Annotated in this window: 51 protein-coding genes and 2 pseudogenes (2 of these 53 cut by a window edge); 27 read left to right on the top strand and 26 right to left on the bottom strand. The window is 69.8% G+C overall.

The features are described from left to right. Positions 1 to 56: the final stretch of a LysE family translocator gene (locus HPY32_RS15670; protein ID WP_067580347.1), read on the top strand. It extends 559 nt beyond the left edge of the window; only the last 56 of its 615 coding nucleotides appear in the window; its start codon lies off the left edge, out of view; its stop codon occupies positions 54 to 56. A gap of 42 nt (positions 57 to 98) precedes the next feature. On the opposite strand, the gene HPY32_RS15665 is transcribed toward HPY32_RS15670, so the two are convergent. Beyond that, positions 99 to 743 (bottom strand): hypothetical protein, encoded by a 645-nt coding sequence (locus tag HPY32_RS15665; protein ID WP_067580349.1) that lies wholly within the window; start codon positions 741 to 743, stop codon positions 99 to 101. Continuing rightward, positions 740 to 958, bottom strand: a complete 219-nt coding sequence (locus HPY32_RS15660; RefSeq protein ID WP_067580351.1) for a hypothetical protein — start codon at positions 956 to 958, stop codon at positions 740 to 742. Before HPY32_RS15660 ends, HPY32_RS15665 begins: the two co-directional genes overlap by 4 nt. Positions 959 to 1155: 197 nt before the next feature. Here HPY32_RS15660 and HPY32_RS15655 point away from each other — a divergent pair, with 197 nt between their 5' ends. The 4 genes from HPY32_RS15655 to HPY32_RS15640 all read left to right on the top strand — a co-directional run bounded on the left by HPY32_RS15655 (position 1156) and on the right by HPY32_RS15640 (position 7103). Next, a complete protein-coding gene (locus tag HPY32_RS15655; protein ID WP_067585009.1) occupies positions 1156 to 1821 on the top strand; it encodes a helix-turn-helix transcriptional regulator in 666 nt (221 codons plus the stop codon). A gap of 29 nt (positions 1822 to 1850) precedes the next feature. Then, positions 1851 to 2936: a PLP-dependent cysteine synthase family protein gene (locus HPY32_RS15650; RefSeq protein WP_231951543.1), complete on the top strand. Its 1086-nt coding sequence runs from the start codon at positions 1851 to 1853 to the stop codon at positions 2934 to 2936. Between the two features lie 184 nt (positions 2937 to 3120). After that, positions 3121 to 4923 (top strand): 2-isopropylmalate synthase, encoded by a 1803-nt coding sequence (gene leuA, locus HPY32_RS15645; RefSeq protein WP_067580355.1) that lies wholly within the window; start codon positions 3121 to 3123, stop codon positions 4921 to 4923. Positions 4924 to 5537: 614 nt separating this feature from the next. Beyond that, positions 5538 to 7103 (top strand): MinD/ParA family ATP-binding protein, encoded by a 1566-nt coding sequence (locus HPY32_RS15640; protein ID WP_253949780.1) that lies wholly within the window; start codon positions 5538 to 5540, stop codon positions 7101 to 7103. A gap of 594 nt (positions 7104 to 7697) precedes the next feature. Here HPY32_RS15640 and HPY32_RS15635 read toward each other — a convergent pair. Continuing rightward, complete coding sequence (locus HPY32_RS15635) at positions 7698 to 8591, bottom strand: LysR family transcriptional regulator (protein WP_067585011.1); 894 nt, start codon at positions 8589 to 8591, stop codon at positions 7698 to 7700. A gap of 129 nt (positions 8592 to 8720) precedes the next feature. On the opposite strand from HPY32_RS15635, the gene HPY32_RS15630 reads away from it, so the two are divergent. The 7 genes from HPY32_RS15630 (at position 8721) to HPY32_RS15600 (ending at position 17291) form a co-directional block, all read left to right on the top strand. Continuing rightward, positions 8721 to 9695, top strand: a complete 975-nt coding sequence (locus HPY32_RS15630; protein ID WP_067580357.1) for an EamA family transporter — start codon at positions 8721 to 8723, stop codon at positions 9693 to 9695. Positions 9696 to 9847: 152 nt separating this feature from the next. Further along, positions 9848 to 11545 (top strand): hydroxysqualene dehydroxylase, encoded by a 1698-nt coding sequence (locus tag HPY32_RS15625; RefSeq protein WP_231951388.1) that lies wholly within the window; start codon positions 9848 to 9850, stop codon positions 11543 to 11545. Between the two features lie 42 nt (positions 11546 to 11587). Then, positions 11588 to 12202, top strand: coding sequence for a pyridoxamine 5'-phosphate oxidase family protein (locus tag HPY32_RS15620; protein WP_067580361.1), 615 nt, complete (start codon positions 11588 to 11590; stop codon positions 12200 to 12202). A gap of 310 nt (positions 12203 to 12512) precedes the next feature. After that, a complete protein-coding gene (locus HPY32_RS15615; RefSeq protein WP_067580363.1) occupies positions 12513 to 13748 on the top strand; it encodes a Mur ligase family protein in 1236 nt (411 codons plus the stop codon). Continuing rightward, entirely contained in the window at positions 13745 to 14452 is a 708-nt protein-coding gene (locus HPY32_RS15610; protein WP_067580365.1) for a type 1 glutamine amidotransferase, read from the top strand. The genes HPY32_RS15615 and HPY32_RS15610 overlap by 4 nt, the downstream gene beginning before the upstream one ends. A 347-nt stretch (positions 14453 to 14799) precedes the next feature. Further along, positions 14800 to 16419: a GMC oxidoreductase gene (locus tag HPY32_RS15605; RefSeq protein WP_067580367.1), complete on the top strand. Its 1620-nt coding sequence runs from the start codon at positions 14800 to 14802 to the stop codon at positions 16417 to 16419. A gap of 44 nt (positions 16420 to 16463) precedes the next feature. Next, positions 16464 to 17291: an ion transporter gene (locus HPY32_RS15600; RefSeq protein WP_231951389.1), complete on the top strand. Its 828-nt coding sequence runs from the start codon at positions 16464 to 16466 to the stop codon at positions 17289 to 17291. A gap of 93 nt (positions 17292 to 17384) precedes the next feature. On the opposite strand, the gene HPY32_RS15595 is transcribed toward HPY32_RS15600, so the two are convergent. From HPY32_RS15595 to HPY32_RS15580, 4 genes are all read right to left on the bottom strand, one after another. Further along, positions 17385 to 18596, bottom strand: coding sequence for a low temperature requirement protein A (locus tag HPY32_RS15595; protein WP_067580371.1), 1212 nt, complete (start codon positions 18594 to 18596; stop codon positions 17385 to 17387). A gap of 49 nt (positions 18597 to 18645) precedes the next feature. Beyond that, positions 18646 to 19092, bottom strand: coding sequence for an SRPBCC family protein (locus HPY32_RS15590; protein WP_067585013.1), 447 nt, complete (start codon positions 19090 to 19092; stop codon positions 18646 to 18648). Positions 19093 to 19327: 235 nt separating this feature from the next. Then, positions 19328 to 19510: a DUF1918 domain-containing protein gene (locus HPY32_RS15585; protein ID WP_082870770.1), complete on the bottom strand. Its 183-nt coding sequence runs from the start codon at positions 19508 to 19510 to the stop codon at positions 19328 to 19330. Between the two features lie 30 nt (positions 19511 to 19540). Further along, positions 19541 to 20119: a TetR/AcrR family transcriptional regulator gene (locus HPY32_RS15580; RefSeq protein WP_067580374.1), complete on the bottom strand. Its 579-nt coding sequence runs from the start codon at positions 20117 to 20119 to the stop codon at positions 19541 to 19543. 74 nt (positions 20120 to 20193) lie between these two features. On the opposite strand from HPY32_RS15580, the gene HPY32_RS15575 reads away from it, so the two are divergent. Beyond that, on the top strand, positions 20194 to 20769 hold the full coding sequence (locus tag HPY32_RS15575; RefSeq protein ID WP_067585014.1) for a dihydrofolate reductase family protein: 576 nt from the start codon (positions 20194 to 20196) through the stop codon (positions 20767 to 20769). 117 nt (positions 20770 to 20886) lie between these two features. On the opposite strand, the gene HPY32_RS15570 is transcribed toward HPY32_RS15575, so the two are convergent. Further along, entirely contained in the window at positions 20887 to 21300 is a 414-nt protein-coding gene (locus tag HPY32_RS15570) for a YjbQ family protein (protein WP_067585016.1), read from the bottom strand. 25 nt (positions 21301 to 21325) lie between these two features. Further along, complete coding sequence (locus tag HPY32_RS15565) at positions 21326 to 21796, bottom strand: MarR family winged helix-turn-helix transcriptional regulator (protein WP_067580376.1); 471 nt, start codon at positions 21794 to 21796, stop codon at positions 21326 to 21328. 167 nt (positions 21797 to 21963) lie between these two features. Between HPY32_RS15565 and HPY32_RS15560 the strand changes: the two genes are divergently transcribed. The 3 genes from HPY32_RS15560 (at position 21964) to HPY32_RS15550 (ending at position 24817) form a co-directional block, all read left to right on the top strand. Then, positions 21964 to 22440 (top strand): SgcJ/EcaC family oxidoreductase, encoded by a 477-nt coding sequence (locus HPY32_RS15560; RefSeq protein ID WP_067585020.1) that lies wholly within the window; start codon positions 21964 to 21966, stop codon positions 22438 to 22440. Between the two features lie 71 nt (positions 22441 to 22511). Beyond that, positions 22512 to 23777: an aspartate kinase gene (locus HPY32_RS15555; RefSeq protein WP_067580378.1), complete on the top strand. Its 1266-nt coding sequence runs from the start codon at positions 22512 to 22514 to the stop codon at positions 23775 to 23777. 5 nt (positions 23778 to 23782) lie between these two features. Then, on the top strand, positions 23783 to 24817 hold the full coding sequence (locus HPY32_RS15550) for an aspartate-semialdehyde dehydrogenase (protein WP_067580380.1): 1035 nt from the start codon (positions 23783 to 23785) through the stop codon (positions 24815 to 24817). Positions 24818 to 24867: 50 nt separating this feature from the next. Here HPY32_RS15550 and HPY32_RS15545 read toward each other — a convergent pair whose 3' ends face one another. After that, on the bottom strand, positions 24868 to 25449 hold the full coding sequence (locus HPY32_RS15545) for a TetR/AcrR family transcriptional regulator (protein ID WP_231951390.1): 582 nt from the start codon (positions 25447 to 25449) through the stop codon (positions 24868 to 24870). Between the two features lie 91 nt (positions 25450 to 25540). On the opposite strand from HPY32_RS15545, the gene HPY32_RS15540 reads away from it, so the two are divergent. Continuing rightward, positions 25541 to 25951, top strand: a complete 411-nt coding sequence (locus HPY32_RS15540) for a nuclear transport factor 2 family protein (protein WP_067580382.1) — start codon at positions 25541 to 25543, stop codon at positions 25949 to 25951. A gap of 7 nt (positions 25952 to 25958) precedes the next feature. On the opposite strand, the gene HPY32_RS15535 is transcribed toward HPY32_RS15540, so the two are convergent. Continuing rightward, positions 25959 to 27308, bottom strand: coding sequence for a serine hydrolase domain-containing protein (locus HPY32_RS15535; RefSeq protein WP_231951391.1), 1350 nt, complete (start codon positions 27306 to 27308; stop codon positions 25959 to 25961). A 1059-nt stretch (positions 27309 to 28367) separates the two neighbouring features. Here HPY32_RS15535 and HPY32_RS15530 point away from each other — a divergent pair. From HPY32_RS15530 to HPY32_RS15515, 4 genes and pseudogenes are all read left to right on the top strand, one after another. Next, a pseudogene (locus HPY32_RS15530) lies at positions 28368 to 29348 on the top strand (ATP-binding protein); the annotation flags it as partial. Positions 29349 to 29356: 8 nt separating this feature from the next. Further along, the gene (locus tag HPY32_RS15525) at positions 29357 to 30697 is read left to right on the top strand and encodes a tetratricopeptide repeat protein (protein ID WP_171982875.1); all 1341 of its coding nucleotides are present in this window, start codon (positions 29357 to 29359) and stop codon (positions 30695 to 30697) included. A gap of 71 nt (positions 30698 to 30768) precedes the next feature. Then, complete coding sequence (locus tag HPY32_RS15520) at positions 30769 to 31212, top strand: Fur family transcriptional regulator (RefSeq protein WP_067580395.1); 444 nt, start codon at positions 30769 to 30771, stop codon at positions 31210 to 31212. A gap of 60 nt (positions 31213 to 31272) precedes the next feature. Then, on the top strand, positions 31273 to 32739 hold the full coding sequence (locus HPY32_RS15515; protein WP_067580397.1) for a catalase: 1467 nt from the start codon (positions 31273 to 31275) through the stop codon (positions 32737 to 32739). A 546-nt stretch (positions 32740 to 33285) separates the two neighbouring features. On the opposite strand, the gene HPY32_RS15510 is transcribed toward HPY32_RS15515, so the two are convergent. The 3 genes from HPY32_RS15510 to HPY32_RS15500 form a co-directional block, all read right to left on the bottom strand. After that, a complete protein-coding gene (locus tag HPY32_RS15510; RefSeq protein WP_067580398.1) occupies positions 33286 to 33903 on the bottom strand; it encodes a LutC/YkgG family protein in 618 nt (205 codons plus the stop codon). A 75-nt stretch (positions 33904 to 33978) separates the two neighbouring features. Then, the gene (locus HPY32_RS15505; protein ID WP_067580400.1) at positions 33979 to 35136 is read right to left on the bottom strand and encodes a transcription termination factor Rho, short form; all 1158 of its coding nucleotides are present in this window, start codon (positions 35134 to 35136) and stop codon (positions 33979 to 33981) included. Between the two features lie 271 nt (positions 35137 to 35407). Continuing rightward, positions 35408 to 37030, bottom strand: coding sequence for a GMC family oxidoreductase (locus HPY32_RS15500; protein WP_067580402.1), 1623 nt, complete (start codon positions 37028 to 37030; stop codon positions 35408 to 35410). 202 nt (positions 37031 to 37232) lie between these two features. On the opposite strand from HPY32_RS15500, the gene HPY32_RS15495 reads away from it, so the two are divergent. Beyond that, positions 37233 to 37718: a glutathione peroxidase gene (locus HPY32_RS15495; RefSeq protein WP_067580403.1), complete on the top strand. Its 486-nt coding sequence runs from the start codon at positions 37233 to 37235 to the stop codon at positions 37716 to 37718. Here the strand turns inward: HPY32_RS15495 and HPY32_RS15490 are convergent. The 6 genes and pseudogenes from HPY32_RS15490 to HPY32_RS15465 form a co-directional block, all read right to left on the bottom strand. Then, a complete protein-coding gene (locus HPY32_RS15490) occupies positions 37699 to 38286 on the bottom strand; it encodes a TetR/AcrR family transcriptional regulator (protein ID WP_067580404.1) in 588 nt (195 codons plus the stop codon). The genes HPY32_RS15495 and HPY32_RS15490 overlap by 20 nt on opposite strands. A gap of 80 nt (positions 38287 to 38366) precedes the next feature. Continuing rightward, on the bottom strand, positions 38367 to 39218 hold the full coding sequence (locus HPY32_RS15485) for an LLM class F420-dependent oxidoreductase (RefSeq protein ID WP_067580406.1): 852 nt from the start codon (positions 39216 to 39218) through the stop codon (positions 38367 to 38369). A gap of 25 nt (positions 39219 to 39243) precedes the next feature. Next, on the bottom strand, positions 39244 to 40716 hold the full coding sequence (locus HPY32_RS15480) for an FAD-dependent oxidoreductase (RefSeq protein WP_067585027.1): 1473 nt from the start codon (positions 40714 to 40716) through the stop codon (positions 39244 to 39246). A 15-nt stretch (positions 40717 to 40731) separates the two neighbouring features. Next, positions 40732 to 41121 (bottom strand): carboxymuconolactone decarboxylase family protein, encoded by a 390-nt coding sequence (locus HPY32_RS15475; protein WP_067580408.1) that lies wholly within the window; start codon positions 41119 to 41121, stop codon positions 40732 to 40734. Then, a pseudogene (locus HPY32_RS15470) lies at positions 41118 to 41986 on the bottom strand (NAD(P)-dependent oxidoreductase). The gene HPY32_RS15475 and the pseudogene HPY32_RS15470 overlap by 4 nt, the downstream one beginning before the upstream one ends. Positions 41987 to 42010: 24 nt before the next feature. Further along, positions 42011 to 43480, bottom strand: a complete 1470-nt coding sequence (locus HPY32_RS15465) for an aldehyde dehydrogenase (protein WP_067580411.1) — start codon at positions 43478 to 43480, stop codon at positions 42011 to 42013. 352 nt (positions 43481 to 43832) lie between these two features. Between HPY32_RS15465 and HPY32_RS15460 the strand changes: the two genes are divergently transcribed. The 3 genes from HPY32_RS15460 to HPY32_RS15450 all read left to right on the top strand — a co-directional run bounded on the left by HPY32_RS15460 (position 43833) and on the right by HPY32_RS15450 (position 46623). After that, positions 43833 to 45038, top strand: coding sequence for a cytochrome P450 (locus tag HPY32_RS15460; RefSeq protein WP_067580413.1), 1206 nt, complete (start codon positions 43833 to 43835; stop codon positions 45036 to 45038). A 164-nt stretch (positions 45039 to 45202) separates the two neighbouring features. Next, positions 45203 to 45859 carry an acetoacetate decarboxylase family protein gene (locus HPY32_RS15455; RefSeq protein ID WP_253949778.1) on the top strand — a complete coding sequence of 219 codons (657 nt, stop codon included), beginning with the start codon at positions 45203 to 45205 and terminating at the stop codon, positions 45857 to 45859. After that, positions 45856 to 46623, top strand: a complete 768-nt coding sequence (locus HPY32_RS15450; RefSeq protein WP_067580416.1) for an SDR family NAD(P)-dependent oxidoreductase — start codon at positions 45856 to 45858, stop codon at positions 46621 to 46623. Before HPY32_RS15455 ends, HPY32_RS15450 begins: the two co-directional genes overlap by 4 nt. 53 nt (positions 46624 to 46676) lie before the next feature. Here HPY32_RS15450 and HPY32_RS15445 read toward each other — a convergent pair whose 3' ends face one another. Then, positions 46677 to 47495, bottom strand: a complete 819-nt coding sequence (locus HPY32_RS15445) for a crotonase/enoyl-CoA hydratase family protein (protein WP_067580418.1) — start codon at positions 47493 to 47495, stop codon at positions 46677 to 46679. Between the two features lie 135 nt (positions 47496 to 47630). On the opposite strand from HPY32_RS15445, the gene HPY32_RS15440 reads away from it, so the two are divergent. Both HPY32_RS15440 and HPY32_RS15435 read left to right on the top strand, forming a co-directional pair. Then, positions 47631 to 49229: a succinic semialdehyde dehydrogenase gene (locus HPY32_RS15440; protein WP_067580421.1), complete on the top strand. Its 1599-nt coding sequence runs from the start codon at positions 47631 to 47633 to the stop codon at positions 49227 to 49229. A gap of 153 nt (positions 49230 to 49382) precedes the next feature. Next, positions 49383 to 50036 (top strand): arsenate reductase ArsC, encoded by a 654-nt coding sequence (locus HPY32_RS15435; RefSeq protein WP_373686647.1) that lies wholly within the window; start codon positions 49383 to 49385, stop codon positions 50034 to 50036. Between the two features lie 229 nt (positions 50037 to 50265). Here HPY32_RS15435 and HPY32_RS15430 read toward each other — a convergent pair whose 3' ends face one another. The 5 genes in view from HPY32_RS15430 to HPY32_RS15410 are tightly spaced (at most 24 nt apart) and all read right to left on the bottom strand, a layout consistent with a single transcriptional unit that may run on beyond the window. Then, on the bottom strand, positions 50266 to 50748 hold the full coding sequence (locus HPY32_RS15430) for a hypothetical protein (RefSeq protein ID WP_156674075.1): 483 nt from the start codon (positions 50746 to 50748) through the stop codon (positions 50266 to 50268). A gap of 14 nt (positions 50749 to 50762) precedes the next feature. Beyond that, positions 50763 to 51545 carry a BPL-N domain-containing protein gene (locus tag HPY32_RS15425; RefSeq protein ID WP_082870773.1) on the bottom strand — a complete coding sequence of 261 codons (783 nt, stop codon included), beginning with the start codon at positions 51543 to 51545 and terminating at the stop codon, positions 50763 to 50765. After that, the gene (locus tag HPY32_RS15420; RefSeq protein ID WP_067580429.1) at positions 51542 to 52798 is read right to left on the bottom strand and encodes a heparan-alpha-glucosaminide N-acetyltransferase domain-containing protein; all 1257 of its coding nucleotides are present in this window, start codon (positions 52796 to 52798) and stop codon (positions 51542 to 51544) included. The genes HPY32_RS15425 and HPY32_RS15420 overlap by 4 nt, the downstream gene beginning before the upstream one ends. Further along, positions 52795 to 53508, bottom strand: a complete 714-nt coding sequence (locus HPY32_RS15415) for a BPL-N domain-containing protein (protein WP_067580431.1) — start codon at positions 53506 to 53508, stop codon at positions 52795 to 52797. The genes HPY32_RS15420 and HPY32_RS15415 overlap by 4 nt, the downstream gene beginning before the upstream one ends. Positions 53509 to 53532: 24 nt before the next feature. Next, positions 53533 to 57345, bottom strand: the 3' portion of a protein-coding gene (locus tag HPY32_RS15410; RefSeq protein WP_231951393.1) for a Pls/PosA family non-ribosomal peptide synthetase. Its footprint extends 225 nt past the window's final position; the window shows 3813 of its 4038 coding nt (coding positions 226-4038); the start codon falls outside the window, past its right edge; the stop codon is at positions 53533 to 53535.

Genomic DNA, 57345 nt, shown 5'->3' with positions numbered 1-57345 from the left:
TATTCGGCGCGTCGTTTCTGGCCCTGGCGGGCAGGCTGGCTTTTACCGATCAGTAAGGGGTTCCCGGCCAAAAGCGTGCCGGGAACTGGAATGTGGCCTTAGAACTGGACCCGTTCCCAGTCGAGTGCGTCAAGGCGGGAGTGGTCGCCGGTGGTCCAGTTCCAGACGAGGTCGGCGACCTGCCCGGCGTCGGGGAGGCGGGTGCCGAAGTGCTTGTCGGCGGACCCGTCTCGGTATTCGAGCGTGTAGTGGCCGGAGCCGTCGCGGAAGGTCTGGATGTAGACCTGGGGTTCGCGTTCGACGATCAGGTAGGGATTCGGGTCGGTGAGCTCGGGCACCCACAGGTCGACCAGGGCGCGGGTCAGGTACGGGAATTCGCCTGCGCCACCGTGGGTTACGGTCACCGGGACGGCGCCCGCCGGGTCGATGACCCAGGCCAGCTGCGGGTCGTAGAGCGCGTACTCGCGCGGGGTGGCGAGCTCGAACAGCAGCGCGCGCAGATGCCCGATGGCGTCGTAGTCGCTCGAAACATAGAGTGCGGCACCGGTTTGCGCGCCGCCGACCGGGCCGTCGGCCAGGAAGGCGTCGGCCTCGGGCAGTTCCGCGTTGCGCCGGTTCAGCTCGGCCGCGATGGCCGCCACCGCCTCGGTTTCGGGCCGGCCCTGCTGGCCGATCAGATACGCGTCGACCGCGGCGGGTGTCGCGGCGACGCCGGAGGGCAGCAGGACCTGGTCGTAACTCACCCGGCCAGGCTACGCGGCCCGGTGCAGGTTTCCGTGACCGCGCAGCCGCAGCCCCCGGCCACGTCGAAGCAGTCGACCACGAAGGTGTGCCGGGCGCGGTCGCTGTCCGCGCAGTCCGGCTCCGTGCATTCCACCGACCGATCGGTGTGCACGAGGAGTGTGCCGTGACAGTGATCGAGCGCCGAATCGCAGATGGAGCAGGCTCGCACGCGCATGAGACCTCCTGTGAGAGCGTCGCATTGGGTCTATCACGAGCGGCCGACATCCTCGCGAATCCGAGCCGCGTGTCGTGGCCGCGTGTTACGTGCTGTGTGGCCTGTTTGTTTCTGAAGGTCATCCGCGAATAATTGGTTACTATCAACGCGGTGTGTAATACTTCAAACGTCAGTTGAAATTCGGCCCGGAGGGTGTCATGCCGCACGAGGATGCAGGCGACGAGGTCGCGGCGACCCTTGCGGTGCTCGAGCAGGTGGTGGGGCCGCTGTCGCGGGCGCTGCGGGCCGAGGTCGTGCTGCACGATCTGACGCACCTGCCGGATTCGGTGCATGCCATCGCGGGCGGGCTCACCGGCCGCGAGGTCGGGGCACCGGCAACCGATCTGCTACTGCGCCATATTCATTCGGGCGCGAGCGAGCATCTGCTGGACTACCCGACCGAGCTGCCGCACGGGCGGCGCGGCCGGTCCAGCACCATCATCGTCCGGTCGCCCGGCGGGGGCGTCCCCGTCGCGGCCCTGTGCCTGAACATGGATGTGACCGATCTGGTCGAGGCGCACCGCCTGCTCGGCGCGCTGGTCTCCGCAAACAACGCGGGTGCGCAGGCCGCCGATCGGCGCGAGAGCTTCCCGCGCAGCGTCGGCGATCTGATCGAACGACTCATCGCCGAGGCGGTGGCCGATACCGGCGTGCCCGCGGCGCTGATGAAGAAACGACACAAGATTCGGGTGGTGAGCCGCCTGCGCGAGCAGGGCGTGTTCGCGGTCAAGGATGCGATCGAGACCGTGGCCGAGGCACTCGGCGTCACCCGGTTCACCATCTACAACTACCTCAATCAGCTCGAGGGCGAGGAGAGCGCATGACGGCCGCGTCCACCGGCATTCCGCCGGTCATGACCGATATCAACCGGTACGACCCGGACCACCGGCGCTGGCTGGCGGAGGCGATCGCCAAGGTGCGCGCGGACGCCCGCCGCTCGTCGGACACGCACCTGCTGCGGGTGCCGATCGCGGCGCTGCCCGGCATCGACCTCTACCTCAAGGACGAGTCGACGCATCCGACCGGATCGCTCAAGCACCGGCTGGCGCGCTCGCTGTTCCTGCACGCGCTGTGCAGCGGCTGGATCCGCCCGGACCGTCCGGTCATCGAGGCGTCCAGCGGCTCGACCGCGGTGTCGGAGGCGTACTTCGCCCGGCTGATCGGCGTGCCGTTCATCGCCGTGATGGCGCGCAGCACCAGCCGGGAAAAGGTGCGGCTCATCGAATTCCAGGGCGGCCGATGTCATTTCGTGGACAACGCGAACGAGGTGTACGACGTCGCGGCCCGGCTGGCGGCCGAGACCGGCGGCCACTACATGGACCAGTTCACCTTCGCCGAGCGCGCCACCGACTGGCGGGGCAACAACAATATCGCCGAGTCGATCTTCGACCAGCTCGCCGAGGAGCGGTTTCCGGAACCGACCTGGATCGTCGCGACCGCGGGCACCGGCGGCACCTCGGCGACCATCGCCCGCTACATCCGCTACACCGGCCGCTCGACCGGCATCTGCGTCGCCGACCCGGACAATTCGGCGTTCTTCCCCGGCTGGCGCGACGCCGACCCCACCGTCACCACCGACGTCTGCTCCCGCATCGAGGGCATCGGCAGGCAGCGGGTCGAGCCCAGCTTCGTGTCCTCGGCCATCGATCGGATGATCCACGTGCCCGACGCCGCGGCCATCGCCGCCGTGCACGTGCTGGAGGAACTGATCGGCCGGAAGGCGGGCGCCTCCACCGGCACCGGCCTGTGGGCCGCGTTCCACGTCATGTCGGAGATGTCGCGCCAGGGCCGGGACGGCAGCGTCGTGGGCCTGCTGTGCGACCCGGGCGACCGCTACATCGACAAGTACTATTCGGCGGATTGGCTTGCGGCCCAAGGCATCGACATCGAGCCCTACCGCAGCTGCCTGCGCGGGTTCCTGGAGTCGGGCCACCTGTGACGGCCGGTTGTCCACCACCCTTCCGCGATCCGATCTCGGGCCTGTAAACTCGCCACATCATGCAGCGGGCACTCCTCCTCGGCCGCCGCGACGGGGTCTGATTCGGACCGGCTCCCGTCGCGGGGTTCAGCTGTGCCGGTCGACCCAGTACTTGGGAAACAACCCCACACCCTCGGAGAATTGCATGTCACCCGCTGACGCCTTCATTTCCGGATCGCGCGCGATCACCGTGCCGGCCAAGCCCGCGCCCGCCGACCAGCCGGGCTGGAACAAGCAGAAGAACTCGTCCATGCCGACCTTCCGGTACCGGCCGTTCGCCGAGGAGGTCGAGCCCGTCGCGGTACCCGACCGCACCTGGCCGGGCCGGATCGCCGACCGGTCGCCGGGGTGGTGCGCGGTCGACCTGCGCGACGGCAATCAGGCCCTGATCGATCCGATGAGCCCGGCCCGCAAGCGCCGCATGTTCGACCTGCTGGTGCGGATGGGCTACAAGGAGATCGAGGTCGGCTTCCCGTCGGCCAGCCAGACCGACTACGACTTCGTCCGCGAGATCATCGAGGACAACGCCATCCCGGACGATGTCAGCATCCAGGTGCTGACCCAGTGCCGCCCGGAGTTGATCGAGCGCACCTTCGAGGCGTGCCGCGGCGCGGCGAATGTGATCGTGCACTTCTACAACTCGACCTCGGTGCTGCAGCGGCGGGTGGTGTTCCGCGCCGACCGCGAGGCCGTGAAGAAGATCGCCACCGACGCGGCCACGCTGTGCCTGCAGATCGAGCGGAACTACCCGGACACCAACTGGCGCTACGAGTACAGCCCGGAGTCCTACACCGGCACCGAGCTGGAGTACGCCCGCGAGGTCTGCGACGCGGTCACCGAGATCATCGCGCCGACCCCGGACAAGCCGATGATCATCAACCTGCCCGCGACGGTGGAGATGGCCACGCCCAACGTGTACGCGGACTCGATCGAGTGGATGCACCGCAACCTGGCCCGCCGCGACTCCATCGTGCTGTCGCTGCACCCGCACAACGACCGCGGCACCGCGGTGGCCGCCGCCGAGCTGGGCTACCTGGCCGGCGCCGACCGCATCGAGGGCTGCCTGTTCGGCAACGGCGAGCGCACCGGCAACGTCTGCCTGGTGACGCTGGGGATGAACCTGTTCTCCCGCGGCGTGGATCCGCAGATCGACTTCTCCAATATCGACGAGATCCGCCGCACCGTGGAGTACTGCAACCAGCTGCCCGTGCACGAGCGCCACCCCTACGGCGGCGACCTGGTGTACACCGCGTTCTCCGGCAGCCACCAGGACGCCATCAACAAGGGCCTGGACGCCATGAAAGCGGCCGCGGACGCGTCGGATTCGGATGTCGACGACATCACCTGGGAGGTCCCGTACCTGCCCATCGACCCGAAGGACGTGGGCCGCACCTACGAGGCCGTCATCCGGGTGAACTCGCAGTCCGGCAAGGGCGGCGTCGCCTACATCATGAAGACCGACCACGGCCTGGCGCTGCCGCGCCGGTTGCAGATCGAGTTCTCGCAGGCGATCCAGCGGATCACCGACGGCGAGGGCGGCGAGGTCACCCCGAAGGAGATCTGGGACGTCTTCGCCGACGAGTACCTGAATCCGATCCTGCCGCTGGAGCGGATCCGGCAGCGGGTCTCCGCGTCGGAGACCGACGGCGGCACCGACCGGATCGCGGCCGTGGTGAAGGTCGACGGCGTCGAGCAGGAGATCTCCGGCACCGGCAACGGCCCGCTGGCCGCCTTCGTCGACGCGCTGGCGACCATCGGCTACGACGTGCGGGTGCTGGACTACTCCGAGCACGCCATGTCCTCCGGAGACGACGCCCAGGCGGCCGCCTACGTGGAGTGCGCCGTCGCCGATCGGGTGGTCTGGGGCGTCGGCATCGCCACCTCCATCACCACCGCCTCGCTGCGCGCGGTCGTATCGGCCGTCAACCGGTCTCGGCGCGACTGCTGACCGCGTCCGCCCGCCCCCGCGAATGCCGGGGCGGGCGGCCCGCGGACCCGGTTCGTTACCGGCTCGAGCCTGTTTATCCACCTGTGGATAACTTCCCGTCACGGCCGTCGGCGAGCCGCTCGGCGGCGGCACGGGCGTAAGGCCAGCGTGCTAGCTTTGATCTGCATTAGCGCCGAGCTCTCTGCTCGTCACTCCGAGCAGATGGGGGAAACGTGACCACTAACGACAACTCGACCTCACCGCCCTGGCTGCAAGCCCACGGGCTGGACACGGCCGCCGACAAGGACGACTCTCCCACGAAGCACGCGCCCGACGATCAAGTGGACGAATCCGTCGCCGCTGCCAAGGCCGAGCCCGCCGGTCCCGAGGCCGCCGAGCGCGATCCCGCGCCCGAGGCCGACCAGCAGGTGTCGGGGATCTTCCCACCGGTGCCCGAATCGATGGAACAGCCCGGCTTCGCGCCGGGCCCGCCGTACGGCCAGGAGCAGTTCCCGCCGCAGGACCAGTTCGGTCAATTCGCGCCGCCCGGACCGGGTTTCGCGCCGCCCGGATTCGTTCCGCCCGGCGCGCCGTACCCGCCCAACCAGGGTTTCGCCCCGCCCGGTGCCTTCCCCATGCCGGGCGAGCCGGGCCAGTTCCCCGGTGGTCCGGGTGAGTTCGTGCCCGGAAATCCTTACGAGCCAGGGCATTTCGCGCCTCCGGGCGAGCACGGTCAGTTCCCGCCGCACGGCGACCCGAACCAGTTCCCCCCGCACGGCGACCCGAACCAGTTCCCCCCGCAGGGTGATCCGAACCAGTTCCCCCCGCAGGGTGAGCACGGCCAGTTCGTGCCCCCGCCGCCCTACGGCGAGATGCGTCAGGAGACCCCGTACGGCGAGGTGCGTCAGGAGATCGGCGCCGACGGCATGGTGCGCCGGGTCTTCGCCGAGGACTCGGCGCCGCCGCCCCCGCCGCCCGGTCCGGAGCAGGCCGGTGGCGGTCAGGAGCAGTACAGCTGGGCGCCGCCGCCGTTGCCGCCGCAGCAGCCGATGTATCGGCCGCCGCAGCCTCCTCCGCATTCGCAGGGGCCCGGGGTGCAGCAGGGGCCGGGCGTGCCGCAGGGGCCGGGCGGCTGGCAGGGCGGCCCGAATCAGCCGCCGCAGCAACCGATGCCGGGCTTCCAGCCGCAGCACATGCAGCAGCCCGGGCCCGCCCACTCGGTCAACGACCTGAACCTGCTCAAGCGGGCCCGGCGCTCGCCGCGCAGCGGGTGGCGGCGCGCGGTGCACAAGATGTCCGGCGGTGCGATCAATCCGGGCGAGTCCTCGGCCGACGTCGTCTACCGCGAACTCGTCGACCGGGTGAACCAGCCGGTCCGCGGCGACTACCGGATCGCGATCCTGTCGCTGAAGGGCGGCGTCGGCAAGACCACCACCACGGTCGGCCTGGGCTCGACGTTCTCCTCGCTGCGCGGCGACCGGGTCATCGCCATCGACGCCAACCCGGACCTCGGCACGCTGGCCCACCGGGTGCCGCGGCAGACCCGCTCCACCGTGCGAAACCTGTTGGAAGACCAGCACATCAGCCGCTACTCGGACGTGCGGGCGCACACCTCGCAGGCCCCCAGCCGACTGGAAGTGCTTGCCAGCGAACAGGATCCGGCGGTATCGGAGGCGTTCAGCGAGGCCGACTATCGGCGCGCGATCAGCACCCTGCAGCAGTTCTACAACATCATCCTGACCGACTGCGGCACCGGCCTGATGCACTCGGCGATGGCCGGTGTGCTCGATTTGGCCAGCTCGCTGGTGCTGGTCACCTCCCCGGCCATCGACGGCGCGCGCAGCGCCTCGGCCACGCTGGACTGGCTCGAGCACCACGGTTACGGCAAGCTCGTGGAGCGAACGGTGGTGGTGGTCAACGCCTCCCGCCGCGGCGCGTCCACGGTCGACCTGGATCAGCTGCGCAAGCTGTTCCTGGACCGCACCCGCGCGGTGCAGGTGGTGCCGTTCGACGACCACCTCGCCGAGGGCGCGGAGATCGACCTGGAACTGGTGAGCAAGCCGACCAAGCGGGCACTACTGGAACTGGCAGCCATGGTGGCCGACGACTTCGGCTACCACGTGCCGCAACCCCCGTTCCCCGGCCCGCAAACCCAATACCCGGGCCCGCAGGGCGGCTATCCGGGTCAGTACCCGGGCTAGGTGCGCGACCGCCCGCGCGCTGGCCTCGCTTGCGGTAGCCCGATTCGCGGGCGGGATAATCCGGGTAGCACCTCGGCTAGGTGTGCGACCGTTGGCGCGCTGGTCTCGCAGGCGCTGCCCCGATTCGCGGGCGGATATGCGGGGCGGTAGCCAGGCTAGGTATGCGACCGTCCGTGCGCTGGTCTCGCTTGCGGTAGCCGGATTCGCGGGCGGGTATTCGGGTCAGTATCCGGGCTAGGTGTGCGACCGTTGGCGCGCTGGTCTCGCAGGCGGTAGCCGCGGGTATCCGGGCTAGGTGCGCGACCGTTCGTGCGCTGGTCTCGCTTGTGGTAGCCGGATTCGCGAGCGGGTATCCGGGCTAGGTGCGTGACTGTCCGTGCGCTGGTCTTGCTTGTGGTAGCCGGATTCGTGGGCGGGGTATCCGGGTAGCACCGCGGCTAGGTGTGCGACCGTTGGCGCGCTGGTCTCGCAGGCGGTAGCCCGATTCGCGTGCGGATATCCGGGTAGCACCGCGGCAAGGTGTGCGACTGTCGGCGCGCTGGTCTTGCAGGTGGTGCCCCGATTTGCAGGGCGGATGTCCGGGCAGCCCGGGTGCTAGCGGGCGACCGCTCGTGCGGCGGTGTCGAAGGCGGTCAGTACGGTTGCGATGGCCGGGCGGTCCTCGGCGTGTGGGCGGGTGGCGATGTCGTAGAGGCGGGCCGCGCGTACTCCGGCCAGCCGCAGCACCACCAGGCCGGGATGTCGGACCGCGTAGCGCGGCATGAGGGCGACGCCGTACCCGGAGACGACCAGTTCCTCGATGACGCTGAAGTCGTTGAGGCGCTGGGCGATTCGCGGTTGCACGCCGGTCACGGTGGCGATCGAGCGCAGCACGTCGTCGACCGGGAAGCCGCCGCGCACGCTCAGCCAGGTCTCCTCGGCGAGCTCGCCGGGCACCACCGCGCCCTGGTCCGCCAGCCGGTGATCGGGACCGACCACCACGTCGATCGGCTCCCGCATCAGCACCCGCGCCGCCACCCGGGGGCCGGACAGCGTCGGCGCGCGCTCGTCGCGATGGGTCAGCACCACGTCGTAGTCGGCGAGCAGCCGGGGCACCTCGGTGGGCGGCACGTCCTCGTCGCGGGCGATCAGGTCGGCACCGGTGTCGGCCAGCGCGGCCAGCAGGTGCGGCAGCAGCAGCGCGGCCCCGGACGGGAACAGCGCGACCCGCACCTGCCCGCGCGGTGAGCCGCGGTAGAGCGCCATCTCGCGGGCCGCGCGGTCCACGGCGGCGAGCACCTCGTCGGCGCGGACCACCAGCGCGTGCCCGGCGTCGGTGAGCCGGACCCGGCGGCCGTCGGGTTCCAGCAGCGCCACCCCGGCCTCGCGGGCGAGCACCTTCAGCTGCTGGGAGACCGCGGACGGGGTCATCGACAATGCCTGCGCGACCGCGCCCACCGTGCCGCGATCGGCGAATTCGCGCAGCACCCGGAGCCGGACGACCGCCATGAACCCGCCGTCGGGCGCTTCGCCGGGGGCGGCGGCTTCGGAGTGTCGGGGCATAGTTCAATTCTACTACACTGTTCGTCCACAAAATCTCGATTGTGCTTAATTAGACTGGTTAATCATCATTTCCGGGTGAGTTACCGTGATCGCCTGCTCGGCCTGGCCGTCGTCCTGCTCTGGGGGCTGAACTTCCTCGCCCTGCACACGGGCGTGGAGCACTTCCCGCCGTTCTTCTTCGCCGGGTTGCGGTTCGTGGTGCTGGCGATTCCGGTGGTGCTGCTGGTGCCGCGGCCGAACGTGCCGCTGCGTTGGCTGCTGCTCTACGGCCTCGGGTTCGGCGTGGCGCAGTTCGCCTTCCTGTTCACCGCCATGCGCGCGGGCATGCCGACCGGGCTGTCGTCGCTGGTGCTGCAGTCCTCGGCGCCGTTCACGGTGGTGCTCGGCGCGCTGTTCCTGCGCGAAAAGCTGCGCCCCGCACAGCTTCTCGGCCTGGCGACGGCCGTGCTGGGCATGGTGGTGATCGGCTGGGACCGCGCCCAGCACGCCACCGTGCTGCCGGTGCTGCTGACGCTGGCGGCCGGTCTGGGCTGGGCGTTCGGCAATATCGGCTCGCGGCTGGCCGCGTCCGGTGGGTCCGGCGAGCGGGTGGATCCGCTGCATCTGGCGCTGTGGATGACCGTGGTGCCGCCGGTGCCGATGTTCGCGCTGTCGGCGCTGACCGAGGGCGTGGGGACGGGCTGGCGGTCCGTGCTCGACTCGTTCACGCCGAGCGGTTGGCCCGCCCTGGCCGCGCTCGCCTATACGGCGGTGCTGGCGACGGTGCTCGGGACCGGCCTGTGGACCTATCTGATGGGTCGCTATCCGGCCGGAACCGTTGCGCCGCTGACGCTTCTGGTGCCGGTGGTGGGGATCGCCGCCTCGTGGGCGTTCCTGGGGGAGCGGCCGACGGTGTGGTCGCTCGTCGGCGCGGGGATCGTGATCGGCGGCGCCTTCGCGGCCACCTCGGCGCGCAAGCGGAAGACCGGTCTCCCCGCCGCCCTCGCGGCGACCCCTGCCGTCGGAGCAGGGGAAACCGGCCTCATGCTCAGCAAGTCGCCAGCGAATTGAACTCGGCGGCACCGTTTTCCGGACCCGAACATCTCGAGGTCGGCTTTCAGCGCTTACAGTAAGCCGCGGCGTGGAGGTTCCGACAGATGGCAGAACAGCAAGGGGCCGTTGTCTCCCGGAGAACGGTGCTTCGCGGGGCGATGGTGGCAGGCATGGTGACCGCGGGTGCGTCGTCCCTGCGTCCGGTGCGTGCGACGGCCGATCCGGGCCGCCGGGTCGTGGTACTCGGCGGCGGGGTGGCCGGATTGACCGCGGCGCACGAATTGGCCGAGCGCGGTTTCGATGTCACGCTCTACGAGCGGCGGGCGCTGGGCGGTAAGGCGCGCAGCATTCCGGTTCCGGGCAGCGGCCGGGACGGGCGCCCGGACCTGCCCGGCGAACACGGATTCCGGTTCTTTCCCGGCTTCTACAAACACATTCCGGACACCATGCGCCGAATTCCGTTCCCCGGCAACGCGAATGGCGTCTGGGACAATCTGGTCGCCGCGCCCGAGGCCCGTTTCTCGCGCCGCGGCACCGACGACACGGTGCTGCCGATGGGCCGCGCGGGCAAGCTGTGGACCAGCCCGGACGACTTCCGGCAGACGGTCGGCTCGGTCGTCGCGACCTCGATGCGGATGCCGATGGACGACGCGGGGTACTTCGCGAACCGGCTGCTGGTCTACTGCACCAGCTGCGACGACCGCCGCTTCGGCGAATGGGAGAAGGTGGCCTGGCGGGACTTCGTCGGCGCCCGCGGCCGCTCGACGGAGTTCCGAATCCTGTTGTCGCGCACGCTGACCACGCTGCTGGTGGCGGCCAAGGACGATCAGGCCAGCACCCGCACCATCGGCAATATGGGCGAACAGTTCCTCGGCAATCCGCTGGAGATCGCCGACGACGGGCCGCTGGACCGGGTGCTCGACGGGCCCACCAGCGAGGCGTGGATCGACCCGTGGGTGCGGCACCTGCGCGGCCTCGGCGTCCGATTCCAGACGGGCGAGGTGCGCGGGCTCACCGTGCGCGACAAGCGGATCGCGACCGCGCGCATCGCCGACGGATCGGGCGCCGAGAGCGAGGTGGACGCCGACTACTTCGTGCTGGCCGTGCCCACCGAGGTGGCGCGCACGCTGTGGACGCCCGAGATCCTGGCGCTGCGACCGGAATTGGCGGGGATGGCGAACCTGGTGGTGGACTGGATGACCGGCATCCAGTTCTATCTGCGCCGCCCGGCCATGATCGCGCGCGGGCATACCGCCTACGTCGACTCGCCGTGGTCGCTCACCTCGATCGCGCAGAACCAGTTCTGGGCGCGCACCACGCTGCCCGGCTACGGCGACGGCACCGTGCAGGACTGCCTGTCGGTGGATGTCTCGGACTGGAACACCCCGGGCCCGCTGTTCGGTAAACCGGCCAAGGAGTGCACCCACGACGAGATCGCCCGCGAGGTCTGGGCGCAGTTGCGGGCGCATCTCAAGGGCCGCGCGGAACTGCGGGACGAGGATCTGCACTCGTGGTTCCTCGATTCCGGAATCGCCTGGGACGCCGCGCGACACCGCAACACCAACGCCGACCCGCTGCTGATCAACACGGCGGGCTCGTGGGCGTCGCGGCCGTCGGTGCACGGTGCGCTGGAAAACCTGTTCCTGGCCGGTGATTACGTGCGCACCGGGGTGGATCTGGCCACCATGGAGGGCGCCTGCGAGGCGGCCCGCACCGCGGTGAACGCGCTGCTGGAGGTGTCCGGCTCGAATGCCGAGCGGTGCAAGCTGTTCTCGCTGTACCGGGCGGTGGAGCTGGAACCGATGCGGCAGCTGGACATCTCGCGCTACGCCTCGGGGCAGCCGAACATCTTCGATGTCCCCGTGTAAATGCCTGGCCCCGCACCGGTATCGCGCAGTTCAATCGAGGGCATGACCGAGATCACCACCAAGGCCGAGCTGCGCGAGCTGCTCGGGGAGCCGTTGCCGCGGGTCGTCGCCAAGGAGCGCGTCGCCCTGCATCCGCGCGATCGGCAGTGGATCGCCGCCTCGCCGTTCGTGGTGCTGGCCACCTGCGATGCCGAGGGCAACTGCGACGCCTCGCCCAAGGGCGACCCGGCCGGATTCGTGCGCGTGCTGGACGACACCACGCTCGCCATTCCGGAGCGGCCGGGCAACAGGCGCGCCGACGGCTACCTCAATATCCTGTCCAATCCCCATGTCGGCGTGATCTTCCTGATTCCGGGCCGCAACGAGACGTTGCGCGTCAACGGCCGCGCCCGGCTGGTGCGCGAGGCGCCCTACTTCGACGATATGAGGGTCAAGGGGCATCGACCGATCCTGGCCGTCGAGGTGGCGATCGAGCAGATCTTCTTCCACTGCGCCAAGGCATTCCTGCGCAGCGATCTGTGGCAGCCCGAGCGCTGGCCCCAGGACACGCTGCCCAGCCAGGCCCGGCTGGTCAAGGAACTCATGCCCACCGTCACCGAGACCGTCGAACAACTCGAGCAGTACTACGGCGAGGAATACCGGCAGCGTTTGTACTGATGGGTTCCCGGCCAAAAGCATGCCGGGAACATGAGGGTTGGCGTGCCGGGATGGCGTGGCATGCCGGGATGACGAGGGTGGCGTGTCGCGATGGCGAGGGTGGCGTGTGCCGGGATGACGAGGGTGGCGTGCCGCGATGGCGAGGGTGGCGTGTGCCGGGATGACGAGGGTGGCATGCCGGGATGACGAGGGTGGCGTGCGCCGCGATGACGAGGGTGGCGTGTGCCGGGACGGCGACGGTGGCGTGCCGGGATGGCGAGGTTGGTATGCCGGAATGACGGCGGGGTCCGGCTGTCCATAAACTCGCGTCGTGGCAGATATCTCGGTGCGTGGACGGGTTGCGCTGCGGGCGGCGGCGGCCGCCTCGTGGGCCTCGCAGAAGGCGGGGCGTGGCAAGGGCTCGATGATCGGCGGCCTGATCGCGGTGCTGATCGATCCGACGATCATGACCCAGCTCGGGCGCGGACGGCGCACCGTGCTGGTGACCGGCACCAATGGCAAATCCACCACCACCCGGATGACCGCGGCCGCGCTCGGCGCGCTGGGCCGGGTCGCGACCCAGGCCGACGGCGCGAACATGGACGCCGGGATCGTCGCGGCGCTCAGCGCCGACCGCACCGCCCCGCTGGCCGCGATCGAGGTCGACGAGCTGCATCTGCCGCACGTGAGCGACGCCCTGAACCCGGCCGCCGTGGTGCTTCTGAACCTGAGCCGCGACCAGCTGGATCGGGTGGGCGAGATCAATATGATCGAGCGCAAGTTGCGCGCGGGCATGGCCCGGCATCCGGAGACCGTCCTCATCGCCAACTGCGACGACGTGCTGATCACCTCGATCGCCTACGACCATCCGAACGTGGTGTGGGTATCGGCGGGCAGCGGCTGGGCGGTGGACGCCACCAGCTGCCCGCGCAGCGGCGAGCCCATCGTCTGGGAGGGCGCGCACTGGCGCAGCACCGGCGCGGACTTCCGGCGCCCCGAGCCGGACTGGTGGGTCGACGAGGAACATCTGCACGGCCCCGACGGCGTGAAAATCCCGCTGCACCTTGCCCTTCCGGGCCGGGCCAACCGCGGCAACGCGGCCCAGGCGGTGGCGGCGGCGGTGGCGCTGGGCGCGCGGCCGGAGGCGGCGGCCGACGCGGCGGCCACCGTGCGCGAGATCGCCGGGCGCTACCGCAGCGTGCAGGTCGGCGACCGCACCGCGCGGCTGCTGCTGGCGAAGAACCCGGCCGGATGGCAGGAGGCGCTGTCGATGATCGACCCCGAGGCGACCGGCCTGGTGATCGCGGTGAACGGCCAGGTGCCCGACGGCGAGGACCTGTCCTGGCTGTGGGACGTGCGGTTCGAGCACTTCGAGAACACCCGGGTGGTGGCCGCCGGGGAGCGCGCCACCGACCTGGCCGTGCGCCTGACCTACGCCGGAGTCGAGCACACCACCGAGCCGAATCCGTTGCGCGCCATCGCCTCCTGCCCGCCGGGCCGGGTCGAGGTGCTGGCCAACTACACCGCGTTCCGCGACCTGAACCGCGACCTGGAGGCCACCCGATGACCGAGACCGTGCGGATCGGGCTGGTGCTGCCCGACGTGATGGGCACCTACGGCGACGGCGGCAATGCGGTGGTGCTGCGGCAGCGGCTGCGCATGCGCGGCTTCGACGCCGAGATCATCGAGATCACGCTGAACGATCCGGTGCCCGAGTCGCTGGACATCTACACCCTCGGCGGCGCCGAGGATTCCGCGCAGCGGCTGGCCACCCGGCACCTGCAGCGCTATCCGGGCCTGCAGCGCGCGGCCGCGGGCGGCGCTCCGGTGCTGGCGATCTGCGCCGCCATCCAGGTGCTCGGCCACTGGTACGAGACCTCGACGGGCGAGCGGGTGGACGGCGTCGGCCTGTTCGACGTCACCACCGCACCGCAGCACACCCGCGCCATCGGCGAGGTATCCACCACGCCGCTGCTGCCCGGCCTCACCCAGCCCCTCACCGGCTTCGAGAACCACCGCGGCGGAACGAAACTCGGCGGCGACGCCACCCCCCTGGCCCGGGTGACCCGAGGCATAGGCAACGGGGTCGGCGACGGCCTCGAGGGCGTGGTCCAGGGCTCCGCCCTCGGCACCTACATGCACGGCCCCGCCCTGGCCCGCAACCCCGAACTCGCCGACCACCTCATCAAGACCGCCCTCGGCGTCGAGAACCTCGCCCCCCTCGACCTCCCGGAGGTCGACCAACTCCGCCGGGAACGCCTGCGCGCCTGAGAGATTCGGCACCTGCGCCCCACCTGATCCCCGTGTAGTGCCCACCTGGTCCCGGCGTAGTCCCATCTGGTCCCGGCGTAGTCCCCACCTGGTCCCGGCGTAGTGGCCATCTGGTCCCGGCGTAGTCCCCACCCGATCCCGGCGTGCTTTTGGCCGGGATCTCACGTGAGATCCCGGCCAAAAGCACGCCGGGATCAAGAGAGAAGCGCGCCGGAATGACGGCGCGGCAGTGGCTTCCATAGCCGAGCGCTATTCATCACATGATTTGTTGTGTCGATTCCATTGAGGCGGTTGGTGTTCGGGCGGTAGTGTCGCGCGCGGCCATTGGTGATGAGGGAGGTGGCCGCGTGCGTAGACGCGCGTTCGTGAAGGCTGCCGGGATGGCGGCGGTGCTCGGTGTCGCCGGGGTCGGGTACGGTGGCGAGTCGGCCGCGGCCGAGCCGGTGTGGAACGAGTTGTTCCGGCAGTGGGTGCCGGAGATTTTCGCGCCGCTGGCGGATCCTCCGGAGCATTCCGAGGTGATCGTGGTCGGGTCCGGGTTCGGTGCGGCGGTGACCGCGCTGCGGCTGGCCGAGGCCGGGGTGTCGACCACCGTCCTGGAGCGCGGGTCGCGCTGGCCCAACGATCCGTGGCGGGAGATCTTCACCGGCGACGATCTGCCCGACGGCCGCGGATTCTGGCATCGCACCAGCTTCACCGGTGTCACCAAGGTGCCCATGCATTTCGCGGATTTCGGCGGCGTGCTCGACGTCACCGAATTCTCCGGCATCGATGTGTGGCACGGCGCGGCGGTCGGCGGCGGCTCGGTGGTGTTCACCGGCGCGATGATCGCGCCGGAGCGCCGAATGTTCGACGAAATATTCCGCGGCACAGTCGATTACGACGAACTCGACCGGATCTACTATCCGCGGGTGCGCTCGATGCTGCGATTGAGCCCGATGCCCGCCGATATCTACGGCTCGGCCCCGTTCACCCATTCGCGGGCGTGGGACGATCAGGTGCGCAAGGCTGGTTATCAATCGCGGCCCAACGACTCGATTTTCAACTGGGACATTCTGCGCGGCGAGCTGGCCGGTACCACCCGGGCCTCGGCCACCGTCGCCCGCAGTAATCTCGGAAATTCCAACGGCGCGAAATTCGACCTGAATCAGAATTACCTGAAATACGCGCAGGCGACCGGGAAATCGACGGTGTTCCCCGGTCACCGGGTCGATGCGATCGCCCAGGATCCGGGCGGGCGCTACGTCGTCACCGCCACCAAGCTGGACCCCACCGGCGCGGTGCTGGCCACCCGCACGCTGACCTGCGACCGGCTGTTCCTCGGCGCCGGGTCGGTCGGCACCTCCGAACTGCTGGTCCGCGCCCAGGCCACCGGCGCGCTGCCGCATCTCAACGAGCACGTCGGCGACGGCTGGGGCACCAACGGCGACGTCGTGCTGGCCCGCGGCGAGAGCACGCTGGCGGGGCTGGGCCAGGGCGTGCCCAGCGCCAGCCGCATCGCCGACGAGTCCGGCATGCCGCTGACCCTGGAAAGCTGGTACATCCCCGGCATTCCGGTGGAGACCGGCGCGCTGGCCTCGCTCGGCATGGTGCTCGATCCCACCCGCGCCCGCATCGGCTACGACGCCGCCCGCAATGCGGCCGCGCTGACCTGGCCGAAGCAGGCGCAGGACGACGCGGTCGCGGCCTGCCGGGCGGTGGACCACCGCATCGCGGAGCGGGCCGGGGCCAAACTCGACTACACCCCGCTGGGCTACGACGCCAACGCCCTGTTCACCGCGCATCCGCTGGGCGGCGCGGTGCTGGGCCGGGTGACCGACAACTACGGCCGGGTCGACGGTCACCCGGGCCTGTATGTCGTGGACGGCGCCGCGATACCCGGCAGCACGGGCACGGTGAACCCGTCGCTGACCATCACGGCCCTGGCCGAGCGCAATATCGAGGCGATCATCCGCGCCGGTCGCTAGAGCGATTACCCTCGGCGGGACCGTTCGAGGGGAAAGGGATCGTCGTGTCGCAGTACCGCAGCGTGGCGGCGCCGGAGGCCGAGGAATATCCGCGGAAACCTCCCGTGCTGTGGACCGATTTCGTGATGCTCGGCCTGGCCGTGGTGTCGGTGGCGCTGGTCGCCTGGATCACCTTCTTCCCGGTGGCGGCCTCGACCAATCGGGTGATCGTGGCCGTCGACTATTCGATCTGCGCCGTGTTCGCGGTCGAATTCCTGTGGCGCTGGCGGCGATCGGACTGGTCGTGGACGTTCCCGTTCGTCTACTGGTACGAGGTGCTGGGCATGATCCCGGTCACCAGCCCGTTCTTCCGCGGCTTCCGGCTGCTGCGCATCGTGGTCATCGTGGTCCGGCTGGCCCGCGTCGCCGACCGCGCGGTGGGCGATCGGGTGACCGCCGCGGTGGTGAACCGATCGGTCGGCACCATCGTCGACGCGGTCAAGCGCCCGGTGACGATCGCGGTGCTCGAGGAGGTGGCCGAGGTGCTGCGCTGCGGCCAGTACACCCGCAATATCGCCGCGGCGCTGGAGGAGAACCGCGCGGAGCTCGACGCCATGATCCTCGAGCTGATCAAGAACGATCCACAGATCGGCCGGGTGCGCTACCTGCCGTTCCACGAGGACGTCATTCGCGGCATCGCCAACGCCAGCTTCCGCATCCTCTTCCAGGTACTGGCCGATCCCCGCATCGACGAACTGGTCGGAGACATGTTGCGGGAGAACGTGCATCAGATGCGCCGAGCGGTGCACGAGGGGGTGCGCGTGCCGGAGACGATGGACAATAAGGTGTATTCGGCGGGGGAGATCCCGGCCAAAAGCACGCCGGGGTCATGAGGTGAGCGTGGCGGGGTTATGAGGTGAGCGCGGCGGGGTTATGAGGTGAGCGCGGCGGGATCCTGAGGTGAGCGCGGCGGGAGGGGCCGCGCGTCAGTGCTCCACGCCGTGTCGGTAATGCTCGCGGCCCTCGCTGTAGCGCACCATCTCCCACACGATCAGGGCCGTCAGGGCCGCGCACAGCAGGCCCAGCGCGGCCATGGCGGGCAGGATCGAGGCCAGCGGCACCAGGGCCACCAGCACGAGGGCGGTGAGCAGGCGCGGCCACAGGATCACCCCGGTGGCGTAGTGCCGGAAGCCCACCAGCGCAACCAGATACAGCACCACGCCGCCGTACAGCGCGAACAGCGGGATGCCGTGCAGCTCGTCGTGCAGCGAGTGCCCCTCGGCCCCGCCGAGGTAGTTGAGCACCTTCTTCAGCCCCAGCGAGAGCGCGATGATGCCGACAACCATGGGAAAGTGCCAGTAGGTGTAGCAGTTTCGCGCGATCTGGATGCGCCGCTCGCCGCGCGCGCTCTTCAGCGCATGCTCGACCACCATCGCCGCCACGTCGAAGTACGCCCACCACAGCAGCGCCGAAACCGCCAGTCCCAGCAGCGATCCCACCGTGATCGGCCACGAGATCGGCAGCCCCGCCACGCCCACGCCGATCGACACGACCGACTCGCCGAGGGCCACGATGATGATCAGCCCGTGCCGCTCGGCGAAGTGCCCGGCCGAGTTCAGCCGCCACCCGTTGCCCGCGAACAACGTCCACAGCATGTCCCCGGCGACGGCCGCGATCCACAACCAGATCTGCGCCGCACCGGTATTCACCGCGGCGATGATCAGCAGCACCGTGCCGATCGTGATCGACCCGGCCGCCCAGCGCACCACCTGGCTGCGCAGCTGCCGGTCCTCGGCGCTGGCGACCCAGAACGCGACCAGGTGCACCAGCCGGATGACCAGATAGCCGATGGCGAACACCAGCGGCCCCGACCAGCCGCCGGGCATGTCGTGGAACGCCTCCGGAATCACCAGCGCCATGATCAGCGCCGCGCCCATGGCCGCGAACATCGCGATCCGGGCCAGCCCCTCGTCGGCCTCGACCACATTGCCCAGCCAGGCGTAGGCGATCCACACCCACCACATGACCGCGAGCACCAGCAGGGCCCGCAGCATGTTCACGGCCGTGGTCTCGTGCGCGGCCAGATCGGTCACCTGGGTGAAGGCGAATACCAGCACGAGATCGAAGAACAACTCCAGCTGTGTCACCGAGGCGTTCTCGGACACCGCTCGCATGCGTACGCGATCGACACCGGTCATAGGGACATGGTGTCAGTACCGAGCGGTCTGCGGTGGTAGCACCGCACGCCTAGTTCTCGCGGAACGGAAATTTCTCGATGAACTCGACGAGATTGTGCACGGCCTCCTCGTTGGAGCGGGAGAGGCTGCGCTTCATCAGGATTCCGGGCACGGGGATGGGTAGGTACACCTCGGCGTGGTACCAGACCTCGATGCCGTCGGTGGTCTCCTCGATCTCGAACCAGCCCTTGCCCCCGCCGCCGGCCCCGCTCTCGATCACGGTCCAGGCGATCCGGCCCTCGGTGCAGTCGTACTCGAGCACCTGGCGATCGGAGTTGCCCAGCGGCGTGACGGTCGCGTACACCTTCTTCGGCCTGCCGTATTCGTCCCGGGTGGCTACGCGCACGTCCTTGTGCGACGGTGACCACTCCGGGATCTGCTCGACGGCCAGCAGTGCGTCCATAACCTGTTCAGGGTCGACGTCGATGACGAATCTATGGTCGGTCTTCGTGCGCATGGTGCCCTCCACCCCCCGGTTCGGCTTCCGGCCGATTGTCTCCGGGGTCACACGAGCACGTCAACCGTGTGGTCTGTTTCACGAGTGAACGGTGACCGTCCAGTTTGTGCGAATTTCGTCCCGGGGCAGGGTATTTCACCAGGGGTCCGAGGGTGGGCAAAACCGATTGCTGAATGATAGCTCTGCGCACGGCTTTTCGCATCCGCCCCCCATTCGGGCGGATGCGACGAGCGGTTCAGTTCGGTCGGACCTCGCGATCGGGGCCGGGAAACACCAGGCTCTCATGGCCGTTCGCGAAACGGACGACGTACGGTGGCTCGCCCTGCTCGCCACGCACCTCGACGATTTCTCCGGTCTGCTCCGGTATTCCTACCGCGCGGCCGTGGATGAGGATTTGATCTCCGACATTCGCACGCATGATCGCATTATCGACCGTAGGTGATGTGCGTCACAAGGGGGTGGGGATGGCTCGTTCCACGGCCGCGCGAACCAGTTCCCGGCTCTGTTCGGCGGTGAAAATTCCGGGCAGGGTGAGCCTTTCGGCGATGAGCCAGTTGAGCGCCAGAAACAGCAGCAGCACCGAGGTCTCGTCGCCGGGCAGCCCGGACGTGAGGTGGTTGCGCACGTTGAAGTCGATGTCGGCGCGCACCCGCTCGGTGAGCATGGCCGCCAGCTCGGGGCGGCGGGTCGCCTCCAGGCGCAGTTCCAGCTGGGCCAGGAAGCCGGTGCGGAAATTGGTGATCCGCTCGACCACCTCGGTGAGCAGTTCGACGACCGTCTCGCGGGTGCGGGGGCCGTCGGTGAGGCGGGCCAGGGCCGCCTCGGGCGGCTGCAATCGCTCGTAGTAGCGGCTGCCGACCTGGATGAGCAGGTCGTCGCGATTGGCGAAGTAGTTCGAGGCCGTTCCCGCCGGTACGCCCGCCTGTTTGTCGACCGATCGGAATGTCAGCCCGCGGGCGCCCTCGCGCGCGAGAACCTCGATGGCCGCGTCCAGCAGGGCCTGCCGCCGCTCGGGATTGGTCCGCATATTGACACCACTCCATCTGTAGTACTACGTTCAAACCACTTCAGTTAGAGTACAACAGGCAAGGTGGTATGCGGATGCGAAAGCTGGTCTACTACGTGGGCGTCTCCCTGGACGGCTACATCGCCGGGCCTGCGGGGGAGTACGACTTCTATCCGCTCTCCGACGAGATGGCGGCCTGGATCACCGAGCGCTACCCGGAGACGGTCCCCACCCACATTCGTCCGCAGGTCGGCATGCCGGTCGACGCGCCCGGCAGGCAGTGGGACACGGTCGTCATGGGCCGCGGCACCTACGAGCCCGAGCTGTCGGTCGGCGTGACCAGCCCGTACGCCCACCTGAGGCAGTACGTGGTGTCCAGCACGCTGGGCCGGATCGACGATCCCGCGGTGGAGTTGGTGACCGGCGATCCGGTCGAACTGATCCGGCGGCTGAAACGTGAAGAGGGCAAGGATATTTGGCTCTGCGGCGGCGGTCGGCTGGCCGGGACGCTCATCGACGAGATCGACGAGCTGGTGCTCAAGAGCTATCCGGTGATCGCGGGCGGAGGGGTGTCCGCGATCACCGGAACCTTCCGCCCCACCCTGTTCCGCCCCACCCACCGCCGAGAGTTCGACAACGGCGCCCAGGTCACCTGGTTCTCCCGGGTCTGACGCCTCACCCGGCCGCCAGTCCCACTGGGGCATCGGATTCCTGTCCCTGAGGCGCATCGAATTCCTGTCCCTGGGGCACAACGGATTCCTGTCCCCTGAGCGTTCTTCTCAGGGGCCTCACCCCGCGAGGAACGACAGTCGGACCTGGCGGGTCGGGTTGTCGACGTTCAGGTCGACCATGGCCACGGATTGCCAGGTGCCCAGGGCCATTTCGCCGCCGAGTACCGGGACGGTGGCGTAGGGGGCGATCAGCGCGGGCATGACGTGGGTGCGGCCGTGCCCGCGCGAACCGTGCGCGTGCCGCCAGCGGTCGTCGGCGGGGAGTAGGTCGCCCAGCGCGGTCAGCAGGTCGTCGTCGCTGCCCGCGCCCAGTTCGATCAGCGCCACGCCCGCGGTCGCGTGCGGGACGAAGATGTGCAGCAGGCCGTCGCCGTCGCCCGCGGCCTCGCGGAGGAATCGGGCGCAGGCCACGGTCAGGTCGTGCACCACCTCGGTCCGCCCGGTCTTCACCTCGATCACGGTGCTTTTCATGGTCACCATGGTCCCTCGCGCGATGTCACTCGGCAGATTCGGCGTCGCGCAGCAGCGCGGTGACCCGCAGCGAGGTCTCGTGCAGCCGATCGAACAGGCCGAGAATCAATTCCAGCTGTTCGTCGGTGTAATCGGCCATCACCCGCCCGAATTCGCGCGCCAGCGGTTCGTAGTGGCGCGCGATCTCGTCCGCCCGGTCCTCGGTGGCGGTAATGATCACTCGCCGCCGGTCCCGCTCGTCGTGTGCGCGGGTGACCAGGCCGCCGCGCAGCAGCCGGTCGATCATGCGGGTGACCGCGCCCGTGGTCAGGCCCGTGCGATTCGCGAGCTCCCCGGGCGTGGCCGGGCCGCCCAGCCGCAACAGATTCAGGCAGCGCAGATCCGTGACATGCAGGCCCAGCTTGTCCGCGACGGCTTGATGCATCATCACCGCATCCGTCGCATTGCGCTGCGCGGCCAGCGTGAGCCGCTCACTCAGATCGCCCCGATCCGTCATGCAATCTCCGGTCTGTCCTTGTTCCCGGCGTACCCCGGGCCCGTCCTTGTTCCCGGCGTGCTTTTGGCCGGGACCGCCCTTGACACGATCCTCTCACACATTCACTATCTTATTAATTCAACTATTTACCGATGCAGTTGATGCACGAATCAACAGAGGAGATCGTCATGACTCCAGACCGCCACGCCGACGAGATCGCCGTCCGGGCCCTGCTCGACCGAGCCGCCACAGCCTGGGCGGCCGGGGACGCGCGGGCCTACGCCGCCGCCTTCGCCCCCGACGCCGATTACATAACCTTTATGGGCACCCATCACAAGGGCAGGTCAGCCATCGAAGCGGTGCATGTGCCGCTGTTCGAGAAATATCAAAAAGGATCGCGCACCGACGGCGAGATCACCCAGGTCCGCTTCCTCGCGCCGGACGTCGCGCTGGTGCACGGTAGGGGCGCCCTGGTGAAGGGCCGACAGCGCCGCACCGCGCGCAATACCAAGGTCCAGACCTGGGTTGTCGTGCGGCGCAACGGCGAATGGGAGATCGCCGCCTTCCACAACACCAAATACTCCTGGATCCTCGCGCCGCTGACCGCGAGGCTGGACGCCCGGATGGCTTCCTCCGCATTACCCCCGGTGGCGATAGCCGGTTGAGCGTCGACCCCCGGTCTGTACGCTGGGGTGCTGGTAACAGCTTGTAGTCGATCTTGGAGGGATTCCCCGACGTGGCTCTCGTCGTCCAGAAATACGGAGGGTCCTCGCTCGAAAGTGCCGAGCGCATCCGTCGTGTCGCTGAACGGATCGTAGAGACGAAGAAGCAGGGCCACGATGTCGTGGTCGTGTGCTCTGCGATGGGTGACACCACGGACGAACTGCTGGATCTCGCCCAGCAGGTGGCACCCGCGCCTCCGGCGCGCGAGCTGGACATGCTCCTCACCGCCGGTGAGCGGATCTCGAACTCACTGGTGGCCATGGCCATTCATTCGCTGGGCGCGGAGGCGCGGTCGTTCACCGGTTCCCAGGCCGGCGTGATCACCACCGGCGCGCACGGCAACGCCCGCATCATCGACGTCACCCCGTCCCGGGTCCGGCAGGCGCTGGACGACGGCATGGTCGTGCTGGTCGCGGGTTTCCAGGGCGTGTCGCAGGACAGCAAGGACGTGACCACCCTGGGCCGCGGCGGTTCCGACACCACCGCGGTGGCGCTGGCCGCGGCGCTGGGCGCCGACGTCTGCGAGATCTACACCGACGTCGAGGGCGTCTTCACCGCCGACCCGCGGATCGCCCCGGACGCGCAGAAGCTGGATCAGATCTCCTTCGAGGAGATGCTGGAGATGGCGGCCTGCGGCTCGAAGGTGCTCATGCTGCGCTGCGTGGAGTACGCACGCCGCTACAACGTGCCCGTGCATGTGCGCTCCTCGTACACCGACCGGAAGGGCACCTACGTTTACGGATCGATGGAGGACATCCCCTTGGAAAAAGCAATCCTCACCGGCGTCGCGCACGACCGCAGCGAGGCCAAGGTGACCGTGGTGGGCCTGTCGGACGAGCCGGGCTACGCGGCCAAGGTGTTCCGCAGCGTCGCCGACGCCGAGATCAACATCGACATGGTGCTGCAGAACATCTCCAAGGTGGAGACCGGTAAGACCGACATCACGTTCACGCTGCCCCGGGCCGACGGCCCCCGCGCGGTGGAGTTCCTCACCAAGCGCCAGAGCGAGATCGGCTTCTCCCAGGTGCTCTACGACGACCACATCGGCAAGGTGTCGCTGGTCGGCGCGGGCATGAAGAGCCACCCGGGCGTGACCGCCACCTTCTGTGAGGCGCTGGCCAAGGCCGGGATCAACATCGACCTGATCTCCACCTCGGAGATCCGGATCTCGGTGCTGGTCAAGGACACCGAGCTGGACGAGGCCGTGACCGTGCTGCACAAGGCGTTCGACCTGGGCGGCGACGAGGTGGCGGTCGTGGCCGCCGGATCGGGGCGCTGACCGCCGTGGGTATTCGCGTAGGTGTGGTGGGCGCGACCGGACAGGTCGGCGCCGTCATGCGAAAACTGTTGCAGGAGCGCAACTTCCCCGCCGACGAGGTGCGCTTCTTCGCCTCGTCGCGCTCGGCGGGCAAGACGCTGCCGTGGCGCGGCGGCGAGGTCGTGATCGAGGACGCCGAGACCGCCGATCCGAGCGGGCTCGACATCGCGCTGTTCTCGGCCGGTGCCACCATGTCCCGGGTGCAGGCGCCGCGGTTCGCCGCCGCCGGTGTGACCGTCATCGACAACTCCTCGGCGTGGCGCAAGGATCCCGAGGTGCCGCTGATCGTCAGCGAGGTCAACCCGGAACAGGCGCGCAACCTGCCCAAGGGCATCATCGCCAACCCGAACTGCACCACCATGGCCGCCATGCCGGTGCTCAAGCCGCTGCACGACGCGGCCGGGCTGCGCCGGCTCATCGTGTCCAGCTACCAGGCCGTCTCCGGCAGTGGCCTGGCAGGCGTGTCGGAGCTGGCCGGGCAGATCCGCGCCGTGGCCCCGCAGATGGAGCAGCTGACCCACGACGGCTCGGCCGCGCAGTTCCCCGCGCCGAACAAGTACGTGGCGCCGATCGCGTTCAACGTGCTGCCGCTGGCCGGTTCGCTGGTCGACGACGGCTCGGGCGAGACCGACGAGGATCAGAAGCTGCGCAACGAGAGCCGCAAGATCCTGGGCCTGCCGGACCTGCTGGTGAGCGGCACCTGCGTGCGCGTCCCGGTCTTCACCGGCCACTCGCTGTCGGTGAATGCCGAATTCGCCGAGCCGCTTTCGGTCGAGCGCGCGAAGGAACTACTGGCCGCCGCCCCCGGCGTCCGGCTGTCCGACGTGCCGACCCCCCTGGCCGCCGCGGGCATCGACGACTCCCTGGTGGGCCGCATCCGCCGCGACCCGGGCGTCCCCGACGACCGCGGCCTGGCCCTGTTCATCTCCGGCGACAACCTCCGAAAGGGCGCCGCCCTCAACACAATCCAGATCGCCGAGGTCCTCCTCAGCCAGCGCTGAGTCCGCCCGGTTCGAGGCCGTCCGACCCACCGGGTCGGGCGGCCTTTTCGTCATCTGGCGCGCAGACCGTCGAAGACGACGGCGAAGGTGCGTTTGCGTTGTTCGGGGGTGGCGGCGGGGGCGTGGGTGGCGAGGAAGGCGCCCTTGAGCAGGAGGAGCAGGTCGTCGGAGTCGATGTCGGGGCGGACGGCGCCGCTGCGCTGGGCGTGCCGGAGCAGGGCGTCGATCTCGTCGTGTAATTGCTTTGTGGGAGCGGATATTTCGAGGTTCTGGGCGCCGCCCAGCGCCTCGGCCAGATCGCGTTTGACGGCGCCCTCGGTGACCATGTGGTCCAGGAATCCGAAGAAGGCGGCGCCCGGATCGTCGGTCTCGGCGAGGGTGCGGGCGTGCTCGGTCATGCGCTCGATGCCGTCGACGATGGCGGCGTGGAACAGCGCCTCCTTGGTGGGGAAGTGCCGGTAGACGGTGCCGGGCCCGACGCCCGCGCGCCGGGCGATCTCGTCCAGCGGCACCGAAATACCCTCGGCGGCAAAGGCTTCCCGAGCGGCCGCGAGGACACGCTCGCGATTGCGGCGGGCATCGGCGCGCAGCACGCGGCGCTCGCCGGTCGGCGGTGTCCGTTTCTCGCTCACGGTACGAGTTTACCGGGCCTATCGTTGACAAGCGGGGCGGTATCTCCGAATAATAAGCGGGGCATACGTTCCGTTTATGAAAGAGGTTGCCATGTCCGAGAATTCGGCGCAGAGCCCGCGCGAGCTCGTCGAGCAGCTGTACCACTTGCTGACCGCCCCGAGTGTCGATATCTTCGTCGGTCACCTCGCCCCGGACGTGGTGTTCGAGATCCCGTTCGCCGTGCCCGACCTGCCGGAGCGAATGCAGGGGCGCGAGGCGGTCCGCGAGCATCTCGCGACGCGGTGGTCGCGGATGCACGAGATCCAGATCCACGGAGTCTATCCCACGATCCACGCGACCACCGATCCGGAGGTCTTCGTGGTGGAGAACGAGATCGACGCGACGCGCGGCGGCGAACGCTCCCGGAACCGGACATCGGTCGCCGTCCTCAGGATTCGCGACGGCAAGGTGGTCGAGTTCCGCGACTACATGAACACCGCGCGTTACGTGCGGGCGAGCTGAGCGCCGATCACCGGATGCCCGGGGTTCGCGGGTCGGGCCCCAGGCACAGCAGCAGCACGCAGCCCGGCGGGGCGTCGGAGAACGGCGGCGCGAGCGGAGTGTTCAAGCAGGACAGCACCGTACATCCGGCATAGGAGTCGGGCCCGATGCCGAACAGGGCCAGGGTGATGTCGGGATCGAAGTAGCCCCGGGGGTCCACGCTGGCGGGCGGCTCCACGTACGGGCCGGGATCGGGCACGGGAGGTGTGCGGAATGCCGCCAACAGCTGCCGGAAGAATTCGTAGGAGAGTTCGTTCTGGTTCTGCCAGGTCCCGGCGATGCCCTCGGTGCTGTGGTTGCCGAACGCACCCGTCCACACCACCGTGAGATCCAGTGCGGGGACGAGGAAGACGTCCTGCCCGGCGAGCCCGGACATCTCGTAGCTCCCGGCGGGCAGGAACGGCGGCATCTCCACGCAGCCCGGCCCGGTCCAGAACAGGTATCCGTAGCAGGGTTCGGTGGCCGACGGCTGCCGCGCGCGGCGGAGGTAGTCCGCCGACACCACGGGCCGGTCGCCCCACTGCCCGTCATTGCTCACCAGCAGCGCGAGCTTGGCGAGGTCGTCGGGCGGGATCAGCAGGTGCGCGTAACCGTAGGTGTGTCCGGAGCGGTCGCGGGCCCAGTAGTAGTCGCCGCGCCCGATGCCGAGCGGATCGAACAGCTCGCGCTGCGCGAACTGCTGTAGCGGTTCGCCCACCGCCAGCTCGATCACGTACGAGAGCAGGTCGACATTGCGCTGGCTGTAGGCGAATTCGGTGCCGGGCGGGCTGTCGAAGCGCACGCCGAGCGCCTGCACGGCGCTGTCCGGGTCGATGGGTATGACGCCGGTGACGCCCTCGTTCACCACGCCGACGTGCAGGCCGGAGGTCTCGGTGAGCAGATCGGTCACGGTGATCGCGCGATGCGCGGCGTCGCCCAGGCCCGGCGGCAGGTAGCGGCCGATGGGCGCGTCCAGGTCGAGTCTGCCCTGGTCCCAGGCGATTCCGGCGAGCAGGGAGACCACGCTCTTGGTGACGCTCCAGACGTTCCAGGCGAGGTGGTCGGTGTGCGGGCCGATGGCGGCGGAACCGGCCAGGCAGTTGTGCCGGAAGATCTGCACGTCGAACCGGTTGCGGCTCATCGCGAAGTTCAGTGCGGCGGTGAGCCGTCCGGAGTCCAGGCCGACCGCCTCGGGCGCGGCGCGTTCGGCTGTGCGCGCGGAGGTGACCGCACAGCGCGCCTCGCCGTCCGGTTCGGCGTGCGCGGCAGCGGTGCACACCGACGCCGCCGTCAGGGCGATGGCCAGCATCGTGGCCGCGCGCTTCACGAGCCTCCCCACCCGGTCAGGCTAACCCCTGGCGCGCGTCCGCACGCCCGAACACGCCAGGGCGGCAATGAGCTTCGCACCGTCGTCCCGGACATGGGGAACGCCGCCAAGTCGGGGGGTTACTTGGCGGCGTCGGGGCGCGGCGGGTGCCGCGCCGGGCAGGGACGGGGCTGGGTGAGCCGCCGTCTCGTGGAATGCGCCGACGTCCCACAACCGCCTCTCGGCGAGTGGTCGCTCGTAGCGACGAAGGGTGCGGCCCGGGGGTGTCCGGACGCCGGCAGTGTCAATCAACCGGGCGCCGCCGAGATCTATTCCGCCCGTACCGCTGTGAGGTCGATCACAGGTGGTGACGACGTTCCGGCGAGGGCGGCAGCGTACCCCGAACCCTCTGGTCCCGGCCCCGCGCGACCGATTAGCATCGCCAGGACGTGCCGTGCAGACGAGGGGGGAACCGTGAGCGACGACCCGGTGCTGATCGAGATGCTGACCATGGTGGACCGCAATCCCGAACTGCTGCCACTACGAGTCCGGGCCATAGAACTGCTCACCGAGCGAGGCCGCTACTCCGAAGCCCTCGCCCACTGCGCCACCGCCCTCGCCCGAGAATCGCGCAACCCCCAGGTCCTCGAGCTCCTACAGCAGTGCACGGCCGCCTTGTCCGGCCCGACCTCCGCCGCCCCTGGTGCGGCCGAGTCGAGTGGCACCGCCGCCGAGCCTGTTCCCGGCGCGGCCGAGTCGAGTGGCACTGCCGCCGGGTCTGTTTCCGGCGTTGCTGAGTCGGGTGGCACTGTCGCTGGGTCTGTTTCCGCTGCTGAGTCGGGTGGCACTGTCGTCGGGCCTGTTGCTGGTGTGGCTGAGTCGAATGGCATCGCTGCCGGGTCTGTTCCCGGTGCGGTTGAGTCGAGTGGCACCGACACCGGATCTGCTTCCGCGGCTGAGTCGGATGGCATTGTCGCCGAGCGGGGGCTCGATGCGGCTGAGTCGGATGCGGATGTCGCCGGAGCGGATTCCGGCGCGTTGGATGTGAATTATGGTGCGGTCGAGTCGGGTTCGGAGGAGGGGCGGGAACGGGGCGGGTTTGATTGGGATGCTGCGGAGCGGCAGGTGGGGGATATTGTTGCGCCTGCGTTTGTGGATGAGGGGGAGTCGGCGGTGGTGGCCGAGGGGGATGTCGGGCTGTTCGAGCGGCCGGGGGTTACGCTCGCCGATGTCGGCGGAATGGACGCGGTCAAGCGGCAGTTGGAGCTGTCGCTGCTCGGGCCGCTGCGGAATCCGGAGTTGGCCAAGGCATTCGGGACCAGTGCCCGCGGTGGCCTGCTGCTGTACGGGCCGCCCGGCTGCGGCAAGACGTTTCTCGCCTCGGCCATTGCGGGCGAGTTGGGCGCCAACTTCTACCCGATCGAGATCGCCGATATCCTCGACATCTACACCGGCGCCAGCGAGCGCAATCTGCACCAGGTCTTCCAGGCGGCCCGCCGCAATGCGCCGTGCGTGCTGTTCATCGACGAGGTCGACGCGCTCGGGCACAAGCGTTCCCAGATGTCGGCCTCGGCGACCATGCGCACCGTGGTGAATCAGCTGCTCACCGAGATGGATTCGGTCACCGCCGACAACGACGGGCTTTACATCCTGGCCGCCACCAACCACCCCTGGGACGTCGACGTGGCGCTGCGCCGCCCCGGCCGCTTCGACCGCATGATCCTGGTGACCCTGCCGGACCTGGCGGCGCGCAAGGCGATTCTGCGCCACCACCTGCGGGACCGCCCGGTCGCGGGCATCGACCTCGGCGCGATCGCCAAGCGGACCGACGGCTTCTCGGGCGCGGACCTGGCGCACATCTGCACCTCGGCCACCCAGCTCGCGATGGCCGAGTCCATCCGCACCGGCACCGTGCGCCCGGTGACCATGCGCGATATCGAGACGGCGCTGGCCCAGGTGCGGCCCAGCACCGGGGCGTGGTTCGAATCGGCGCGTAATGTGGTGGAGTTCGCCAACAACGACGGCACCTACGACGAGCTGGCGAAGTACATGCGCGACAAGAAGTTCCGCTGAGTCCTCCGATGGCCGATCTCGCGAAGGCGAAGATCCTGATCGAGCTCCACCGCCTGGAGGACGCGGCCCGTGAGCTGCGCGCGGTCCTGGCCGTCGAGCCCGACAATGCCGAGGCCGCCGCCTATCTCGCACAGACCGCCTTCCTGTCCCGGGACTATCGCGAGGCCGCCGCGCAGTGCGCCAACGCCCTGCGCACCGCCCCGAAACAACAGTTCGCCCTGCGCATTCAGGCTTTGGCGCTGCTGCACCTGGACCACCACGCGCGGGGCCGCGCCGAGCAGTCGGCCCGCCGGGCGCTGGCGCTGGGGCCCGGATCCGCCGAGAACCACCGGATTCTCGCCATCGTGCTGCGCGAACGCGGCCGCCCGGCCGAGGCGCTGGAGGTGGTCGACCGGGCCGCCGAACTCGATCCCGCGGATCCCGACATCCACCTGGTGCGCGGCTCGGTGCTGCGCAGGCTCGGCCGCTCCGGCGCCCGCCACCGCCCCGGCCCGGCCGTGGCCGCCTACCGCGAGGCCCTACGCCTGCAACCCGAAAACGCCGGAGCCGTCCACGATCTCGCCCTGGTAGACCTGGACCGCGGCCGCCTCCGCCCCGCCCTCCGCGGCGTATTATCCGCCGCCGCAATGGATCCCACCCTCGCCCCCCTGGTACGCGGCAATATAGCGGTGGTGATCCGCCGCGCCGCACGCCGCGTGCACTGGTGCCTGGCGGCGATCGCCCTATTGAGCCTGATACTCGGATCCTTCCCGGATGCCACGGCCGCCGGTGATGAGTGGTCGCCGGGCGTACCGCCACAGGCGCAGGCGAAGTCGGAACAGGCTGCCCCGCAGCAATATTCATACACAGGATCGCCGCGCCCCAACCCACCGCAAGCGCCCCAGGTTGGTTCGTCGGAAAACGGTTTGCCGCAAGATGATCCGGCGCAGACCGGGCCGCCGGTCACTCCGTCATGGCCCGGTGGGGTGGGGGCGGGCTTGCCGGATGGGCTTACGTTTCCGCCGATTCCGACGTTTCCGTCGTTGTCGCCGATGCCGTCGGAGGATATTGCGCCGAGCCGGGGGCGCAGTGGGGCGGGATTGAGCTCGGCGGGGCGGGTTGTGGCGGGTGCCGGGCTTGGGGGGCTGGCGGTGGTCGCGGTGTGGTGGCTGGGGGTGATTCCGTGGGGGCGGCGTCGGTTCGTGTTGGCGGCGGCCTGGGCCAGCACGGCTACTGCTACTCGGCTCGTGGTGGTGGGCCTGGGGGTGGTCGGGTGTGCGGCGGCCGCGGTGAGCGGGCTGCGTGGGCCGCTTACGCTGGTGTTTTTCCTGCTCGTGGTGGCCGGGGTGGTGCTGCGGCGGTTGTCGTGAAGGGTATCCTTATCTGGACTGGTTCCAGATTATTTTCTTGACTTATTCCAGAAAAGGAGCACACTGGGGATATGCACACCGGTGGATTCGACCCGCGCCAGAGGTTGCGCGCGGTCGGCCTGCGGGTTACGGCCCCGCGGGTCGCGGTGCTGGATGCGGTTGCGGCACAACCGCATTCGGATGCCGACCGGGTGGCTGCCACCGTTCGGGCGCAGCTGGGTTCGGTGTCCACGCAGGCCGTCTACGACGTGTTGCGGGCCTGTGTGAACGCTGGGTTGTTGCGGCGCATCGAACCGGCCGGGTCCGCGGCGCTGTACGAGGCACGGACCGGGGACAACCACCACCACCTGGTGTGCAGGCACTGCGGCACGGTCGTCGATGTGGACTGTGCCGTGGGCGACGCCCCCTGTCTCGACCCGTCGGACGCGCACGGTTTCGTGGTCGACGAGGCCGAGGTCGTGTACTGGGGGCTGTGCCCGAATTGCCGTGGGGCGGAAGACGATCCGTCCCGCTGACCCATCGCCCGGGCAGCCCGTCACCCGGGGGCACCGCACACCAGCTCTAGGAGGCTGTCGATGACCAAGCCGACAACGACGAACACCGGCACCCCGGTGCCCAGCGACAACGAGTCGCTGACCGCGGGCGCCCAGGGCCCCATCCTGCTGCACGATCACTACCTGATCGAGAAGCTCGCGCAGTTCAACCGCGAGCGGGTGCCCGAGCGCATCGTGCACGCCAAGGGCGCGGGCGCCTACGGCGAGCTGGTCGTGACCAACGACGTCAGCCGCTACACCAAGGCCAAGCTGTTCCAGCCCGGCGCGCGCACCGAGTCGCTGATCCGGTTCTCCACCGTCGCAGGCGAATTGGGCAGCCCCGACACCTGGCGCGACCCGCGCGGCTTCGCGGTGAAGTTCTACACCGAGGACGGCAACTACGATCTCGTCGGCAACAACACGCCGGTCTTCTTCATCAAGGACCCGATCAAGTTCCCCGACTTCATCCGTTCGCAGAAGCGGTTGCCGGACAGCGGACTTCGCGACCACAACATGCAGTGGGACTTCTGGACCCTGCGCCCGGAGACCGCACACCAGGTGACCTGGCTGATGGGCGACCGCGGCATCCCGAAGACCTACCGGCACATGAACGGCTACGGGTCGCACACCTACCAGTGGATCAACGCCCAGGGCGAGCGCTTCTGGGTGAAGTACCACTTCAAGACCGATCAGGGCCACCAGTTCCTGACCCAGGCCGAGGCGGACCGCATCGCGGGCGAGGACGCCGACTACCACCGTCGGGACCTGTGGGACGCCATCGAGCGCGGCGAGTTCCCGAGCTGGACCGTGTACGTGCAGGTCATGCCGGTCGCCGAGGCGGAGGGCTACCGATTCAACCCGTTCGATCTGACCAAGGTGTGGTCGAAGCAGGACTACCCGCTGACCGAGGTCGGCCGTTACACGCTGAATCGCAACCCGCGCAATTACTTCGTCGAGATCGAGCAGGCCGCGTTCGAGCCGTCGGCCATCGTGCCGGGCATCGGCTTCTCGCCGGACAAGATGCTGCTGGGCCGCGTCTTCGCCTACGCGGACGCGCACCGCTACCGCATCGGCACCAACTACGCGCAGCTGCCGCCGAACCGGGCGCGGGCCGCGGAGGTCAACTCCTACTCCAAGGAGGGGTCGATGCGGTACGACTTCAACGATCCGACGATTCCGGTGTACGCGCCGAATTCCTTCGGCGGGCCGCACGCCGACTCGTCGCGGGCCCCAGAGGAGGCCACCTGGGCCTTCGAGCCGGAGCAGGTGCGCGCGGGCTATATCCAGCACCGCGAGGACAGCGACTTCGCGCAGCCGGGCACCCTGGTGCGCGAGGTGTTCGACGACGCGCAGCGGGATCGCCTGGTGGGCAACGTCGTCGGCCATGTGCTCGGCGGCGTGCAGGAGCCGGTGCTGAGCCGGGTGTTCGAGTATTGGAAGAACGTCGACGCCGAGATCGGCAAGCGCATCGAGGAGGGTGTGCGCGCCGGACTGAACGGCAACGGCTAGCACCTGCCGAAAAACCGAGACCGCTCCGCCTCGACCATGCCGGTCGGGGCGGAGCGGTCTCGCGTTGGTACCGGATGCGCGTCTACAGCATGCCCCACCAGTAGAGCAGGCAGGCCAAAACGAAGACGACCACGGTTTCCATCGTCGCTCCCCAATCTTTACCGGCGCTCCTACCAGACCATCATTCCTCGAGATCTTGCGACGCGCCGGAGACCAAGATCACAACGTGGCAACGGAAGGCCCGCCCGACCCGTCACCCCTCGACGACCGGTCGAACGGACCGCCCTGTCCGCCGGATGTGCTTCTGCCGCCCCCTCTCGCGGCAGAAGCACCCCCCGACCACCCCCGGCGGTGGTCCGCAACGGAACGCGGGTCGTTCTGGATCGAGCCGAAATACGATGGTGGGCAACCGATTCGACTGTCCGGATGCGCAATCCTCGTCTGTCTCCGCCGATTCCGGAACGGTGTCGCCGTGTTCCGTTGTCGAGATAGACAATGCAGGTGCGGTCTTGCCGCGGACTTAACGAGATCTTGTGAGGCGGGCGCTCACTCGACGAGGAGGACGACCAGCCGCCGCGGGCCGTGCGTGACATCGCCCTCGGGTGCGGCGGGACCGCCGAACCAGGTGATCGGGCCCTGCGGGTCGAGGGTGTCGAGCACCTCGGGCAAAGCGTCGTCGATCTGTTCGGCGCGCACCACGCATACGTGGCAGGCGCGCGGGCGGGTGTCGCGGAGCTGACCGGGGCCGCCGTCGAAGACGAGGATGCCGGAGTCGGCGACCGCTCCGGCGCAGGCGGACACCACGGCATCGGCCTCGCTGCCGTCGGCCGCGTCGTCGGCGACCAGGCGGTGGCCGTCGATATCGGCCCAGGTGCCGAGCCATTCCGGCGGCAGGCCGTCGGGGGCGATCACGGCGTCGGCGTTGGCGGTGTCCAGCGCCTCGTAGACGGCCTCGGCGATATCGGCCTCGCTGATGCGGTGGACCTCGGCGCCGTGTTTCTCGAGGCGTTCGGTGAACAGGGCGGCGGTCTCGGCCTGCTGTTCGGGGGTGATGCGCAGCGCGTGCCGCGGTTGATAGCGCGGGGCGGGCGCGGGTGGGTCGTCGTCCGGAAGCGCCTGGAGGGCGTCACGCACCCGGCGCAGGAATTCCTCCCGCGACGTCACCCTGGCCTCCCTGTCACGAACCGATCTCGATCGAGGCTACCCGACCGGGCAGGGGTGGGGCCGACGGGTTGCCGGTCAGTCGCGGGTGGCCGGGATTCGATCCAGGAATTCGGCATTGGTTCCGGCCTGGCGCAGGCCGGTCAGCAGCAGGTCGAGCGCCTGTTGCGGTTCGCGCCCGGCGAGGGTGTGACGTGCGGCACGGGTTGCGGCGAGCTCGCCGGGGGTGAGCAGCAGTTCTTCGCGCCGGGTGCTGGATTGGGCGATGTCGACGGCGGGGTAGACGCGGCGCTCGGCGATCTGCCGGTCCAGCTTCAGTTCGGCGTTGCCGGTGCTCTTGTACTCCTCGAAGATCACGGTGTCGGCGAGCGAGCCGGTCTCCACCAGGACGGTGGCGATGATGGTGAGCGAGCCGCCGTTCTCGAAGTTGCGGGCGGCGCCGAGGAACCGCTTCGGGTGGGCCAGGGAGGCGGCGTCCACGCCGCCGGACAGAATCCGGCCGGAGGCGGGTGCGGCGGAGTTGTAGGCGCGGGCGAGCCGGGTCAGCGAGTCCAGCAGCACGACCACGTCGCGGCCCGTCTCGGCCAGGCGTTTGGCGTGTTCGATGGCCAGCTCGGCGAGGGCGATCTGTTGCTGCGGCAGCTGGTCGAAGGTGGCGGCGGCGATATCGGCGGGCACCGCGCGGGCGAGGTCGGTGACCTCCTCGGGGCGCTCGCCCACCAGCACCAGCATCAGCTGGCACTCGGGGTGGTTCTTGGCGATGCCGTGCGCGAGTGCTTGCAGCACAACGGTTTTGCCAGCCTTGGGCGGGGCCACGATGAGCGCGCGCTGGCCCTTGCCGATGGGCATCACCAAATCGGTGATGCGCGTGATCATTTCGTGCGGTTCGGTCTCGGTGCGCAGCCGGTCGTTCGGATAGAGCGGGACCAGGTCGCCGAAGTGCGGGCGCGCCTTCGCCTGTTCGGGGGCCAGGCCGTTGACGGTGTCGACGCGCAGCAGCGGCGCGAATTTGGCGTTCTCGCGCTTGGTTCCGGCGATGCCGGTGACCGCGTCGCCGCGGCGCAGTCCGGTGCCGTGGACCAGGCGGATCGGCACGTGGACGTCGTCCGGGCTCGGCAGATATCCGTCGACCCGTAGGGTCGCGCGGTTGTCGGTGATGTCGAGGATGCCGGTGACGGTCCGCTCGGCCGGTGCCGTATCCGGCGCCCGGTCGGGTGCGAGTGTGGTGGTGTTCATGGTGTTCCTCCCGGATGGGGATCGGTGGGTACGGCGAATTGCCGTGCGGGCGGCGCGAAGCCGCGGGGGACGATCTCCGGTGGTGCGTCGGCGTCGAACGCCGGATCAAACGATGGGAAGCGACCGGAGAAGGTGTTTGCGAACCTGCGGGCGGGAGATGCTCACCTGCATCCACAAGTCGAAGACGTGCTCAGGCTACGTCCGAATCGTGCAACGCGCAATGGCCCGGGATAATTCCGGGCCATTGCGGGGAGGAGGGGATGGGGAGGGACTAGACGGCGGTGAGGAATTCGGCGGCCTTCTCGCCGATCATGTAGCAGGGGGCGTTGGTGTTGCCGCCGGTGATGCTGGGCATGATCGAGGCGTCGGCGACGCGGAGGCCGTCGATGCCGCGGACGCGCAGGTGCGGGTCGACCACCGCGCGTTCGTCCACGCCCATGCGGCAGGTGCCGACCGGGTGGTAGACCGAGTGCACCCGGTTGGGCAGTTCCCGGCGCAGCGCCGTCTCGTCGCGGAAGTCGGGGCCCGGCGCGTATTCGGCGGTGATGTCCCCGGCGATCGAGCGGTTGGCCATCACCTCGCGGATCAGCCGGATGCCCTCGATCAGGAATTCGGTGTCCGCGGAATCGGACAGGTAGCCGGGGTCGATCAGCGGCGCGTCGAACGGGTCGGTCGACGCCAGCCGCAGTTCGCCGCGGCTCTTCGGGTAGATCAGCGTCGGGAAGATGGTGAACGCCGGGCGACGGTCGACCAGGTGCAGCTTGTCCTCGTCCTGGTTGGGCACCGGGTAGCTCCACGGCAGGGTGTGGATCTGCATGTCCGGAACATCTTGTGCGAACGAGGTTTTCACCCAGCCGCACGCCTCGAACACGGTGCGGCCGAACCAGGAGCTGCCCGGCCGGGCGAGCTCGCGCATCAGGCCCGCCGCGAAATGCGTTGGGATGCCGCGGTGCAGCGCCTTCTTCGACAGGAACGTCATCGGCACGAACAGGTGGTCGTGCAGGTTCTGGCCCACCGGCAGGTCGGCGTGCACGTCGATGCCCAGATCGCGCAGCTGCCCGGCCGGTCCGATGCCCGACAGCAGGAGCAGCTGGGCCGAGCCGATCACGCCCGCACTGACCACGATCTCCTTGTCCGCCCGCAGGATTCGGCGGCCGCTGGGCCCGATCACCTCGACGCCGGTCGCCCGGCCGTGTTCCACCACGATCCGCGCGACGTGCACGCCGGTCAGCACGCGCAGGTTCGGGTTCGGCCGATCGGTGAGGAAGCCGCGAGAAGAGCTGTAGCGCAGGCCGTCTCGCACGCTCTGCTGGAAAACGCTGATGCCCTCCTGGGATTCGCCGTTGTAGTCGGCGATCGTGTCGACGCCCAGCGTCTCGGCGGCGGCCCCCATCCACTGCTGGGCGATGGGGGTGAGTTCGCGCTGGCGGGTCACCTGGATGGGGCCGCCCGCGCCGCGCAGGTCGCTCTCGCCGCCCTCCCAGTTCTCCAGTCGCTTGTAGGCGGGCAGCACGTCGGCGTAGCCCCAGCCGGTGCAGCCCTCGGCGGCCCAGGAATCGAAGTTGGCCCGGTTGCCGCGCACGAACAGCATGCCGTTGACCGAGCTGGAGCCGCCGAGTACCTTGCCGCGGGTCATCGGGATGAGCCGGTCGTTGGCGTGCTTCTGCGGGACGGAGAACTGCTTCCAGGTCACGCGCTTCTTCAGCTGCGGGACCGTGTGCACCATGGAGATCATGCCGGGCACGGTCACCAGCCGGGTGTCGTCCTTGCGGCCGGCCTCGAGCAGGAGCACGCTCGCGCCGTGCTCGGCCAGGCGGCTCGCGACGACGGCCCCGGAACTGCCCGCGCCCACGACGATGTACTCGGCCTCGGTGCTGCGCCCAGAGTCGGTCATATTCGGCTACCTCATCATCTTCGAAGTGGTCCCGCAGGTGTCTCAGATCACTGTAGAACAAGTTCTAAAATTTGTGCAGATACCGATGTGTGGAGGTGTCCTGATCGATGTAGAACTCGTTGCACTTCTGTCGTCGAGCACTGGCGGGTGGCCTGTTGCTGAGCCGTTCACCCCGGTGCAAGATCGGCCTACTATCGCCGGTGTGACTATTCGCGACATTCCCGTCAACACTCTGGCCGGTGCGCCCACGACGCTGGCCGATCTCGCCGGTGACAAGGCCCTGCTGGTGGTCAATGTGGCCTCCAAGTGCGGTCTCACCCCGCAGTACACCGAGCTGGTCGAGCTGCAACGGACCTACGGCGAGCGCGGCTTCAGCGTCGTCGGCGTGCCGTGCAATCAGTTCATGGGCCAGGAGCCGGGGACCGCCGAGGAAATCCAGGAGTTCTGCTCGACCACCTACGGCGTGGACTTCCCGCTGCTGGAGAAGACCGAGGTGAACGGCGACGACCGGCATCCGCTGTACCGGGAACTGGTGCGGACCGCCGACGCCGAGGGCACGGCCGGTGACATCCAGTGGAACTTCGAGAAGTTCCTCGTCGACCGCAACGGTGCCGTCGTGGCCCGCTTCCGCCCCCGGACCGAGCCGCAGGACCCGGCGGTCGTTGCCGCTATCGAGAAGGTGCTCTAGTCGATTCGCGGGGGCGCAGGATCTGGAGCGCGGATTTCTCCAGCCGATCGGCGATTTCCGCGTAGGACGCATAACCGACACCGGCGCGCACCAGTGCGCCCGCGTAGAGCAATTCCAGCGTTTCCACGATATCCGGATCGGCGTCGGCGCCGAGGGCATCGGTGAGGCGGCGGCGAATCTCGGATCCGATGCGCATGCGCAGGTGCGCGACATCGGGATCGGTGCCGAGCAGGGCGCTGGTCACGGCCCCGGCGAGGGCCGGTTCGTCGGCGACCAGCAGCGCGATCTGCCGCAGCACCGCGAGCGTGCGGGCGGTGCCGTCGCCCTCGGCCGGGGGCGGTGGCGTGGCGGCCAGGCGACGCCAGAAGACCTCGGCGACCAGGTGTTCCTTGGAGGAGAAGTAGGTGTAGGCGGTGGCGGTGCCGACCCCGGCCGCCGCGGCCACCATGCGCACCGTGAGGCCCGCGAACCCCTGCCGGGACAGCACCTCCAGGGCGGCCCGGGTGAGCCGGTCGACGGTATCGGCCTGCTTCTCGGTGAGGCGGCGGCGGGTGGCCTCCCTATGCACCGAATCCGGGTGACTGGAAAGGGGATCGGACACGTGTCCGGATGCTACTGTCATGCGCTTCTTCGGGCAAGGAACGGAATTCAGGCGGACAGGCCGAGTTTGGCCGCCAGTCGGTCCAGGTAGGCGAGCACCTCGGCCTCCGGCTTGTCGGGCAACCCGTACAGCGCGTCGGTGACCCCGGCCGCGGCCCACTCCGCCGATCGGCCCGGGTCGGGCCGCCCGTCGAGAGCGACCACCCGCGGTGCGCCGGTGCGCCCGGCGTCCTGCCAGACCTTCGCCAGTAGCCGCAGTCGTTCCAGCAGCAATTCGTGCTCGTAGGGCGTGGTGATCCAGCCGTCGGCCGAGCGGGCGATCCAGCGGAAGCCCTGTTCGGTGCCCGCGGTGCCGATCAGTACCGGAATGTGCGGCTGCACCGGCTTCGGCCACGCCCAGCTCGGGCCGAACGACACGAATTCGCCGCGGTATTCGGCCTCCTCGTCGGTCCACAGGGCCCGCATGGCCTCCAGGTATTCGCGCAGCACCGTGCGTCGCTTGGCGGCGGGCACCCCGTGATCGGTGAGTTCGTCGGTGTTCCAACCGAATCCGGCGCCGAGGCTGACCCGGCCGCCGGACAGGTGGTCCAGGGTGGCGACGGTCTTGGCCAGGGTGATCGGATCGTGTTCGGTGGGAAGCGCCACCGCCGTGGACAATTCGATGCGCTCGGTGACCGCGGCCGCGGTGCCCAGCGCCACCCACGGGTCCAGGGTGCGCAGGTACCGGTCGTCGGGCAGGCTGGCATCGCCGGTGATCGGGTGTGCCGCTTCGCGTTTCACCGGGATGTGGGTGTGCTCGGGGACGAAGAACGAGGCGAAGCCGCGCTCCTCGGCGGCGCGGGCGGCCGCGGCGGGGGTGATGCCGCGGTCGCTGGTGAACAGGACGATGCCGAAACGCATGGGGTGCCGGTCCTTTCGGTCGGGACTAGTGGTCGGTGGCGGCGGCCCGGCCCGCGCGGCGGCCGTAGAAGCTGCCGTCGCCGAGCGAGGCGCCGCTGACGTAACCGCCCGCGCAGATGCCGGAGGTGCAGCGCCCGGCGGCGTACAGGCCCGGGATCGGGTCGCCGTCCACGTGCAGCACCCGGGCGTCGAGGTCGGTGCGCAGCCCGCCGAGGGTGAAACCCGCGGTGAAACCCCGCATGTCGTATCCGGCGAGCGGGGCGCCGATCGGCCGCACCCACTGCGACTTCTTGCCCAGCAGCGGATCCGCGCCGTCCTTCGCGTGCCGGTTGTACACCTCGACCGTGGCCTGCAGCGCGCCCTCGGGCAGGCCCATCTCGGCCTCGAGCTCCGCCACCGATTCGGCGGCCCAGGTGGGCGGCTGCCGGAAGAACGGCGTGCTGGTCTCGGTGCCCTGCGCGGCCTCCAGCGCCTGTTCGTCGATGATCAGATACGCCTGATTGTCCTGCTGGATCAGCGTCGCCTGGCCGATCCGGCCCGGATAGGTGTCCTCGGCGATGTAGCGCTGCCCGCGGCCGTTGATCAGGATGCCCCGGGCCATCATCTGCGGATCGCCGAAGAACGCGACCTCGGTGGCGTCCATGTGCGCGAGCTCCGCGCCCAGGGCCTGGGCGATCCGGATGCCGATGCCGTCGTGCTCCTCGATCGCTGCGGCGGGACGGCCGATCAGCCGGGGCGCGTAGCCCTCGATCATCTGCTTGCGGTAGGCGAAGCTGCCGGTGGCCAGCACCACGCCGCGGTGGGCGCGCACCAGCAGCTGCTGCCCGTAGCGCTTGGCGACCACGCCGATCACCCGGTCCGCCTCGTCCACCACCAGGCGCTGGATGCGGACGTCGTATTCGGCTCGTACGCCCAATGTTTCGGCGACGTCGGTGAGCGGCTTCATCAGCATGTAGCCGCCGCCGCGCTCGCCGGTGCGCTTGTTCTGCATCCGCGGCAGGTGCCCGCGCGGTGCGGGCGTGGCGATCTCGTTGAAGGGGGCCGCGTTCTCGCCGCCGGAATACATCAGGCCCTCGTCGTGCGGCGGCTCCCAGCCGGGCTCGCCCCAGAACTCCTCCTTGAACGGAACACCCTGGGCCACCAGCCATTCGAAGTGTTCGACGCTGCCGCGGCAGTAGTCGGCGATCTTGGCCTCATCCGCGCCGGGGCCCAGCGCCGCGAGCAGGAACGTCCGCATGTTCTCCGGCGAATCCTCGAAGCCCAGCGCGCGCTGGAGCGCGGTGCCGCCGCCCAGGTAGATGAATCCACCCGACAGCGCCGCCGCGCCGCCCCAGCCGCCGGTGCGTTCCAGCACCAGCACCCGCGCGCCCGCCCGGGCGGCCTCGATGGCGGCGGCGGCGCCCGCGACGCCGTACCCGGCGATCACGACATCGGCCTGCTCGTCCCAGCGGGTGGTCGCATCGGCGCGCAGCGGGCGCACACTCACGGTGTCGGACATGGTCTTTCGCATTCCTTACTGCCGAGGGGACTTCTGCTGCCGGGCCACGACCTTGCCCACCACGCCGTCGAGGGTGGTGCCCGCGGGCCAGCCGACGTAGTGACACAGGAACAGCGCGATCTCGCGCAGCTGCTGTTCGTCGAGCTCCGCATTGCGCAGCGCCGCACCGATCTGGATCTCGGCGATGTCGAACAGGCCCTGCGCGGTGAGCGCGCCGAGCAGCAGCAGGCGGCGGTCTCTGATGGAAAGCCCTGGGCGCGACCAGATGTCGGCGAACAGGTGGTCGACGGTGACGGCGAAGTACGCGCCGGGAACGTCGGGCAACTCCCACCCGTAGACCTCGGTCATCTTGCGCAGCCCGCGCTGCCGCCGCTCGGCGGCGGATTCGTGCTCGTCGGTGCTCATGCCCGCTCCTTCTCGAAATCTCCGCCGCCGACCCCGAGCCCGGCGCCCAGGCCGCCGAGAGCGTCTCGGGCCAGCGGTAATTCGACGCCCAGTCGCCGCCCCAGTGCCAGGGCCAGCGACAGATCCTTCTCACCCAGGTCGCGGACGTGCCGCAGGATCGGGAACCAGAAGTCGTCGGCGGCGACCGGGGCGGTGGTGTCGCGCAACATGATCGCGCCCGGGCCGCCGGTGACGGCGTCGGAATGGCGGACCACCGGCCCAGTTGCGTGATATCCAACCCGGCGGCCTCCGCCAGGCGCTGCGCCTCGGCCGCCGCCGTGAAGGCGACGAAGTGTAATAGGTTGCGCGCCAGCTTCATCCGAACGCCCGCGCCGACGCCACCGGCGTGCACGATCAGGTCGGCGAAGTGCCCGAACGGTTCTCGCACCCGCGCGAAGGCGGCCTCGCTGCCGCCCACCATGACCGCGAGCCTGCCCAGCCGCGCCGCGGGTGCGCCGCCGCTGACCGGCGCGTCGACGAATTCCACACCGGCGGACGCGCATTCGGCGGCGAGCTCGACGGCGGTGGTGTCGGCGATGGTGGAGTGCACCGCCACCACGGTGCCCGCCGCGGCGGTCCGCAGGATGCCGCGCGGCCCGGTCAGCACCGTGCGAACCTGCTCGTCGTCGACGACCGCGACCGAGATCACCGCCGCCCGCTCGGCCGCCGCGGCCGCATCGGCGACCGGCTCCGCGCCGCCCGCCACGAACGGATCGAGCGCCTCGGGGCGGGTGTCGCACACCACCAGCCCACCCGGACGATCCAGCAGCCGCTCCGCCATCGGGGCGCCCATGCTGCCGAGACCGATGAAGCCGAGACGGACCATGGTGAGAACTCCTCTGCGGCGGGACTATTCGGCGGTGGCGACGAGCTTGGTTTGCAGATACTCCTCGAATCCGGCGACGCCCAGCTCGCGGCCGATGCCGGACTGCTTGTAGCCGCCGAACGGGGCGTCGGCCGAGTACCAGATGCCGCCGTTGACGCCGACGGTTCCGATGCGCAGGCCGCGCACCACCGTCCGGATCCGGTCGGGGTCGGCGCCCCAGACCGCGCCGGACAGTCCGTACCGGGAGTCGTTGGCGAGCCGGACGGCGTCCGCGTCGCCGTCGTGCGGGATCACCACCAGCACCGGGCCGAAGATCTCCTCCTGCGCCACCGTCGAGCCGTTGGGCAGCCCGGCGATGAGCGTCGGCTCGACGAAGTAACCGCGGTCGCGGCCCGCGGGGCGGCCACCGCCGGTGACCACGGTGCCGCCCTCGGCCCGGGCGATGTCCAGATACCGCTCCACCCGGGCCCGCTGCCGCTCGGAAATCAGTGGGCCGCAGATGGTTCCGGCCTCGTTCGGATCGCCGGGCACGACGGCGGCCATGGCCTCGGCCGCCGCCGCGACCGCCTCGTCGTGCGCCGCGCGCGGCACCAGCAGGCGGGTGGTGAGGGCGCAGCCCTGACCGGCGTGCACGCAGACCGAGAAGGCGGCGTAGCGGCTCGCGGCGGCGATGTCGGCGTCGTCGAGCACGATGCAGGCCGACTTGCCGCCCAGCTCCAGGAAGACCTTCTTCACCGTCGCCGCGGCGGAGGCCATGACGGCGCGCCCGGTCCGCGTCGATCCGGTGAAGGAGATCATGTCCACCCGCGGGTCCTCGACCAGGCGCGCGCCCAGGCCGTGATCGGACGAGGTGACGATATCGACCACCCCGGCCGGAATATCGGTCTCGGTGGCGATGATCGCGCCGATATATGCTGCGCACCAGGGTGTTTCGGGCGCGGGCTTGAGGACGACGGTGGCGCCCGCGGCCAGGGCGGGCCCGAGCTTGGCGAGGTTGATCTGGTGCGGGAAGTTCCACGGCGTGATCGCGCCGACCACGCCGATCGGCTCCCGGTGCAGCGTGCGGCCGGAGCGGACGCCCATCGGCCGCGCGGCGCCGAGATCGGTGTCCCAGCAGTAGCTTTCGGCGAGATCGGCGAACCAGCCCAGATCGCCGATCGGCGCCTCCAGCTGCGGGCCGCCGGTGAGCATGCGCGGCGCGCCCGCCTCGGCAATGGTGATCTCGCGCAGTTCCTCGAGGTGGCCGCGCAGCGCGTCGCGCAGCTGGCGCAGGCATCGGGCGCGGAAGGCGGGATCGCGGGGCCAGTCGGTGTCGTCGAAGGCGGCGCGGGCGGCGGCCACCGCGGCGTCCAGATCGGCGGCATCGGCGTCGGCGGCGTGCCCCAGCACCCGCTCGGTCGCCGGGTCGACGGTGTCGAACACGCCCGCACCGCCCGGCACGAGCTTCCCGCCGATCAACAGCGCGGTGCCCTCGGGGCTGACGAGCCTGCTCATCGGTAGCTCCCATGCTGTCTGGACACGTGTACGGACTATATGAGTGCGGCTCGCCTCTTCGCAAGAACTTGTTTCAATTCAACCTCCACTCGCATGATCCCGGCGCGCTTTTGGCCGGGATCTTCCGGTGAGATCCCGGCCAAAAGCATGCCGGGATCATGGGGGTGCGACGGGGTGCGGTGGCGGAGCGTATGTCGGGGTCGAGGAAGTGTTCTGCTGCGTGGGGCTACGGAATCCGTTGTCGCGGGCGTGCTGCGGTGATACCGTCCAGACACATGTCCAGTTACATGTCTTCCGCGATGATCGCAAGCCGACCAGCGGGACTGAACTCGTTCTCGAATAGGTGGTGGCGATGACCGCGGCCTCGCTGGAACCGCTCATCTTCGATCCGTACGACTACGGCATCCACACCGATCCGTATCCGATCTACCGGCGGCTGCGGGCGGAGGCGCCGCTCTATCACAACCCCGACCTGAATTTCTGGGCGCTGTCGCGGCACGCGGACGTCGTCGCCGGGTTTCGGGATGCCGCGCGGCTGTCGAGCGCGAACGGGGTGTCGCTGGATCCGGCCGCGTGGGGGCCGCACGCTCACCGGACGATGTCGTTCCTGGGCATGGACGATCCGCGCCACCAGCGCATGCGGCGACTGGTCTCCGAGGGCTTCACCCCGCGCCGGGTCGCCGATCTGGCCGACCGCATCCGGGCGTCGACGCTGCGGTATCTGGAACCGGCGCTGGCGCGAAGGCGATTCGACTGGATCGAGGAGGTGGCCGGGCGGCTGCCGATGGACATCATCTCCGAACTCATGGGCGTCCCGGAGCCGGACCGCGCCGAGATCCGGCGGCTCGCGGACCTGGTGGTGCACCGCGAGGACGGCGTGCTCGACGTACCGGCCGCGGCGATCGAGGCATCGATGCGACTCATCGGCTACTACGCGGACATGATCGCGCGCCGCCGCCGCTCGCGCACCGACGATCTCACCTCCGCCCTGCTGGACGCGGAGATCGACGGCGACCGGCTCGGCGACCAGGAGATCCTGGCCTTCCTGTTTCTCATGGTCGTCGCGGGCAACGAGACGACCACCAAACTGCTCGGCAATGCGGTGTATTGGGCCGCAAGCGATCCCGCGCAGTATGCCGCGGTGGTCGCGGATCCCGGGCGGGTCGGCGACTGGGTGGAGGAAACGCTGCGCTACGACACCTCCACTCAGATCCTCGCCCGCACGGCCGCGGTCGATTTCGAGGCGCACGGTGCGGTGGTCCCGGCCGGGGCGAAGGTATTGCTGCTGATCGGGTCCGCGAATCGGGACGAGGCGGTATTCGCCCGACCCGACACCTACGACATCGGACGCCCCGACAAGGGCGCGCTACTGAGTTTCGGTCGCGGCGTGCACTTCTGCCTGGGCGCCCACCTGGCCCGGCTGGAGGCCGGGATCGCGCTGCGGGAGCTGGTGACTCGCGTGCGCGCGATCGAGGTCGATGCGACGGCCTGCGAGCGGGTGCACTCCACCAATGTGCGCGGATTCGCGAAACTGCCGGTGGCGGTGGAGATGAGCTGACGCGATCCGGCGATTCCCGTCAAAACTCCGCGAGGAGGGCGGGGGATGACCGACAGTGTCCCGGTCAACGGGATCAGGGTGCGTGATCCATGGGCCAATCAATGAGAACGTGTTCTACTTTGGAGGTGGTGGCAGTGCACACCGTGCTCGGTGAACAGGTCCGGATGCCGGTGGAAATCCGTGTGGCGGAGGCCTTGTCGGCCCTGTACCTGGTGGACGAGACGGCCGCGCGGACGCTGCTGGCGGGGACGGGTCTGGAACCGGTGCGCTGCGCCGGGCGGGCGCTGTGCGCGCTGGCCTTCGTTCGCTATGTCGACGGTGATCTAGGCCCGTATCACGAGTTCGCCGTGGCGCTGATCGCCCGGGTGCCGGGGCGGCGGCGCAGCACGGGGGCGTATATCCACTGGTTGCCGGTCAATCAGGAGTTCACCTGTGCGGCGGGGCGGCAGATCTGGGGATTTCCCAAGGAGGTCGCCGACATTCGGCTCGCGCGGCGGTGGCGCGGCAAGCGCTGCGAGGTCTGGCTGGACGGCCGGATGGCGGTGGCGCTGGAGATCCGGGGCGGCCTGCCCGTCCCGGCGGTGCTGGGCGGCGCCTCGATCGCGGCCTACACCCAGCCGGACGGCGTGTTGCGGCGCACCCCGTGGGGGATGCGGCCGTCCCGGGTGCGCCTGCGGCTCGGCGGCGGCGCCCGCCTGGAACTCGGCGATCACCCCGTCGCCGACGAGCTGCGCGCCCTCGGCCTGCCCGGCCGCGCGATCTCCACCACCCGAATCGGGGTACTGCGAATGACTTTCGAGGATGCCATGGAGGTCCGATGACCACGACAGCACTGGTGACCGGCGCGGCGAGCGGGATGGGCCGCATTGCCGCCCAGCGCCTGGCCGCGGCCGGGCACCGCGTCGCCGCCGTCGACGTGAACGAGACCGGGCTGGCCGAAACCGCCCGCCGCGCACCGAATGTGCACACCTACGTCTGCGACGTCTCGGATCCGGAGGCGGTGGCGGCGACCGTGCGGCAGGTGCGCGCCGACCTGGGGCCGATCACCCACCTGGTGCACTCCGCCGGGCTGGCGCGCGTGGGTGCGGCGCTCTCCCACGATATTTCGGAGATTCGGCGGGTGATCGAGATCAACTACCTGGGCACGGTGATCGTGTGCCAGGCGGTGATCCCGGCCATGCGCAATGCCGGGTCGGGCACCGTCGTGCTGTTCGCGTCCATGGCGGGCTGGCTGGCCTCGCCCGGCCTGGGCGCCTACGCGGCCTCCAAACACGCGGTGGTCGGCTACGCCGAGGCGCTGTACCAGGAGCTGATCGGCACCGGCGTGCGGCTGCTGTGCATCTGCCCACCACACGTGGAAACCCAGTTCCTGGAGGGCATTCGCGCGGTGGACGCCGACGTGCTGGCCGGTCGGCGCGGCATGTCCCCCGAACGGGTCCTCGACGATATGGAAAAGGCGCTGGCCCGAAAAACGGTGCCGCTGTACATCTTCCCCGGCTCCGCCCGCCAGATGGTGCTGGCCCGCCGCCTCACCCCCAACCTGCTCCGCCGGGTCATTGTGCGAATGGTCAAGCCGCAGTTGTGAATCCGCCGTCGTCGTTCCGGCCGCGAGTGCGCCGGAACGACGAGAGGGCCCGTCTAGCGGCCGTGGAACTCCGGCTTGCGCTTTGCGGCGAAGGCTCGTGGGCCCTCCTTGGCGTCCTCGCTGCGGAATACGGCCAAGCCGAGTTTCGCGTCGATCTGGAATGCCTGTTCCTCGTGCAGGCCCTCGGTGTCGCGGATGGTTTTGAGGATGGCCTGTACTGCGAGTGGGCCGTTGGCATTGATCAGGTCGGCGAGTTCGAGGGCCTTGGTCAGGGCGGTGCCGTCGGGGACCACGTGGCCGATGAGGCCGATCTCCTTGGCCTCGTGGGCGGTGACGTGCCGGCCGGTCAGCAGGATGTCCGCGGCGACGGTGTAGGGGATCTGGCGGGGCAGCCGCACCGCCGAGCCGCCCATCGGGAACAGGCCCCAGCGTGCCTCGGACACACCGAATTTCGCGCTCTCGCCCGCCACCCGGATATCGGTGCCCTGCAGGATCTCGGTGCCGCCCGCGATGGCCGCGCCCTCGACCGCGGCGATCAGCGGCTTGGTGAGCCGCCGACCCTTGAGCAGGCCGGGCAGGCGGCTGGGGTCGAATCCGCCGCCGCTCATATTCTTCGCCGGATCCTGTTTGGTCATGGCCTTCAGGTCGGCGCCGGCGCAGAACGCGCCGCCCGCCCCGGTGAGAATGCAGGAGCGGATCTCCGGATCGCTGTCGACGGTGTCCCACGCCCGCACCATCAGCTCCAGCATCTCCCCGGACAGCGCGTTGCGGACCGCCGGGCGGTTCATGGTGACGATCAGGGTGGCGCCGCGGCGTTCCACCAGCGCGTGCGGCTCTGTATTGCTACTCGTTTCAGTGGATGCAGTCGTCATCGCCGACCCTCTCTGCTTCGTGCACTACCTGCGCTTTGCGGACGAAGTTACTCCGCGACGTTGTACAGAACAATAACGTGTTCTAGTTTGGAGAATGGTGACCGCCGTCATAGGGCGGCAAGTGAGGGAGACCCGATGGACACGACCACGCACGGCGGCACGACGACGGTGCCGCCGCGGATCACGAAGACGCTGATCGACCGGTTGACCGCGCTGGTGACCGCGGGCACCGCCGGAGAACAGCGCAAGCCCTACGAGATGCTCGAGGTCTACACCGGCGCGGTGGTGGGCGAACTACCGCAGTCGACGCCGGAGGACGTCGCCGCGGCCGCCGCGAATGCCCGTGCGGCACAGCGGGAGTGGGCCTCCTGGCCGCTGCGGCGTCGGCTCGCGGTGTTCGAGCGGGCGCACGAGCTGATCCTGTCCGAACACGAGACCGTCACGGACCTGATCCAGATCGGCTGCGGCAAGACCCGCCGCATGGCGCTGGAGGAATCCTGCGACGTGCCGATGGTGATCAGCCACTACCTCAAGACCGCCCGGCGGGTGCTCGCGCCGGTCCGGCGCGGCGCGGCCGTCCCGTTCGTCACCAGCTCCACCGAGCAGCATCGGCCCAAGGGCGTGGTCGCGGTCGTCTCGCCGTGGAACTTCCCGTTCGCGGTGTCGCTGTCGGACTCGGTGCCCGCGCTGATCGCGGGTAACGGCGTGGTGCTCAAGCCGGACAACAAGACCGCGCTGTGCGTGCTGTTCGGCGTGGAGCTGCTGTACCGGGCGGGGCTGCCGCGCGGACTGATGCAGGTCGTGTGCGGGGCGGGTCCGGACGTCGGGCCCGCGCTCATCGAGAATTCGGACTTCGTCATGTTCACCGGGTCCACCGCGACGGGCCGCACCATCGGCGAGCTCGCGGGGCGGCATCTGATCGGGTGCAGCCTGGAGCTGGGCGGCAAGAATCCGATGATCGTCCTCGACGACGCGAATCTGGACGAGGTGGTCCCGAGCACCGTGTTCGCGGTGTTCGGCAACAGCGGCCAGGCATGCATGCACATCGAGCGGATCTACGTGCACGACCGGCTTTTCGACGAGTTCGTCCGCCGCTTCGTCGCCGCCGCGGAGGAATTGGGCGCCAAGGCCGGGGCCGCCTACGACTACACCCCCGAATTCGGCTCGCTGGTCTCGGTGGAGCATATGGAGCGGGTGGCCGCGCACGTGGAGGACGCCCGAGCCAAGGGCGCCACCGTGCTCACCGGCGGCAGGCCGCGGCCGGACCTGGGCCCGGCGTTCTACGAGCCGACGGTGCTCACCGGGGTGACGCCGGAGATGACGCACGCCACCATGGAGACCTTCGGTCCGGTGGTCACCGTGTACCGCTACTCCGACGAGCAGGAGGCGATCGAGCAGGCCAACGCCACCACCTACGGCCTCAATGCCAGTGTGTGGAGCCGGGATCTGGCCCGCGCCGGGCGGGTGGCCGACCGCCTGCAATCGGGAAACATCAATATCAACGACGGCTTTGTGACCACGTATTCGGCCAAGGGCACCCCGTCCGGCGGGGTGAAGCAGTCCGGCGTCGGCACCCGGCACGGCGACGCCGGTCTGCTCAAGTACACCGACACCGTGAATGTCGGGGTGCAGAAAAAGCAGGTGCTCGCCGCGCGCGGCGGCCTGCCGTACGAAAAGCAGCTGCGCACAACGCTTCTCACGCTGCGGCTGATGCGCAGATTCCGAATCCGCTGAGTGTGCCGGTGCGGCGTCGGACCCGGCACGTTTGCTCGTTGCCCGGGGGCTCGATCCGATTCACGCGGAGTTCGTTTGCCCGCGTTGGTGTCCGGTGCAAGGCTGATGTGCGTGTCTCAGCCCGAACACCCGAGCCGGGCCGGATACGCTGCGATCACGCCGGCCTATCGGTTGCTGGATGTCGACCACGACACCGCGCTCGCGCACGCCGAGCGGCGACTCAACGCCGAGTTCGCGATCCTGTTCGACTCCGGCACCATTCACCGTTTCCTCTCCTCGTCCTATACGGAGTACACCGGCCGCGCCAAGGTCACCTGGTATCTGCCGCTGCTGGCCGAACGCTTCGCCCGGCAGCGGCTGCACGCGCTGGCCAAGGTCCAGGGCCGTATTCCGCAACCGAAGCCGGTGGTGCTGTTCCTGTGCACGCACAACGCGGGTCGCTCTCAGATGGCGCTCGGCTTCTTCATCCGCGACGTCGGCGGCCGGGCGCTGGCCTGGTCGGGCGGCTCGGAGCCGAGCGGCTCGCTCAATCCGGCGGTGGTCGCGGCGATGGCCGAGATCGGGATCGACATCTCCTACGAATTCCCCAAGACCTGGACCGACGAGATCATCCTGGCCGCCGACGTCATCGTCACCATGGGCTGCGCCGACACCTGCCCGCTGGTGCCCGGTCCCCGCTACGAGGACTGGATCGTCGACGACCCGGCGGGCTTGCCGGTGGCCCAGATCCGGCCCATCCGCGACGAGATCGGCCGCCGGGTCGTGCTGCTGCTGGACTCGCTGGACCTGGACGTCGCCGCTACCTGACCCCGATCGGCGTGCCGAAGAACGAGGGAAGGTCTCGCCGAAGGTCGACAGCAGCTGGAATCCGTTGGGGTCCAAGGCGAGCCATACATCGGCATGTCCGGGACGGTCTTGCCGAGGCGGGTCGGCGTCAGCGAGCGACTGCTGGAGCTGGCGGTGATTCCGATCGCGGGCCCCGGCGCGCGCATTCGGGGCGACGGCGCACTGGCCGCCGGGCGCTGGTCGAGCGGGGCTAGCGGTCCGCGGTGCCGCCGAGCACGTCGCCGAGCGAGTCCACCTCGCAGCGGTCGGCCTGCGAGGTCTGCATGAACACCGCGTCCACGTCGTTCTCGTGCAGCTTGTGGAAGTCGATCTCCAGATCGTTCTGCCCGGGCTGAATCGTCTTGGTGCGCTTGGTGATCCGGTCGGCGTCGTGCACCACGGTGACGGTGATCGTCTGGGCCGCGGCCGCCATGTTGTGCAGCTTGACCCGGATGCCGCGGCCGTTGGTCGATCCGGTCCACACGGTGGGCGCGGGACAGGACGCGGTGCCGGTACCCATCCGGTCCAGCGCCGACAGCGTCGTCGGCCGGGTGGCGCTGGCGACGGAGGCGCGGTGCGCGGACAGGGCGAACGCGATGGCGACGCCCGGCACCGCCGCCAGGACGACCAGCGACACCACGACCCGGCACAGGGTACGAAGCCATCGCGGGAGGGCGCGGCCGGTGGGGGACATGGTTGCTCCTTTCGTCAGGACGCGGGCGGTGCGGCGGGCACCGGCGTGGCGAGCGTGGTCTCGATGAGGTCGTGCCCGAGCTCGGGGTGGATGGCCCCGTCGGAGGGCAGTTTCGGTGGGTGGAACCAGGATTCGTCGGCCTCCGGATGCGGTCCGGTCAGTCCGATCCGGCCCCTGCCGTAGGTGGTGACGAGCGCGGCCGGTTCCCCGCCGGGATAGGTGGCGAGCACGAAAGACGGTGTGCTCGAACGCATCCGGAAGGTCGGCCCGTCCTGGAAGAACAGCGTGCTGCGCCGCCCCCGCCAGGTCACGGCGACCGTGGTGTCGCGGGTGGTGGAGACGGTGGCCTCCGGCATGCCGATGTACTGGGTGGCGGTGCCGTCGATGAGGTCGTATCCGGGCTTGCCCGCCAGGTAGGCGCCCAGGCAGAAGCCGAGATACACCCCGCCCCCGCGCACCCAGTCGCGCACCACCGCGGCCTGCTTGCGCAGCCGCGGCCACGCCTGCTCCACGTCGCCGCCGCCCGGCTGAGCGAAAATCGCTGCCCGGCCGAGGGTTTCGGCCGTCATCGGAAGACGCTCGTGCGGACCGACATACGCGACCCGCAGCCGGGTGGCGGTCGAGGACAGCAGGGCGGCAACGGCTTCCGGGCATCCCGGACTGGCCGCGGGCCCGCGGTAGACCAGGGCCAGCGGGGGAGCGGGACGCTGTAATTCGTAGGCGGCGATCCCGATCCCCCCGGCCGTCGCGGCGACGGCGGCCGCGGCGCCGATCAGGACGGTGCGACGGCTGATCATGATGCGATTCGCTCCCTCGGCCGATGCCGGGCCGCGGCGGCGCGGGCGCGGCGGGCCGCGGCGGCGACCACCGATTCCAGCGGCCCCCGCCCGGCCGTGCTGGTCCAGACCAGCCCGATGAACAGCACCGCCGCCACCTGGATCAGGTAGCTGGGCGTGTCGGGGTATCGGTCGTAATCGGAATTGATGAACACCACGTGCAGGGTGTAGAGCGTGAGCGTCATCCGGCCCGCCGCGGCCAGCGGCAGCTGGAGCGCGGTGGCCGCCCGCCGCCATCCCGGGGTGCGCGCGTGCGGCAGCAGCAGCATCGCGCCGATCACCGCGTAGGCCGACCCGATGGTCGCGAGCAGGTCCAGCGGCGTGCCGGTGTGCGGCTTGTCGAGCGCCAGCCACCACCAGGTGCTGCCGGGCACCGTGCCGTCCGCGCCGAAGTCCAGCAGCTCCCGGGTCTCGTCGAGGGTGCGATCGGTGGCGGGCTGGGCGGCGAGGATGTGGTCGACGCCGTGGTAGGAGTCCAGCAGCACCGAGGCGACCACATGTGCGCCGACCGCCAGGACCAGCCCGATTCCCAACAGCGCCACCGCGGTTCGCCACCTGTCGAGCGCGAGCCGCCCGACCACCAGGCCCGCGCACAGGTAGGCCATCCACGGCAGCGCCGGGAATTCGCCGGTCACGGTGAGCTCGGTGAACAGCTGCCCGGGGCGGGTGATCAGATCGTGGAAGCCGGGGTTCTCGCCGAGCGGGTCGGGCAGCCGATCCAGCAGCAGATGGGTGAGCACCGGCGCGCCCGCGACGATCCCCGCGCCGGTCGCCGCCACCACCCAGGTCGGCAGCACCACCAGCGGAATCGAGGCCAGGAACATCACCGCGTAGAACGGCAGGATCACCGCCGCCAGCGACGCGTCGGTGTAACCCAGTGCGAGACCGATGATTCCGATGACCGCGGCCCGTGCCGCCAGGCTCGCCGCGGCGGCGGGCCAGTCGGCGACCCGCACCCGGCGGCGCCCGGTGACCAGCGCGATGGACACCCCGGCCAGCACCGCGAACAGCGCCGCCGCCCGCCCACCGAACAGCTGGAAGCTCCAGGTCGGATCGCCGTCGTCGGTGGAGTCGGGGAGCACGTGCACGGCCATCATGCCGATCAGGGCGATGCCGCGGGCCGCATCGATGCCGCGCAGCCGGGCCGCGGACGGCGGTGCGGGCGTGGGGTTTTCGCCGGGCGGCGCGGCGGGCGCCGCAAGCGTGAGGGTCATCGGAACATCACCGTGTCCACCAGATCCAGGGCGAGGTCGCGGGCGTCGAGCGCGGGCAACCCGCAATCGGTGAACCAGTCGGCGGTGGCCTCCGGGTGCGGGCCGACGACCCCGACCCGGCCCCGGCCGAACGCGGTCACAGCCGCGGCGATGGTGTGGTTCGGGTAGGTGGCCAGAACCGTTGTGCCGCTGTCGGTGTCGATGTCGAAGTGCGGGCCGTCCTGGAAGAACAGCCGTCGGCGGCGGCCCCGCCAGTCCACCTCCACGAGGGCGTTCTCGTCGTGCCGGACGGTGGCGCGACGGGTGTCGATGTAGCGGTCGGTGTCGCCGGGCAGCAGATCGAAACCCGGTGTGGCACCGGCCAGATAGCCACCCAGGCAGAAGCCGAGGTAGCCGCCGCCGTCGTGCACGAAGCGTCGGATGTCGTCGCGGTGCGCGCGCAGCTTCTTGTAGGCGGGTTCGAGCTCGCCGCCGCCGGGCTGCGCGTACAGCGCGGCCAGCGACAGGGTTTCGGCGCTCAGCGACAGGTTTTCGCCGGGGCCGACGAAGTGGATGTCGAAGTTCCACGGGCTGTCGGCGAGCATATCGGCCACCGATTCCGGGCAGCCGGGCAGCGAGGCCGGGCCGCGGTAGACCAGTGCGAGCGGTCGCCCGGAGGGCCGCAGGGAGGTGGATCGAGCTGATTCGTGCCAGGGCAGAGCGAATTTCATGATCGGTCCCGAGGTGTGAACGGTCTATCCGGCGGTGACCAGTTGTCCTGTGCCGGAAAGGGTTTCCAGTGCCGCGAGGGTGCGTGCGGCGCGCGGCTGGGCGGGCAGGCCGCCCCAGTGGGTGGCCGGGGTGAGCTGTTCGCCCTTCATCAGCAGCGACAGCGAGTCGAGGACCACGTCGTCGCCGACCATCGAGTCGTAGAGCACGATGGCGCGGTTGCCGACGGTGGCGCCGGGCCGGATCGTGACGGTGGACATCTTCATCACCCGATCCTCGAACAGGTGGGTCTGCAACGACACCTCCAGCCCGACGGCGGCGTCGTCGCCGATGACCACCAGGTCGAATTCGGTGAGGTAGGTGGTGCCGATCCAGGTGCGCCGCCCGATGCGAGCGCCGAACCAGCGCAGCATCATCGGCAGGAACGGGGTGCCGGTGACCAGCGCCAGGCAGGACGGCACGGCCGCCGCCTCGTACAGCCCGGTGACGAATTCGCTCTTGCGCACGAACGGATCCCACAGCGGCTCCACCCGCGTGCGGTAGCGGCCGATGACGCTGTTCTTCACCTCGGCGCAGTAGCGCACGATCGCGACCGCCACCAGCCCGGCCACCAGCGGCGAGATCAGCGCGGGCAGTCCGATGTCGTTGCCGTGCGCCAGGCCCGACAGCGCCCACAGGTACAGGTAGAACCCGAAGCCGAGCACCGTCGCGGGCAGGGTGGCCCGGAAGAACTCGATGGCCAGCCGCTGCCGCACCAGCCGCGGCTGCGGGGCGTAGGTCGCCGACTCCGGGAAATCGCCGGAGTCCTGGCGCACCGGCAGGTGCATGGCGGGCGAGCCCAGCCACGAGGTCCCGTTCGGCACACCGGATTCCGGCGGCACCGTGCCGACGCCGACGAGCGCGCCCTCGCCGATCGTCGCCCCCGCCGACACCACCGCGGCATTGCCGATGAACGACCGGCGCCCGACGGTGGTGGGCGCGAACATGATCCGGCCGTGCCCGAAGGTGGCCGCGCCCACGCTGGCCATGTCGGCGATGAACGTGCCCTCGCCGAGCTCGAGCAGATCCGGGTCCAGATGGGCCGCGGTCGACACCTCCGAGCCCCGGCCGATCCGCGCGCCCAGCAGGCGCAGCCACGGGACCGTGTAGAGGGTGGCGTAGAGCGAGTTGGTGAACTCCAGGCTGTACTCGAACAGCTTGTCCGCCACCCACTTCCGGATGCCCAGCCCGGAGTGGGCCGGATGGATGCCGATGGGCAGGCCGGGCAGGATCAGCAGCTTTCCGGCCGCGACCACCGCGCACACGGTCAGCACGAAGATCGGCCCGGCCAGCAGGGTGGCGGCCAGGCCCGCGAGGATGTCGAAGCGCAGCAGCGCCCACCAGACGAAGGCGGTGGCCGGGACGACCATCAGGATGGCCGCGACCTCGAGCACGAAGGTGGCGAAGCCGATGACGGCCAGCTGCGACAGCGTCCACGGCGTGCGGTCGGGCGCGAGGGCCAGCACGGTCTCGGCGTTGTCCGAGAGCCGGTCGACCGGTTCGGCGGGCGATCCGGACCAGCGGCCGCCGGTCGGCACGGTCTCCCCGTCCGACAGCGCGGACTGCTCGCCGAGGGCGGCCCCGTCCGCCACCGTGGCCCCGGGATCGAGCACCGCGTGCGCGCCCACGAAGGCGTCCGCGCCCACCGAGATCGGCGCGACGATCACCCAGCCGTCCTGCACCCGCCACGGCAGCATGGTCACGCCGTAGCCGACGGCCGCGCCGGGGCCGATGCGGAGCATGGTGGGCAGGCTCACCGTGCCGGTGGCGATGTGCGCGCCGCGGCCGATCTTCGCGCCGAGCAGCCGCAGGTACACCGACGCCAGCGGCGAGCCGGACAGCACCGGCAGCGGGCCCACGCTGAGCAGCAGGTGCAGCGCCCAGATGCGCAGATAGGTCGCGCCCCACAATGGATACCGGCCCGGCCGGATGCCGAGCACCAGCAGGCGGCCCAGCAGCACCGGCACCACCCAGCGCACGTTCAGGTAGGCGACGAGCAGCGCGGCCAGCAGCTGGGCGAGCACCTCGAACGACACGTGGCCGTCGTTGACGGTGTAGACCCAGACCACCGGCAGGGTGATCACGAACATCAGCAGATACAGCGCGACGGCCTGCGCCGCCCCGCCGCGCGCGACGGCGAAACTGCTGTGCCGCAACGGTTCCGCCGCCGGTGCGGCGGTCTCCGGCGCGGCGACGGGCGCGGGCACGGTGGCCGCCAGCTCCCGCACGCTCGGATGCCGGTACAGATCGCGCAGCGCGGCCTGCGGTGCGGCCCCGGTGCTCCGCAGCTGCGACACCACCCGCGCGGCCAGCAGCGAGTGACCGCCCAGATCGGTGAAGAAGTCGGCGGTCACCGAGACCGCGTCGGCGGGCAGGCCCAGCACCTCGGCCCATACGTCGCGGATGCGTTCCTCGGCCGGACCCGCGGGCGCGATCACCGGACCCGCGCCGACGAAGCGGTGCCCGGTCGGCGCGGGCAGCCTCTTGCGGTCGACCTTGCCCGACGGCATGGTCGGCAGCGCGTCGAGCACCTCCACGTAGGAGGCGACCATGTAGGCGGGCAACCGATCTCGCATGCGCTCGTGCAGACGCGCCCGCAGCCCCTCACCGGCCGCGGCCGCATCGGCGAGCACGACATAGGCCGCCAGCTCCGGGCCGCCGTCCGCACCCGTCCCCGGCGTGGTGGAAACCACCGACTCGGTGACCTCCGGGTCCTCCATCAGCACCGATTCGATCTCGCCCAGATCGATCCGGTGCCCGCGGATCTTCACCTCGGCGTCGGCGCGCCCCAGGTACTCGATCTCGCCCGCGGCGTCGATGCGGCCCAGATCGCCGGTGCGATAGAGCTTTCCGTCCGGCACGGCGGGATGGTCCAGGAAGCGGTCGGCCGTCAGGTCGGGGCGGCCCACATAGCCGAGCGCGACACCCGGTCCGCCGATGCAGATCTCGCCCACCTCGCCGTCGGGGACCGGCTCGCGGTCCTCGTCCAGTAACACCACCGAATAGGTGGGCAGGGGTTTGCCGATCGTGACCGGGCGGCCCGGCAGCAGCTCGGCGACGGTCGCGGTGACGGTGGCCTCGGTAGGGCCGTAGGTGTTCAGGATGCGCCGGCCGGGCCTGGACCACCGCTCGACCAGCTGCCCGGGGCACGCCTCGCCGCCGACGAGAATGCTTCGTAATCCCGGTAATTCGCGCGGGAGCGTGGCCAGCAGGGTGGGCACGCAGTACAGCACCGTCACCCCGTTGGACTCCAGGAAGTCGGCGAGCTCGCCGCCCAGGCGGCGCGAATCCGTCGGTCCCACAACGAGAGTGGCGCCGCGCGCCCAGGTCGGCCAGATCTCCTCGATGGAGAAGTCGAAGGAGATGGTCATGCCCTGATAGACGTGGTCGCCCGGGCGCACGTCGTATACCTCGGGTACCACGGACAGGAAGTTGCAGATGCTGGACTGCGCGATCATCACGCCCTTGGGGCGGCCGCTGGAACCCGAGGTGTACATGACGTAGGCGATCGGGTCGGCGGCGTCGCCGCACGGCTCCGGCCGGATGTCCGGGGCGGCGTCGACGGCCGCGGCATCGGTATCGACCCGGATCGCCCGGCACGCCAGATCCTCTACGGCATGGTCGAATTCGGTCGAGGTGACGAGCGCGTCCACCCCGGCGTCGGACACGATGTAGGCCACCCGGTCCGGCGGGGCGCCCGGATCGATCGGCACGAACGTGGCGCTCGCCTTCCCGATCGCCAGCAGCGCGACGTAGGTGTGCAGCGAGCGCGGCAGCAGGATCCCCACCCGGGTGCCCTC

The organism is Nocardia terpenica (genome assembly GCF_013186535.1).
GTDB lineage: Bacteria > Actinomycetota > Actinomycetes > Mycobacteriales > Mycobacteriaceae > Nocardia > Nocardia terpenica.
Note: the sequence above shows the minus strand (reverse complement) of the source record. Positions and strands in the feature narration are given on the sequence as shown.

Bases quoted from the DNA above. Each gene is read 5' to 3' on its own strand.
- HPY32_RS15430 (WP_156674075.1), bottom strand. From the start codon at position 50,748: ATGTCCCCCACCGGCCGCGCCCTCCCGCGATGGCTTCGTACCCTGTGC.
- HPY32_RS15425 (WP_082870773.1), bottom strand. From the start codon at position 51,545: ATGATCAGCCGTCGCACCGTCCTGATCGGCGCCGCGGCCGCCGTCGCC.
- HPY32_RS15455 (WP_253949778.1), top strand. From the start codon at position 45,203: ATGCCGGTGGAAATCCGTGTGGCGGAGGCCTTGTCGGCCCTGTACCTG.
- HPY32_RS15465 (WP_067580411.1), bottom strand. From the start codon at position 43,480: ATGAGCAGGCTCGTCAGCCCCGAGGGCACCGCGCTGTTGATCGGCGGG.
- HPY32_RS15625 (WP_231951388.1), top strand. From the start codon at position 9,848: ATGGTGACCGCGGGTGCGTCGTCCCTGCGTCCGGTGCGTGCGACGGCC.
- HPY32_RS15660 (WP_067580351.1), bottom strand. From the start codon at position 958: ATGCGCGTGCGAGCCTGCTCCATCTGCGATTCGGCGCTCGATCACTGT.
- HPY32_RS15525 (WP_171982875.1), top strand. From the start codon at position 29,357: ATGGCCGATCTCGCGAAGGCGAAGATCCTGATCGAGCTCCACCGCCTG.
- leuA (WP_067580355.1), top strand. From the start codon at position 3,121: ATGTCACCCGCTGACGCCTTCATTTCCGGATCGCGCGCGATCACCGTG.
- HPY32_RS15565 (WP_067580376.1), bottom strand. From the start codon at position 21,796: ATGACGGATCGGGGCGATCTGAGTGAGCGGCTCACGCTGGCCGCGCAG.
- HPY32_RS15480 (WP_067585027.1), bottom strand. From the start codon at position 40,716: ATGTCCGACACCGTGAGTGTGCGCCCGCTGCGCGCCGATGCGACCACC.
- HPY32_RS15585 (WP_082870770.1), bottom strand. From the start codon at position 19,510: ATGCGTGCGAATGTCGGAGATCAAATCCTCATCCACGGCCGCGCGGTA.
- HPY32_RS15520 (WP_067580395.1), top strand. From the start codon at position 30,769: ATGCACACCGGTGGATTCGACCCGCGCCAGAGGTTGCGCGCGGTCGGC.
- HPY32_RS15635 (WP_067585011.1), bottom strand. From the start codon at position 8,591: ATGGCGGTCGTCCGGCTCCGGGTGCTGCGCGAATTCGCCGATCGCGGC.
- HPY32_RS15570 (WP_067585016.1), bottom strand. From the start codon at position 21,300: ATGAAAAGCACCGTGATCGAGGTGAAGACCGGGCGGACCGAGGTGGTG.
- HPY32_RS15475 (WP_067580408.1), bottom strand. From the start codon at position 41,121: ATGAGCACCGACGAGCACGAATCCGCCGCCGAGCGGCGGCAGCGCGGG.
- HPY32_RS15540 (WP_067580382.1), top strand. From the start codon at position 25,541: ATGTCCGAGAATTCGGCGCAGAGCCCGCGCGAGCTCGTCGAGCAGCTG.
- HPY32_RS15590 (WP_067585013.1), bottom strand. From the start codon at position 19,092: ATGCGCACGAAGACCGACCATAGATTCGTCATCGACGTCGACCCTGAA.
- HPY32_RS15485 (WP_067580406.1), bottom strand. From the start codon at position 39,218: ATGCGTTTCGGCATCGTCCTGTTCACCAGCGACCGCGGCATCACCCCC.
- HPY32_RS15460 (WP_067580413.1), top strand. From the start codon at position 43,833: ATGACCGCGGCCTCGCTGGAACCGCTCATCTTCGATCCGTACGACTAC.
- HPY32_RS15415 (WP_067580431.1), bottom strand. From the start codon at position 53,508: ATGAAATTCGCTCTGCCCTGGCACGAATCAGCTCGATCCACCTCCCTG.
- HPY32_RS15450 (WP_067580416.1), top strand. From the start codon at position 45,856: ATGACCACGACAGCACTGGTGACCGGCGCGGCGAGCGGGATGGGCCGC.
- HPY32_RS15515 (WP_067580397.1), top strand. From the start codon at position 31,273: ATGACCAAGCCGACAACGACGAACACCGGCACCCCGGTGCCCAGCGAC.
- HPY32_RS15500 (WP_067580402.1), bottom strand. From the start codon at position 37,030: ATGACCGACTCTGGGCGCAGCACCGAGGCCGAGTACATCGTCGTGGGC.
- HPY32_RS15580 (WP_067580374.1), bottom strand. From the start codon at position 20,119: ATGCGGACCAATCCCGAGCGGCGGCAGGCCCTGCTGGACGCGGCCATC.
- HPY32_RS15505 (WP_067580400.1), bottom strand. From the start codon at position 35,136: ATGAACACCACCACACTCGCACCCGACCGGGCGCCGGATACGGCACCG.
- HPY32_RS15445 (WP_067580418.1), bottom strand. From the start codon at position 47,495: ATGACGACTGCATCCACTGAAACGAGTAGCAATACAGAGCCGCACGCG.
- HPY32_RS15440 (WP_067580421.1), top strand. From the start codon at position 47,631: ATGGACACGACCACGCACGGCGGCACGACGACGGTGCCGCCGCGGATC.
- HPY32_RS15610 (WP_067580365.1), top strand. From the start codon at position 13,745: ATGACCGAGACCGTGCGGATCGGGCTGGTGCTGCCCGACGTGATGGGC.
- HPY32_RS15420 (WP_067580429.1), bottom strand. From the start codon at position 52,798: ATGACCCTCACGCTTGCGGCGCCCGCCGCGCCGCCCGGCGAAAACCCC.
- HPY32_RS15650 (WP_231951543.1), top strand. From the start codon at position 1,851: ATGACCGATATCAACCGGTACGACCCGGACCACCGGCGCTGGCTGGCG.
- HPY32_RS15575 (WP_067585014.1), top strand. From the start codon at position 20,194: ATGCGAAAGCTGGTCTACTACGTGGGCGTCTCCCTGGACGGCTACATC.
- HPY32_RS15640 (WP_253949780.1), top strand. From the start codon at position 5,538: ATGCCGGGCGAGCCGGGCCAGTTCCCCGGTGGTCCGGGTGAGTTCGTG.
- HPY32_RS15560 (WP_067585020.1), top strand. From the start codon at position 21,964: ATGACTCCAGACCGCCACGCCGACGAGATCGCCGTCCGGGCCCTGCTC.
- HPY32_RS15595 (WP_067580371.1), bottom strand. From the start codon at position 18,596: ATGACCGGTGTCGATCGCGTACGCATGCGAGCGGTGTCCGAGAACGCC.
- HPY32_RS15655 (WP_067585009.1), top strand. From the start codon at position 1,156: ATGCCGCACGAGGATGCAGGCGACGAGGTCGCGGCGACCCTTGCGGTG.
- HPY32_RS15620 (WP_067580361.1), top strand. From the start codon at position 11,588: ATGACCGAGATCACCACCAAGGCCGAGCTGCGCGAGCTGCTCGGGGAG.